A 44,360-nucleotide genomic window follows, 5' to 3' on the forward strand; every position below is an offset into this window, starting at 1 on the left:
AGATCCTGCGAACGCTTGAGGGCTTCGACCGTGAGCTTGCGTTCGGAGATGTCCATGATGGTGCCGCGCAGCAGCATGCTGCGATCATCATGGCCGAGGCGTGAAATCGTCTGCACCCAGCGCATCGAGCCGTCAGCCAGGGTGATGCGATGCTCCAGGGTGAATTCCTCGCCAGTCATGATCGAATGATCCAGCCCGGCGCGTACTTTCTGGCGGTCTTCCGAATGGATGTGGTGCAGGAAAAATTCAAAGTGCGGCTCGTCCAGCAAGCGATCCACGCCGAAGATGCGATAGGTCTCGGCAGACCATTTCATTTTCCCGCTGCCCGGTTCCAGCACCCAGCTCCCGAGGCGCGCCATGTGCTGCGCTTCCGCCAGGCTGGCTTCGCTGGTACGCAGGTCCTTGGTCATTTCCTGCGCCAGTTCCACTGCGCGCCGGCGCGCTGTCATCATCGAGTAGTAAATGGAGTACAGCAGCACGGTGCTGAGCATGCCGCTGGTCAGCACTATCCACGGCAGGTAGGCGTCGAGACTGTCCACCATCTGCAACTTGCTGGCCGAGAACTCCGCTTCCCATACGCGCGGGCCGACTGTCATGGTGACGCGCTTGACGAACATTTCGCCCGCGAGCGAGGACGGCTGGACATGGCGATGACCGACCGGCGCAGCGCTGTCGAACAGCAGGTTCTCTGGACTGATCGTTCCGGATGCGAGCGGTTCGTCATGCCTGCCGACGTCAAAGAGCCGCACCCGGACGTAGTTCAAGGTGCTCCGGTCGACCGCGCCGAGCATGAGCATGCTGACATCGAAACCTGCGCCCACTGAACCGTAGTAGGCGGCACGTCTTTGCTCTACCGTATCGAGCGGCTTTCCGCGCCGGTAGAGCGGCAGGCGCATCGCGATGCCGACATGCGGATCGGGACCATTGATTTCTATCAGCTTGCCGGAGGAGCCGAGCTTGCCGGTGTCGCGCGACGCGGCGATGGCCTTGGCTGCCGGCGGCAGCGCCCACATGTCCGTGCCGAGCACGACCTTGTTGGTTTCCATGGGCTCGAGATAGGTGAGCACGTGGTACTCGCTGCGGTCGCCGGCCGGCTTGATCGCGAAATCCGGGTAGCCGTGCGGATCGATGCTGGTGTCCTTGCGCACCGCAGCTTCGAATGCCTTCTTTTCGTGCGGCAATACGCGCGGCGCAAAGTTCAGGCTCTTGATGCCCGGGAAGCTTTGCTCCAGGTTCAGCTTCTGCACATAGTCATGAAATTGCTCGCGGGTGATCCGATCACTCGTATAAAACAGTGCCCGCACGCTGTGCAGCATATCGATGTAGGACTGAATACGGGCCTGGATGGCGAGCTGTGCGTTATTGGCCTGGTAGGCAAAGTGCGTTTCGTTCTTGTCCTCGATTGCCCTGGTGGTGAGCACAGAAAGCGCAAACGAAATCGCCATGCCTGCCCACCAGACAGTGGACGAGAAAAGGGATTTGAAAAATCGTTTGGAAATGCGCATCGGTGATCGGTTGGTCTTGTTGCTCAAGGAAGGTGCTGGAATTTCGGGGAGCCTGGGCGAAGGCTCCGGCAAGTTACATTTCTTTCAGTATCCGGTTTAACCGGAAGTGTATAGCTTTTCCTTTCCGCCGGGGATTTTCCGGCCTTTGCTGGCGAGCCGAAAAGGTGTAACACGCCATTTCTCCTTTACCAGCATGATGACGCAGACAAAAGCACGCGCATACGGCATTTGACTTGCGTCAATGAAGTTGCATGTTTGAAAATATTTCACTGTGCTAGAGTAAGCCGCACGTCGATGAACGACGGCAAGTTTTCGTCGGCGCAACATCTTCATCAATCGTTACCGGAAGGGCGACACCAATGAACAAGAATATCGACACCAGGACAGTGGAAAAAACGATTGCAGCGATTTTTGCGCTCGATCTCGAACCGATCAAATTCAAGCTGATGAGCGAAGAAGAAGGGTACGGCTGGTCAAGCGAGCAGGCCGACCACTTCGAGCGCGAATACAAGCGCTTCCTGGCCCTCGTGGTGAAATATCCGGAAGAAACGATCGTGCCCAGCGCGAGTGTCGACAAGTTCTGGCACGCCCACATTCTCGATACGATGAAATACGCCGCCGATTGCGAAAAGGTGTTCGGCTATTTCCTCCATCACTATCCCTATTTCGGCTTGCGCGGCGAAGAAGATGCGGCGCGCCAGGCGGACGCAGTCGTCACCGCACGCCGTCTGTACGAGGCAGAGTTCGGCGCAGCCGGGACGGAGAAAGCCGCGTATTGCGCGATCGCCGCAGACAAGGCTGCCTATTGTGCAGTTGCCGCAGACAAGGCTGCTTACTGTGCCGTCGCAGCGGACAAGAAGGCAGGTCAAGCCGCCTATTGCGCCGTTGCTGTGGACACGAAAGTCGGAGCAGCGGCCTATTGCGCAGCAAGCGCCGGAGCAAAGGCCGAGCCTGCCGCCTACTGTGCAGTTGCCGCGGGCAAGCCCGCCTATTGCGCGGCGGTAGCCGGCAAACCGGATACGTCAGCTGCATACTGCGCGGTATCTGCCCAAGGGGAAAGTGCGGCGTACTGTGCCGTCGTGGCCGGGAAGGAGCAGGAAGCATCGGCTTATTGCGCAGTGGCGAGCGGCAAGGCCGCGGCGCGGGGCGAGCACGAACAGCTCGCAACCGCCCACTGAGTCGCAGACAGTTCGTCAACCTGGTGCAACCCTCTCGCAAGCCGGGAAACAACGCCTCGCGTCGCAGCTCGCGGGGCGTTTTCTTTTTCACATTCCGGCAGTGTCCGGCTTCACCGGCACAAGATCATTGCACCACCACCTGGTTGCGTCCATTGGCCTTTGCGATATAGAGCGCGTCGTCGGCGCGCTTGAGGGCCGCTGCGGCACTGTCCTCTCCCGAGCGGCACTGGGAGACGCCGCAACTGATGCGGATGACCAGGGCATCGCCGCGGATTTCCGCCGGATGATTCATGACGAGCAGGCGCAGGCGGTCGGCGACGAGGCGCGCTTCTTCCGTGCTGGTATTGGGCAGCGCCATCATGAATTCCTCGCCGCCAAAACGCGCGAATACATCCGCCTCGCGCAGGGAGTCCTTGCAGATGCCCGTCAGTGCCTGCAGCACCAGGTCGCCGACGGGATGCCCGTACATGTCATTGATGCGCTTGAAGTGATCGATGTCGATGGCGATGAACGACAAGGGGAATCCGTGCCGGGTCGAGGCGCTTACCAGCTTGGGGATCGTTTCGAAAAAGAAGCGGCGGTTATAGGCGCCGGTGAGCGGATCGGTGATCGAGGCAATGCGCAGTTCTTCGCTCAGATCCTGCAACTCCAGGTGCTTGCGCTCCAGTGCCTGGTGCGCTTCCTCGAGAGCCTTGCGCGACTTTTCGCGTTCCCGCGCCCGGTCGAGCATTTGATGCAGGTAGAGCAGGGCAAGCGCAAGCAGCGCGAGCGCACCGGCGGTAATGAGCGCCACGCGCCTGGCGATCATATCGACTTGCGCCATGGGCGCGAACACGTGGATCGTCCAGTCAGAGCCGGGCAGCGTGCCCGACTTCAGCAGATAGCGTGTGCGCGGCACGTTGTCGTTGGTATCGCCCCGTCCGACCTCCACGATCCGCTCGCCGCCCTGCAGTCGCTGCAACAGCGCCATCGGGAGCGAGGGCATCAGCACCTTGTCGTACTGGCGCGTGCTCTGCAGCTGTTTCGTGGCTTCCGGCGTCAGCTTCTGCATCGGCCGGTATTTCCATTCCGGCCGCGAGCTGAGGAAAATGACGCCGTTTCCGTCGGCCACCGTAACTTCATTGCGACTGCCGCCCCATCCTTCGTCGAGATCGCTCATGTCGATCTTCACCACCGCAACGCCAATCACCTTTTTCGCCACGGACACCGGATACGAGAGGTAGTATCCGGGGCGCAGGCTGGTGGTGCCCATTCCGTAAAACCTTCCACGCCGGTTCGCGATGCCGTCCTGGAAATAAGGACGGAAGGCGTAATTCTGTCCGACGAAACTGTCCGGCTCCTGCCAGTTGCTGGCGGCAATGACCAGGCCGCTTCTGTCCAGCACATAGATCACGGCCGACTTCGCGGTGCTGTTGGTCTGCTCGAGGAACTGGTTGGCGCGCTCGAGATACGCCGGATCGTCCGCATGCTTCACTGCATCGAGAATTATCGAATGATTGGCGACGACTTCAGGCAGGTAGCTGAACTTGTCGGTCGGCGCAAACAGGCTCGCGCGCAAAAGGTCGAGATGATAGGCCGCTTCGCGACTGAGGTCGGCAATGCTCTCCTGTCGACTGATCGACGAGGAAAAATATGTCGAAAAGGCAATGGTTGCCAACGCGACAAGAATGATGCCGATTCGTTTGCCGGTATTGTTCAGCATGCCGCTTCATGGTTTATTTCTTCCGATCCATTGTACTGCTTGCCTAACGGAAACATAGGGGAAACATACGGGAAACATGCAAGGGATTTGTGGCGGGCCGCACATGCGTGCCTGGGAGTCGTTCTAACATGAACTATTTGCGGCTGTGTGCCGCCGCATTTCACCTCGTCCAACCGGCGACCGGATGCGGCCTGTTCGATGCGAGGCGCGATGCAGCCAGTCCGCGCAGCGCCAGACCGAAGCCGAACGAGGCGTAGACCAGGAACATCGAGGACGTCGACAGGCGCTTTTCGAATCCAGGCTGCAGGCGGTGCGGCGTGAGCCTGTAATCGACGAAACAGGCGAGCGCGGCAACCGCGGTGCCGCCAGCCAGCGCTTGGCCGGCTTCACCACGCTCGGCAACCCTGCCGAACCATTTCTCGTAGAACACCGCCCACCAGGTGGATGAAGCATGGTGGATGAGATAGCCGATGCCGGTGTAACGTGCGCTCGGCTCGTCATGGTCGGCGGCATGGTCGCCCCATATCCAGTGGCTGATCGCATTGGTCGGCGCATAGGGCGCACCGCTCTCTCTTCGGCCGCAGCGGCCCAAGGTAATTGTCGATATGAGGCTTGCGACGCTGCCCGACACGGCACCATCGCGAATTGCTTCCCGCCAGCTCTTCATGCTATCTCCGTGCAACCCGGCGACATGGCCGCAACTGAACTACGCGTCCCGCTTGCCGGTCGTATCGTATGAGAACGGATCTTCCCTTCGATGCAGGAATGGCCGCTCGATCGGTATGGCGCAACTGACGGAAGGAAACACGACAACAGCATCATGTTGCAGACAGTTGCGTTGGAACCCCAACAGGTTCATCCATGTGACGCATAAAGCCGGGACAGGGTTCCCGCAGAAAAAGGACGCCAAATTGGTCGTGCTGCTGACCGGAGCGAGCGGGTTCATCGGGCGTTACCTCGCGCGCGCGCTTGTCGCGTCGCAGCACAAGGTGATCTGCGTCTCGCGCCATCCCCGGACGACAAGCCACCCGCCTGTGCGCACCATCGCAGCCGACTTCACGCGCGACTTCGACATCGAAGACTGGTTGCCGCGCGTGCGCGACGTCGATGTCGCGATCAACGCCGTGGGCATCATCCGCGAGCGGGGCGCACAGACCTTCGAGGCGATCCATGAACGCGCGCCCGCCGCGCTGTTTGCCGCCTGCGCCGCAAGCAAGGTGAGACTGGTGGTGCAGATCTCCGCATTGGGTGCTGATGAACATGCGCGCAGCCGCTATCATCTGAGCAAGAAAATTGCCGACGATTTTCTATGTCGCCTGCCGGTGCATTCCGCGATCGTGCAACCGTCGCTGGTGTATGGCCCCGGCGGCACCAGCGCGCGCCTGTTCAACACGCTTGCGATCCTGCCGCTGATCGGCCTGCCCGGCAACGGCGATCAACGCATACAGCCGGTGCATATCGATGATGTCGTCGCGGCCATCCTTGCGCTGCTGGAACAACCGCCGCCGAGCGGTACACGCGTCGCCCTCACCGGTCCGGAGCCGACGACGCTGCGAAGCTTCCTTGCCGCATTGCGCCGCGCGATGGGATTGCCTCCTCCGCACTTCCTGCCGATTCCAACAAGACTGATGCGCGCCGGTGCATCCGTCGCATCCCGCCTGCCGGGCAGCCTGCTGGATGAGGAGACTTTGCAGATGCTCGAACGCGGCAACACGGCCAGCCCGCAGCAGATCACGGCCTTGCTGGGCCGCGCTCCGCGCGCACCGGACCGCTTCATCGCGCAACGTCACGCGCGGGCAGAGCGTTTTCAGGCGCAACTCAACTGGCTGTTGCCGCTGCTGCGACTGTCGATCGCGCTGGTATGGATCGTCACCGGCATCGTGTCCTTCGGCCTCTATCCGGTTGCCGACAGCTATGCCTTGCTGGCGCGCGTTGGCATCACAGGGGCGCTGGCGCCTGTCATGCTCTACGGCGCTGCTGCGCTCGATCTTGCCTTCGGCATTGCCACGATCGCGCTGCGACGACGTCGTCTGCTGTGGCTGGCGCAGATCGCAGTGATCGTGTTCTACAGCCTCATCATCAGCTGGCGCCTGCCGGAATTCTGGCTGCATCCGTATGGCCCCTTGCTGAAAAATATTCCGATGCTCGCCGCCATCTTTCTCCTGCTGGAACTGGAGGCGCGCTGATGGATTACACCACCGTGAAGTGGTTGCATATCCTTGCCTCCACCTTTCTGTTCGGCACCGGCGTCGGTTCGGCATTCTATCTGCTGTTCGCCAGCATCAGTCGCGATGTGCGCGCCATTGCAGTCGTCACGCGCCTGGTGGTACTGGCGGACTGGATATTCACGACCACCACCATTGTGATCCAGCCGCTGACCGGCTTCTACATGGTGCAGCTGGGCGGGCTGTCCATGCGCACCCAATGGATTGCGTGGTCGCTCGGCTTGTATGGCATCGCCGTGGCATGCTGGCTTCCCGTCGTATGGCTGCAGATGCGCATGCGCAAGCTCGCGCGGGAAGCAGTCGAGCGCAAGGCGCCGCTGGCGTTTTCCTACTGGCGATATTTCTGGATCTGGGTCGTGCTCGGGATTCCGGCATTCATTGCGTTCGTGATCGTGTTTTACCTGATGGTTGCCAAGCCGGCGTGACCGATTACGGGTTTTTCGAAGGATATTGATGCAAGCGCAAAGGGCGTCGTCGCGGCGCCGGTTAGGCTCATCGATAAACTGAAAAATTCGATTGGCGCACACCGATGACCGGGGCGTGAAATCGATGGATTGCATCATCGCGCAGCCCGCGCGGCCACAATGCAATACAGTGTAATGCGGATGGCAATCCGGCTACATGAACCCGGTCTGACCAGGCTGATTTTTGATACCTCGACACGAGTTACTGATGGTATTTTCATTTCCGGAGCGGCCCGCCATCGCGCGCTATACGGTCGCCGTGCTCCTGGGCCTTGTTGCTGCTGCGCTGCATTGGGGCCTGCAGCCGTGGATCGGGGCGCGCAGCCCCTTCCTGATCTTCCTGCCGGCATTGCTAATCACCGCAATGACCGTCGGGCGCGGGCCGGCATTCGCGGTACTGGTCATTGGCTTGATCAATGGCGCGCTGCTGCTCGACCCGATCGGGCATCTCAGGATCGGCAGTGCGCCCGATCGCGCGCTGCTGGGCGCTTACATGGTTGCCGGCCTGTTGCTGTCTTTCCTTGGCGGAAAATTCCGCCCGGTGACGCACCGCGCCGTCGAAGCGGAACAGTTGCTCGCGCTCGCGCAGGAGAACGCCGGCGTGGGACTGTTCGAGGTCGACCTGGTACGGCGCACCATGTTTGCATCCGCCACCTTGCAGAGACTGCTCGGGCATCCGCCGCCCGTCGGCAGCGAGGCGCGGTATCTGCCCCTGGCTGAATGGAATGCGCTGTTCCGCGAAGAAGAGCTGGCGGAAGCGCGCCGCGCGCTGAAGGAGGCACTGGCGGCGAAAGCCGACAACTTTGCGCGCGAGCACAGCGTCACTTTGCCGGACGGCCAGACGCGCTGGCTACTCACGAAGACCCACATTGAAAAGGATGCCTCCGGGCGCGCCCTGCGCCTGCGGGGCGCATCGCTCGACATCAGCGAGCGCAAGCGCATGGTGGCCTTGCTCGAACGCACGCAGAGCGAACTCAAACAGCAGGTGGCGGACCTGCAGCGCCTGCATGTGCTTGCCGGGCGCGTCCTGGAGCTGAATGACCTGCAAAGCCAGTTCCAGGTGATACTCGAAGCGATCACCGAGTTCCATGGCTGCAGGCAGGGCTTGCTTTCCCTCTACGATCCTGAGCGCAACTGCCTCGTTGCCCGCGCCAGCATCGGGCTCAGCGAGCATGCCATGCAACTGCTGGCGACGGTGGAAATCAACCAGGGGGCCTGCGGCCTGGCGTGCGGACAGCGGCGTCGCGTGGTCGTGGAAGACACGGAGACAGAACCATGCTTTGCAGCATGGCGGCAACTGGCGCGGGAAGAAGGTTTCCGCGCCGTGCACAGCACACCGCTGATCACCGCCAGCGGCGTCGTGATGGGCGTCATCTCGGTGCACCTGCCCACGCCGCGCCGGCCCACCGAGCGCGAAATGCGGATGGCCGACATTTGCGCGGGCAAGGCCTCCGTATTCACCGAAAGAGCCCGCGCGCAAGCCATTGCGCAGGCGAGCGACCAGCGTTTCCGCGTGGTGCTCGAGTCTTCCGCCGTGCCTTTCAATGTACTGACGCCGTTGCGGGACAGGCAGGGCGGTATCGTTGATTTCCAATGGGCCTACGTCAACCACGCCGCTGCGCGCGTGGTGCGCCGGCCGGTCGAGGCTTTGATCGGGCAGCGGATGAGGGATACCTTGCCCGGCACCTGGGATGATTCCGAACTGTTCATGAATTTCGTCGCCGTTGCCGAAGCCGGCGAGACGCGTGAATTCGAATACCATGCGCAATCCAACGGCATCGAGGGCTGGTACCATATCGTCGCGTCGCCCCTGCAAGGCTCGGTGGCGACCTGGTTCGCGGATATCACCGAGCGCAAGCTGAGCGAACAGGCGCTGCGGGAAGCGGACCGCCGCAAGGATGAGTTCCTCGCGACGCTGGCGCACGAACTGCGCAACCCGCTTGCGCCGATCCGCCAGGCGGCGCTCATCTCCAACTCCACCAAGGCAACCGAAGCTCAGAAACGCTGGAGCCATGGCGTGATCGACCGCCAGGTGCGGCACATGTCCCTCCTGCTCGACGACCTGCTCGATGTTTCGCGCATCACCCGCGGCATGCTGCACCTGCGCATGGCGCGTACGGAATTGTCTTCCGTGGTCGAGTCGGCCGTGGAAACGGCGCGTCCGATCATCGACGCCCGGCAGCATCTGCTGCGTCTCGATCTGCCGCCTGATCCGGTGTATTTCGAGGCCGACCAGTTACGTGTCGCGCAGGTGCTGGCCAACCTGCTCACCAACGCAGCCAAATACACCGATCCCGGCGGCACGATCCGCCTGCATGCCGAAGCCGGCCCTGACGAACTCGTGATCAGCGTTATCGATAACGGCATCGGCATCCGGCCGGAAGCGCTGGACGACATCTTCCGCATGTTCACCCAGGTGCGTTCCACACAGGACCGTTCCAGCGGAGGCCTCGGTATCGGGCTTGCCCTGGCCAAGGGACTGGTCGAGCTGCACGGTGGCAGCATCACGGCCAGCAGCGCGGGGCCGGGACAGGGCAGCAGCTTCACTGTGCGCCTGCCCGTGCGTGCCTCCGCCGCGCCGGAGCACGAAGCGGACGGGGCGGCGCCCCCTCCGCCCATGCAGGGAAAGCGCGTTCTGGTCGCGGACGATAATCGCGATGCCGCGGAAACCCTGTCCGAGCTGCTGCGCCTGCAAGGCCACGAGGTCCGCATTGCCTATGATGGTGAAAGTGCGCTGTCCACCTTTGCCGACTTCGCACCGGAGGTTGTCCTGCTCGACATCGGCATGCCCGGCATGAGCGGCAATGAGGTCGCACAGCGTATCCGCAGCATGCCGCAAGGGAGTGGCACGGTGCTCGTGGCGGTGACAGGATGGGGCCAGGAAAAGGACAAAAACCTCGCGTTCGCAGCTGGTTTTGATCATCATCTCACCAAGCCGATCGATCTCATGCGCCTGCGCAGCCTGCTTGAAGAGCCGGCCACGCAGGTCGGCACAGGCGACGGCGGATCTGACCCGCCATCAGTGCTGGTGCTGCATGCGAACGGATATAACCCCTGAACGACGATGACAGAAACCAAAACCATCCACACCGACTTCTGGCTCCTGAAAGTGCCGCAGGACTGGTCGGAGCGTCCGACCGACGACGGAAAATCCATCTACCTCGAATCCGCCGACGGCACCAAGGGCGCTTATCTCACGACCTGGACGCTGGGCGAGGACGACGACAGACCGGCCGAGGAGCTCGCTGCGGCATTTCGCATAGCCGACCTGAAGTCGCTGGAGAACATGGCCGGATACCGCTGGAAGATCATGGCCGAGATTACCCGCGGCACTGGCAACGCTTGCGTCTCCATTACCGACTATCTCGATACCGAAAAGAACCATCGCGCCGTCGGCAAGATACTGGCCGCGCCGCCGGTCGTCATTCGCGCGACGTTCCACGACTATGCCTGCATCAATTACGACGCATCGCTCGATTACTTCGCGCCGATCGTGGATTCACTGCAGTTTTATGTGGGGCAGGGGTGAGGGTGTTGCGGGAATAGGGATGTAGCAGCGTGCATTTCGCGCGCGCAGCGCGTTTAACATCGATGCCCCGCCGATGCGCCGTGAATGAGTGAATCACTCCCGAACGTGCACGCACTTCCCGCCGCTATAGGTCGCCAGCACCGCCCGGTCGTCGCCGAGCAGCGCGTAGGCGAACAGCAATTCCTCCAGGCTGTCTGCGCGATCCGTGCGCCGCGCCAGCAAGGGCGTGGCACTCGGATCAAGCACGATGAAATCGGCTTCCGCGCCGGCACCGAAACTGCCTATCGTTCCATCGAGGTGCATGCAACGCGCGGCTCCCAGCGTGGCGAGATAGAACATGCGCAGCGCCGACAGGTGCGTGCCCCGCATGCGCGCGACCTTGTAGGCTTCGTTCATTGTCTGCAGCATCGAGAACGAGGTGCCGCCGCCGACGTCGGTGGCAAGCGAGAAGGGCATGCGCGCCGCGTCGGCCAGCGCGAAGTCGAACAGGCCGCTGCCGAGGAAGAGGTTGGACGTCGGACAGACGGCCGCCGCCGATTGCGTCTCGCGCAGGCGCGCGCGGTCGTGCTCGTCGAGCCAGATGCAGTGCGCAAACATGGCGCGCGGGCGCAACAGGCCGTAGCGGTCATACACATCAAGATAGCTGCGCGCATCCGGGAAGAGCGATTTGACCCACGCCACTTCCTCGGTGTTCTCCGCGACATGGGTCTGCACGAATACCTCGGGATGCGCCCGCGCCAGTTCGCCCGCAGCTGCCAGTTGCGCTTCGCTCGACGTCGCGGCGAAGCGCGGCGTGATCGCATACAGCTGGCGTTCGCGATCGTGCCACTTGTCGATCAGTTCTTCACTCGCTCGCAGTGCGGATTGGGCGTCGTCGATGAGGAAGGTTGGGCAATGGCGATCCATCATCACCTTGCCCGCGACCATGCGCAGGCCGCGTTGCGCACTTTCCGCGAAAAATGCATGCACCGATGCCGGGTGCACGGTGCAATACACCATGGCCGTCGTCGTGCCGCAGCGCAGGAGTTCATCCAGGAAAAAGCGGGCCACCTCGCGCGCATGCGCTTCATCCTCGAAGCGGCGTTCCGCCGGAAAGGTGTAAGTGTCGAGCCATGGCAGCAGGCTGCGTGCCGGCGAGGCGATCACATCGGTTTGCGGGTAATGGATGTGGGTGTCGATGAAGCCGGGCACGATCAGCTTGCCGTGGTATTCATGGATCACAGTGCCTTCCGGCAGCCCGGGGCGCAGCTGCGCGTAATCGCCTGCGGCCTTGACGCGGCCATGCTCGACTACGAGCAGCCCGTCTTCATGCCATGCGGAAGCGTCCTGCTCGAAGGCCGGGTCCGTCCTGAAATACAGGATGCTCGCCCGGTACGCCTGACAGGTCGATGGTGCGGTGTCCGACGTCATGGTGTTGCCCCGTTCCATTGCATGAAGACGATGCAGGAGTTATTCAGCGCCGAGATACACGTAACGGAAAATGAAAATCGCCGCGATGATCCAGACGATGACCGGCACTTCCCGCGCGCGGCCAGTGAACAGCTTCAGGCCGGCATAGGAGATAAAACCAAATGCTACGCCGTTCGCGATCGAATAGGTGAACGGCATCATCAGCGCGGTGATCACTGCCGGAACGCTTTCGGTGTTGTCATCCCATTGCAGCTCGGTCAGTTCGCGCAACATCAGGCAGGACACGAAGAACAGCGCCGGGGCTGTCGCGTAGGCAGGCACCGCGCCGGCCAGCGGCGCGATGAACAGGCAGGCGAGGAACAGCACGGCCACCGCGACCGCGGTCAGCCCCGTGCGGCCGCCGGCCTGTACGCCGGCGGCACTTTCAATATACGCCGTCGTGCTCGACGTGCCGAGGAAGGAGCCGGCGACGATCGCAGTGCTGTCGGCCATCAGCGCCTTGTTCAGCCGGTCCATCTTGCCTGCCTTCAGCAGGCCCGCGCGGGCGGCGACACCCATCAGCGTGCCCGTCGCATCGAACAGTTCTACGAGAAAGAACACGAGCACCACGTTCAGGATGCCGATCGACAGCGCGGCGGAAATATCCAGCTTGAACAGCGTCGGCGCGAGTGACGGCGGCGCCGACACGACGCCGTGGAAAGTATTGCCGGCAAAAATGAAGCTCAGGATGGTCACCACGATGATGCCGATCAGGATCGCGCCTTTCACGCGCAGGCGGTCCAGCGCCACGATCAGGAAGAAGCCGATGATCGCGAGGACCGTCGGTACCTTGTGCAGGTCGCCCAGCGTGATGAAGGTGGCCGGATGCGCCACCACGATACCGGCATTCTTCAGCGAAATGATTGCCAGGAACAGCCCGATGCCGGCCGTGATCGCGGTGCGCACGGAGTGCGGGATGCCGTTGACGATCATCTCCCGGATGCGCAGCACGCTCACGATCACGAACAGGATGCCGGAAATGCACACCGCGCCGAGCGCCGCTTCCCAGCTATAACCCATGCCCTTGACCACGCCGTACGCGAAATATGCATTGAGGCCCATGCCCGGCGCCATCGCGATCGGGTAATTGGCCCACAAGCCCATCACCAGCGAGCCGAGCGCGGCGGCAATGCAGGTCGCCACGAACACGGCGTCCTTGGGCATGCCGGCGTCGCCGAGAATGGAAGGGTTCACAAAAATGATGTAGGCCATCGTGAGGAAAGTCGTCAGGCCGGCCAGCACCTCCGTGCGGACATCCGTTCCCTGCTCCGTCAGTTTGAAGAACCGATCCATCGCGCTCATTTTTTCTCCTTGTTTGGGTTGGTCGCGCTGCATATTAGACCCGATTTCGCGGGAGAGTGCCGCTGGCAGTACGCCGGGGCAATGTGGCCGGCGGAAAGCGCGGAGGGAACACGTGCGATGCAGGTTTCCAACACTGGGGGCCTGACTGCGCGCACCCGCATGGACAAAGGCTGAAAATTGGATATACTGTACGTATGAACAGTATACGGGTTTGCTGAAATACAGGCCTTGCAGGAACGCCTTCCAGGAACGCGACGCGCCCGTTTTCACGGCAGCCCAGGCAGCACGGCCCTTGCGGCCGGCGACAAGGAGGTGAGCGATGTTCAAGACAGGCACATGGGTAGGCGCCGGCCGCTGGCCGAACCAGAACGCGCACCCCGACCAGTGGCACAAACCGATCCGCGGCCAGGTCCTCGATTTCTGCGACGTCCGCGCCTGGGCCAACTCCATTTATTTCCCCGAAGATGTCCCCCACGCCGGCGCAGTCATGGGCCTCGCGCTCAAGATGCAAGGCGAAGGGAAGCTCGAAGGCCTGACGCCGGTCTGCTGGGATTTCATCACCCACCGGCGCGTTCTTTGGGAAAAGACCTCCGCGCTGCGCAGCTACGAAGACGACGTCCTGATCTGGCGCGCGGCAAGGGCGCTGCGTCGCGATGAACTCGAACATCCGCGCCGCCGCAAACCGAGGGATATCCGGGAGTTCTTGCCGGAGCAGCAGAGGAGTCTGGTGCTGGCTTGATCAGGGGCGGCAATCTGGCCGGACAAAGGTTCGACCAGGGACGGCGGTAAAATCATCATTCGGTCCTTGACGTGCCACTTCATGCGTTCCAAGAGGAGCATGAATACCGCCGATCGCTAATACACTCCGACATCATCGTATGCCTGCATGCGAAGGGGGCATTGACGGTCCGGTGAGCAAGGAAAAGGCGGTTGGATTGACTGACGAGAGGCTTCGCGAGCCGGATCGCTTGCACAAGGTGTTGTTGGGCGAGCCGAACGATTGAGCGCTGCAATGTGTGAGAGAACATGAACAAAGCAAATTCACCCGAGGGCCATTCCGCATCCGAACTCATTGACAAAAAACTCACCGAGCTCGGAGACTGGCGCGGCGAGACATTGAGCAGGATGCGCAGGCTGATCAAGGAAGCTGCTCCGGAAGTCGTCGAGGAGTGGAAATGGATGGGCACGCCGGTATGGTCGCAGGACGGGATCATTTGTACCGGGGAGTCGTACAAGGCGAAAGTGAAGCTGACCTTCGCCAAGGGAGCCTCGTTAAAAGACCCGGCCCGGCTCTTCAATTCCAGCCTTGATGGAAACGTGCGGCGGGCGATCGACATCAACGAAGGCGAGGAAGTCGACGCCGACGCGTTCAAGGAACTCATCCGTGCGGCGGTCGAATTCAATGCGTCTGCAAAGAAGACCAAATCAGCTCGGGCAAAGTAGCCTGCCGGGCATCCAAGGGAGAAGGTGTGCGGATGGCCGAACCAGAGCAGCACTTGCATGAACACACCCATTGTCGAGAATCCCGGACTCAGGTTCTGCAAGCACTCCAATGTCTGATTGCAAGATCCTGTCTGGCCGTGCTCGCGACCAATGCTAAACGTATCCAATGCCTGCCGACACCGTTTACCTGCTTCTCGCTGACGCAGTACTGGTCACCCATCTGACGATCGTCGCCTTCGTCGTGCTCGGGCTTGTGCTGGTTGTCGCAGGCAATGTCGCGCATTGGCGCTGGGTCAACCGTTTATGGCTGCGGCTTGCGCACCTCGGGGCCATCGCCGTCGTGATTCTGGAAGCCTGGGCAGGGTTCACCTGTCCACTGACTACGCTCGAAATGTGGCTGCGGTTAAAGGCACATGCGCCGGCCTACGCGGGCGGTTTCGTGGAGCACTGGCTGCAGGAATTACTGTACTACGAGGCGCCGGCCTGGGTGTTTGTGCTTGGCTACACTCTCTTTGGCGTGCTGGTGCTGGCGACCTGGTGGCGTTGGCCGCCCATGTCCTTGCGTCCTCGTGAACGCAGTCGCTGACACGGCTCAGGACAGGCGTGGCGCGAAACCTTATAGTGTGCATGAGCCGGTTGCGTAAGGCCCAGGACAATAGCAAAAAGGGGACGGATCATGCAGATGTGGAGGAGGCGTGCAGGCTTGTGGCTCAGCGCCGCATTGCTTGGCCTGAGTTTCACGACAGGAGCCTTCGGACAGGTCGGCATGGCCGAGCTGCCCGGTGTGTCCGGGAGTGGACCGGTCACGGTTTTTTATCCATCCGCCAGCGAATCGCATCTTGAAGACAGATATGGCTTCCGGCTCGATGTCGCCGTTGAAGGCAATCCGGTGCAGGGTAATCGCCGGCTTGTGGTCATCTCCCACGGATCGCCGGCTTCGCCGTGGGTTTATTACGACCTCGCCAGGTTGCTGGTGGAAGACGGTTTCATTGTCGCGATGCCCGAGCATTTTGCCGACAACTACAAGGACGACAGCCAGCCAGGTCCGCCAAGCTGGAAGCGGCGCCCCATTGAGGTATCCAGAGCGATTGACCGCCTCGCGGGCGATACGCGTTTCCACCCCTTGCTGGACCTGGACAAGGTCGGGATGTACGGCATGTCCGCCGGCGGGCACACGGCGCTGACACTGGCCGGCGGGCGCTGGTCTCCGGCGAAACTGCTGCAGCACTGCGAAGCAGACATCGCCGATGATTTCCGGGCCTGCGCCGGATTGACGACCTCGTTGACTGGCGGCATGCTCGATGGCGTCAAGCTCGCCGTGGTCCGCTGGATCCTCGGCTTCAAGCTCGCCGACACGACCTGGTATTCCCACACCGATCCACGCATCACCGCCATCGTCGCGGGCGTGCCGTTTGCCGCCGATTTCGATGCTGCGTCGCTCAGTGCGCCTACCGTCCACCTCGGCATCATTTCGGCACGTCAGGACAAATGGCTGAACCCGAAGTATCACAGCGATGTGATCCTCAGGACATGCGCTAGCTGTGAATGGCTGGCCGACCTGAAATCGGGCGGCCACGGCGCCTTGCTCTCACCACTCCCGCCGGCACCTGATGACGCCATCCGTGAAGTGATTGCCGATCCGCCGGGTTTTGAGCGCGCGACTGTCGTGCCGGAAGTGAACCGCAAGATCGTGGCTTTTTTCCACCAGTATCTGCTTGGCACGGTGCCACCGGGTCGCGAGCAGCAATCGAACGAGAAGTAGGCATCTGCGCCCGCCGGGATTGGTACAATCCTCGCGGCGCTTGCATCCGCATGCCGCCCAATCCATTCCGGGATGCGATGATGGAAACCGACCCATGGCTTGAACGATGGCTGCCGCTGATGGCGGAGACGGCCGTGGACGCGACCGTGCTTGAACTCGGCTGCAACGCCGGGCGCGATACGGCGCGCCTGGCGGAAGCCGGCTTTCGCGTGGTGGGAACGGACATCTCCGCCGAGGCGCTGCAGGCATGTCATCATGCCGTTCCGTCCGCGCTGCTGCTGCGCCACGACCTGCACGAACCACTGCCTTTCGCGGACGCCAGTTTCGGCGTGATCGTCGCCAGCCTCTGCCTGCATTATTTTGCCTGGGAGGAGACGCGCGGCATCGTCGCCGACATCCATCGATGCCTTTCGCCCGGCGGTGTGATGCTGTGCCGCGTCAATTCGGTGCGGGATGTCCATTATGGCGCGGATGGCACGGTCGCGCTGGAACCGAACTATTACCTGGTCGATGGACGTCACAGCAACCGCAAGCGTTTCTTCGACCGCGCGGCGATCGACGCCTTGTTCGGCCCCGAATGGGAACGCATCGCCGTGGAGGAAATGGAGATCAACCGCTACGACAAGCCGAAAGTGGTGTGGGAGATGGTGCTGCGCAAGGCGGGCGCGCGCCGGTAGGGCGCTTGCCCCGTTCGTCGCGTCCCTTACGCCACCTTCCGTTGCGCCAGCCCTTGTTCCACCAGGCCGAGCGTCTCCTTGCACATTTCACCGAACGCCGCCAGGTGTTCCGGCCGCGCGATACGCTTGCCCAGCATGTCCTCAAGTCCAGCGGCCTCCGTCATCAGGTCCACCGCGCCAATGTTGGCGGCCATGCCGCGCACGCTGTGCACCACCAGCTTCATCGTCGCGTGGTCGCCAGCTTCCTGCGCGGCATGGAACTGCTGCAACGCACTGCCGAGGCTGGGCACGAGCATGGTGAGCACGCGGTGGTAAAGCGCCACATCGCCAGCCAGCCGGTCGAGCGTGTCGGCGGTATCGAAGCCGGGGATCCGGATCGGTGATGCCTCGTCCGCGGTGACGGGCAGGGGGCCTCTCGACTCTTCTTCCTGCACTGCCGGCTCGGCCTGCGTCAGCCAACGCGTGAGCGTGTCGTAGAAATGGTCGGGATCGATCGGCTTGGTGATGTGGTCCTGCATGCCGCTGGCCAGGCACTCGTCTCTTTCTTCGAGTGTCGCATGCGCGGTCATGGCAACGATCGGCAGTGCGGCGAAGCGTTCATCCATGCGAATGCGGCGTGTCGTTGCGTGGCCACCCAGCTCGGGCATCTGGAGGTCCATCAGCACTAGGTCGTAAGTGTCCGGTTCCGCCGCGAACAACGTCTCCAGCGCGATCCAGCCGTTGGCGGCGATGTCGACCTGCAGGCCAGTGGCCAGCAGCATCTCGCGCGCGATCTGCTGGTTGATTTCGTTGTCTTCCACCACTAGCACGCGGCAACCGTCGAAGCGCGGCAGGATGCGCTGCTGGCGCGCCGCGCAGCAGGCGGTGCTGCCGTCCGCGAGCGCCTTGAGGAAGGTGTCGTGCAGCAGTGACTGATCGACCGGCTTGAACAGCACGGCGGCCACCGGCCGCGATTGCGCCCGCTGCAGCACATCCTCGCGTCCAAACGCGGTGACGAGAATGACCTTGGGCGGCCGGGCGAGGCCTGCGGCGCTGACGGCGTCGGCCAGTTCGAGTCCGTTCATCCCGGGCATGCAGAGATCGGTGAGCACCAGGTCATAGGCCTTGCCGGCAGCGGCTTCGCGGATGGCGGCCATGGCTTCGCTGCCGTTGCCAACGGTATCGACTGCCAGGCCAATACCCTTGACCAGCCCGGCGAGGATTTCACGCGCCGCCGGATTGTCGTCGGCCACCAGCACCCGGCACGCCAGCAGGCGCTCGGGGCGGTCGGGCAGCGCCGCAGCCTTCAGCGAGCCGAGGTCGAGGCGGACGGTGAAGCTGAATGTCGAGCCGACGCCGTGCTCACTCTCCAGCAGCATGTGGCCACCCATCATTTCCACCAGGCGCTTGCTGATTGCCAGTCCGAGGCCGGTGCCACCGTACTTGCGGGTGGTCGAGGTGTCGGCCTGGCTGAACGCGCTGAACAGGCGGATGCGCTGCTCGGGCGTGATGCCGATGCCCGTGTCCTCGACCTCGAAGCGCAGTTCGACGCCGCCCACGAAGCTGCCGGCCAGGCGGCAGCGCAGCGTGACGTGGCCGGCATGGGTGAACTTGATGGCATTGCTCACCAGGTTGATCAGCACCTGGCCCAGCCGCAGGGAATCGCCGTACAGGTTGGACGGCACGTCCTCGGCCACGTCGAACACATACTTCAGGCCTTTCTCGGACGCGGCCTGGCCGGTCATGTTGCTGACATTCGAGAGCACCTGGTGCAGCGAGAAATCGGCCTTGTCGATGCTGATCTTGCCCGCTTCGATCTTGGAGAAATCGAGGATGTCGTTGATGATCCCCAGCAGCGACACCGCGGAGCGATGGATCTTTTCCACATAGTCGCGCTGCGGCCCGGTGAGGTCGGTGCGCTGCGCGAGATAGGCCAGGCCAATGATCGCATTCATCGGGGTGCGGATCTCATGGCTCATGTTGGCCAGGAAGGCGGACTTCATGTGCGAGGCGTCCTCGGCAACTTCCTTGGCCGCTTTCAGTGCGCGTTCGTGCTCGCGCAATTCCTGGTTGGTGCGCGACAGCTCGGCGGTGCGCTCGGCCACGCGCTGTTCCAGCACGCGTTCGCTGCGCTTCAGGCTGTCCACCAGTTGTTGCTGCGCGAGCTCCTTGTCGCGCCGGATCTGGTTGAAGCGGTCGGCCAAGGCCAGCGACAGCAGCAGCATTTCCAGCGCCGACCCGATCTGCATGCCATACACCGCGAGGAAGCTGGGCAGGCCCTCGATGCCGAGGCTGCGCGAGGCGGTGAGCACGGCGGCGAACACCAGGAAGCCGAATGCCAGCAGAAAGAAGCGCGCGCTGCGCTGGCCGCGGAGCAGGCAGACGATACCGACGACGATGGCAAGCAGCATGTTGGAGGCGTCGAGGGCGATGCCCAGGCGGATGACCTGGCTGTGCGGCAGCAGCAGGAAGGCGAGCACCTGTGCCACGTTCAGCAACAGGAAGGCACGTATGACGCGGTCGAGGGTCGGGACGGTCTTTGCCGTCGCCAGCAGGCTGCGCTGGAACAGCAGCAGGGTGATGCCGGTCGAGGCGAAGCCCATCATTCCGGAAATGATCGCCCAGCGGGGCGACTCCGGCCACAGGAACTGGTAGCCGATGCCGCTGTAGGCGCCGATGGAAAGCGCGTTGGCGGCGACGAACAGCACGTAATAGAAGTAGGTGCGGTCGCGCAGCGAGGCGAACAACAGGAAGTTGTAGGCGCCCAGCGCCAGCAGCATGCCGAAGTAGAGCGCCTGGCCGATGTATTCGAGCAGGCTCTGATGCGTGAACTGCTGCGGCTCCCACAACCTGGAGGGGATGTCGACCGAAGTCTCGGAGGCAACGCGCAGGTAATAGGTCTGCTCGGTATGCGGCGGCAGGTGCAGCGGGAACACGAAGTTGCGGTGATTGATCGGGCGCTGTGCGAACGGGCGCGCATGTCCGGTCGCCATGCGGATAAAGCCGTCGGGACCGGGCGCATAGAGATCGACTTCGTGCAGCCAGAGGAAGGGAATCTCGAGCAAGCGTTCGATCTGCTGCTCGCTGTTGTTGGCCAGGGTGATGCGCAGCCAGATCGCGGACCGGGTCAGGCCGAAGTTGATCGAGTCCGCATGCAGCGTCGAGTGTGCGAAACGGCCGGCGGCCTCCGGCTTGCTGACATCACTGATGCCAAGCACGTCCTCCTTGTCTTCCAGGACCCACCAGTACGGTGTCAGGTTGATGGGGGTGCCGGCCTGTTTGTCGTCGATGCGCAGGTCCGCCGCGTGCAGTGCGCCCGCGAAGTTGAGCAGCCAGAGCACGATCAGGCAGCGAAGGAAACGATGGAGATGCGGCATCAGAATCTACCCGGGGGTCGAAAAGTGCAATATTGACATATGGCAATCGTAGCAGCATAGCTGCCTGAAACGGGCGTCGTTAGCATGAAAATTGCCGATATGCATGAAAAGTTACCATTTCTTACCAGAAATAAAATATGATCCGTTTCACAACAAGCAAAAACAGGCTCGCCGGCCAGGCGGGTGAGAATGGAAATGTCCCGGGAGGAGGCAATGAGCGAAGGTCTCGACTTCGAGGCCGTTGTCGTCGGCAGCGGCTTCGGCGGCGCGGTCATGACCGCGCGCCTGTCGAAACGCTGGCCGGGCAGGGTGCTGCTGCTGGAGCGCGGCAGGCAGTATCCGCTGGGCGGCTATCCGCGCAGCGCGCACGACATGGCCGACAATTTCTGGTACCCGCAATGGGACACCGCGCGCCGGCCGCATGCCGTGCGCAAGCGCCAGGCGAAGCGCGGCCATCTCGACGGCATGTTCGACATCCGGCATTTCGACCGGATCGATACCGTAGCGGCAGCGGTATATGGCGGCGGTTCGCAAGTCTATGCGAACGTTTTCCTGCGCCCGCCGGAAGCGGTTTTCGAACAGGGCTGGCCGGCCGGTATCCGTCGCAACATGCTGATGCCATACTACGACGTCGCGCAGCGCGTGCTCGGCGCCCGCCCGGTGCCGCCCGCCAGTGGACCGGACGATCGTCGCAGCATCCGCCGCACCGGGCAGTTCGAAGCCTTCGCGCGCGAGGTGAAGTTGCCATCGCGCATGGCAGATGTCGCCGTGTTCTTCGGCAACGGCTACACCTATCAGGGGAGCGACGAACCCGTCCAATTCGGCGTGCAGGAGACGAACCGCTACGGCGCGCTGCAGACCTCCTGCACCTATTGCGGCGAATGCGATATCGGCTGCAATGTGCAGGCCAAGAATTCGGTCGACCATAACTACCTGCATGTCGCGCGCCAGCGTTACCAGGCGCAAGCGAGGACGCTGGCGGCGGTGGAACGGATCGTCCCGCTCGATGCCTCGGGCAAGGAAGATCCGTCCGCCGGCGGCGAGCACGGCTATCGGGTGGTCTACCGCAATGTTGCGGAAGGCAGCGAGCAGAGCGTCACCGCGCATCGCGTCGTGCTGTCGGCCGGCGCACTCGGCACGAGCGAACTGCTGCTGCGCTGCCGCGACGTGCATCGCAGCCTGCCGCGCATTTCGTCGCGCCTTGGACGGCAGTTCTCCGGCAATGGCGATTTCCTTGCGTTCTCGATCAACGGCAAGAAAGAAATCGGATCCACCTATGGCCCCGTCATCACTCAGTACATCGATCATCACCTGTTCGACAGGCTCGACCGCCAACGCGCCTTCATCGTGGAAGACGCGAGCTATCCGACGCAACTGAGCTGGGCGGTGGCCGCGCTCGGGCCGGCGATGAATCCATGGCAGAAATTCGTGCAGACCTGCAAGCAGTTCCTGCTCTTTTGCTTTGACCGCGCTTACCCCGGCCGCAAGAACAGCAGCGTCGGCTACCTGATGCAGAAACTGCTCGCGCACGACCTGTCGCAGTACAGCGCGGTGCTGCTGTGCATGGGCCTCGATAACGCGCAGGGTGTGCTGCGCCTCAACGGCGACGGCTATCTCGACGTGGACTGGCCGCAAATGAGCAACGGTGCGCTGTACGACGCCATCATCGCGCTTGGCAAGCGATTCACTCACTTCATCGGCGCCAGCACCTACCTGCCAATGCCGACCTGGCTCTGGCCGATCAATAACAACGTGACGGTACACCCGCTCGGCGGCTGCGCGCTGGCCGATACGCCGGAGCAGGGCGTCGTCAGCGCAAGCGATGGCAGCCGCGGCCAGGTCTTCGGTTACCGCGGCCTGTACGTCGCGGACGGCTCGCTCATGCCGACTGCGCTCGGCGCGAATCCTGTCGCGACCATCACCGCCTTGTCGGAATGGATCGCGCACGAGATCACAGGTATGGCGCCGGATGCGGAGCTTTGATTTTCTGGGTGTCCACGGAAAACACGGAAAGCACGGAAAAAGTCCGGGTTGAATTCTCGCTCGGCACGGTCGTTTAACAACGCCCATCCTGTCAAGATGTCTTCGAACACTTCCGTGTTTTTCGTGTTTTCCGTGGACACAAAAAGCCTTTTCCAATTGAAGGAGCAAGTGCCATGTCGAACGACCTGCACGCGGTGAGCATTGAGTTCGCGGAGGTAATGAAGGGCTGGGTCAGCGCGGAGGCGACGACCTTCGAGGACGGTTATGAGCATGGCAGGAAGGCGAACCATGCGCTGGCCTTGGATGTCACGGTGCGCATCGATGACCTTGATGCCTTCCTGCACTCGCCGGAGCATGCCGGCACGCTTTCGGGACATGTCGATTGCGCGCTGCTCGGCGGCGTCTGCCCGGTGCAGTTGGGCACCTTCCGTTTGCTGCCGAATACCGCCGACCGTGACCGCAAGGTGATGTATTACCAGGTGTATTGCACGACGCCTCAGGGCGAGGCGTTCACCTTCGTCGGCGAGAAGCAGGTGCAGCACGATTCATTGCTCGACCTGTGGCACGATACGACGACGCTCTACGTCAATGTGTTTCGCGGCCACGTTGATCCGGCCAAACCGGCGCTGGCTGATCTGTGGGTGACCGGCATCATCGGCCTCACGATGGCCGACTTCATGCAGGTGCTGCGCGGGCTGCGCGTCGTCGATGCAAACGGGAGCACCAGCATCAAGGGCCTGTTCGCGTTCGGCGCATTCTTCGCCGGAAAACTGTGGGATGTCTATGCGCCGCACCTGGCGCCGTCGCCTGACCAGCCGCTGCGCCGCTATGCGAAGTTCACCACCGAAGGCGTTACCGGCGCGGAGATCAGCGAGCATCCGCTTTCCACGGCGGACGGCCTCGGCCTGTCGCTCACCCGCTTTCGGCGTTCCGACTGCGATGACGTGGTGCTGATCATCCATGGCCTCACCAACTCCACGGACATGTTCATCATGCCGGAGCATCGCAACCTCGTGCAGCACCTGCTGGATGAAGGTTTTGGTGACGTGTGGTCGCTCGACTGGCGCGGCAGCAACCGCTTTCCCTACAACCTCGCGCGCAACACATACAACTTCGACGACGTCGCGCTGTTCGACCATCCGGCCGCGATGCTGGAACTGCGCCGTCACATCGGCACGCGCAGGCGCGTGCATGTGATCGCGCATTGCGTCGGCTCGATCACGTTCGCGATGTCGGTGTTCGCCCGCACGGTACAGGGCATCACGAGCATGGTGCTCAACAGCGTGTCGCTTACGCCCTATGTGCCGGCGTGGTCGGAAATCAAGCTGCGCTTCGGGCCGTGGGTGTCGGATCATGTGCTCGGCATCGAATACTTCAACCCGAGCTGGCGACGGCAGCCCACGTGGTCGGTCGGCAAGATGATCGCCCATGCTGCCGACATCGTGCATGGTGAATGCCGTTCGCCGGAATGCCACATGCTGAGCTTCATGTGGGGCAGCGGGCGGCCGGCGGTGTTCAATCATGCCAATCTTGCGGAGGAGACGCATGAACGCCTGGGCGACCTGTTCGGTGGCACGTCGGTGCATTACTACCGTCACGTGTTCAGGATGGTGAAGAGCGGGCATACGGCCGTCAAGTTCGAGCCGGGCCATCCACGCTATGCGGCGCTGCCCGACAATTACCTGGAGAACGCGGCGGACATCAGGACGCCGATCCTTTTCATGCAGGGGCAGGATAACCACGTCTTCGCGGATTCCAATATCCGCTGCCATGAACGGCTCGAAAAGCTCGCGCCGGGCAGGCACAAGCTGCATGTGTTCGCCGGATACGGGCACCAGGACCCGTTCATGGGGAAGGATGCCGCGATCGACATCTTCCCGCACATCATCAGCTTCCTGCGCGAGCATGCGCATGCGTGACACTGAAATCGAACCAATGAAAGAGGAAGTACTCCCGCCCGGACTGACCCTCTGGCCGGCCGGCGAAGAGAAGAAGAACCGCCTGTGCGTGCTGATCAGCGATATCCATTGCACCGACTGCACGGTGGGCAACCAGACGGCCTCGGAGACAGACTGGAAGATGTTCTTCGAGCAGATGGAATTCGCGGTGTGCAATCCCGGCGACAGGATGCAGACGCCGCCCGAACAGCGCGTCGAGGAATTACTGCTGATCCTGAACGGCGACGTGGTCGACCTGATCCGCAGCAGCAAATGGGCCGAGGCTGGCGTGTATCCGTGGGACCGCGACCATCCGCGTTTCGAGGAACTCGTGATGGCGGTCATGCGCGACATCGTGGCCATCCATGCATGCAAACGGCCGGAGGGCAGCATGCAGCCGTATTCCGGTTTCTTCTTCTGGATGCGCGCCAGCCTCGATGCGCTGCGCGGCAAGGGCATCACTATCACCGTCGTGCCCATCGTCGGCAACCACGACAAGGAGCTGCAGGTGGTGCACGCCGCACGCCGCATGCTGTACGAGGAATGCCTCGGCCTCACCGACGACATGATCCCCGACCGCTATCGCGCCTGGGTCGCGCGGCAGCTTGGCACGAAGGCCGAGGAACGCTACCCGGCGCTGCCGTTTTATTTCGCCGACCGCAGCCTGCGCCTGCTGGCGACCCATGGCCAGTGGCGCGACAAGGATAATTGCCGCGCCATCTCGCGCTGGCGTCCTTCGCGTGGATGGGCGCCGCAGACATGGCGCGAGGAGCAATACCGGGCCTTCAGCGATCCCTGCTTCGGCGACACGGTGGCCACAGGCATGCTGTCGCGCTTCATCTGGAGCGTGACGCGCAGGCTCGACGAACGCGTACCGGGCGCACACCGCATCCGCAGGCTGCTCGATGAAATGGATCTGTACCGGCCATCAGTGGCTGCGGTGGTGCGCCTGCTGACGGAATCGCACCGTATGGCACGCGCCGAGCCGGCGGCGAGAGGCTTGCACGACATCGTGCTGAGCAGCTTTCGCGAGAGCCTGGTCGCATGGATGGGGCATCGCGCGACGTGGCAAAGCGCGCGGGGCACGACCTGGTTCGGCCTGTGCGCGCTGTACCTCCTCAGCCGCTTCAAATGGTACTGGCTGGACATACGCCTGATGCGCCTCATGGCGCGCAAGCAGGAACCGGAAGCGGACATCGCCGACGGCACGCTGCTGGATCTGCCCGCCTTCCAGCCCGAATATCGCGCGCTCGGTTTCCGCCTGCATGTGGAAGGGCATACGCATGTGGCGCTGGAGGCAGATTTGCAGTTTTCGCAGCCGCGCCGGGATCGCAAAAATTACACTTACATCAACCTGGGTGCCTGGCGCGATACCATCCTTCCCAAGCGTAACCACGGCTTTCGGCGTCGCGGCGTCGGGCGAGCGCTGTTCGTTGTTGATCTTGCCCGCCTGCCGCAGGATCGCCTGCCGAAGGGAACATCCGACGACGCCTATCGTTTTTACGTCCGTGACATGACCAGCTGGGGCGACCGGATGGATCGCTGGTAAAGCCCGCTTCAAGGGTTTGCTGCAGCGCACAACGCGCATTCCCTCAAGTCCGCGCCTTCATGGCCGATATCAAGAATGAGACACTTTTGTACCGAGGGCAGGAAAACCTACGTCGCAAATAGTTGCATTTGGGAAATGTCTGGTCTATCGTGAAGGTGCAAGGTGCATCATGAGTCCTGGCACGGCGCGGCGGGCACGCGCGCCGCAGGACAGGGAAGGCACACCATGAGTATCAGCGTCACGTTCAACAGCGCGCACAGGATACTGCTCGCCTCCGAGTTCTTCATGGCCCGGCGCCCCGTCGTCGACCGTCAGCAGGATCTTGTCGCCCACGAACTCCTCTTCTGCAATCCGTCGGGCGATGCGCCGTTCGCCGCGTCGGCCGAACAGCCGGCTTCCGCTTCGGTGCTGTCGGATGTGCATCAGCATGGGCTGAGCCGGGTGATCGGCGAGCTGACCGGCATCCTGTATATCGACCATGATGCCCTGATGAGCGATATCTTCCAGTTCCTGCCGCCGCAGAACGTGGTGCTGGAAATTGCCGCCACACCCAATCCTTCGCCGCAGATGGTCGAGCGCCTGGCGGCGCTGACGGCCGCCGGCTTCCGCTTCGCGCTCGTGATCAAGGACGACAGCGCCGACGTGCAGCAGCTGCTGCCAATGGCCGAAGGCGTGCGCATCGACATCACCGGGCGCGACGCCGCCAACCTGGAGCGCCTGTGCGGCGCGTTTCGCGGGCTGAACAAGCGCTTGCTGGCAGAGCGGGTGGAAACCATCGAGCAGTTCCGCATGTGCCATGCGCTCGGTTTCGACTACTTCCAGGGCTACTATTTCCTGCAACCGCACATCCTCCAGGGCAAGAGGATTTCACCTTCGCACCAGGCAATCACCGAGCTGATGGCGCTGATCACTTCGGACGCCGACAATGCCGAGATCGAGCACAGCATCAAGAGCCATGTGACGCTCGGCCTGAACCTGCTGCGCCTGGTCAACACGCCCGCCATCAGCTCGCATCGCATCGATTCGCTGCGTCAGGCATTGATGGTGCTCGGCCGCGACCAGCTGCAGCGCTGGTTGCAGGTCATGCTCTATGCCGAACCCGGCCTGCACGGCCGCAGCGTCCTGCCGCTGATGGCGCAGGCCACTACCCGCGGTCGCCTGATCGAACTCATCGCGCAAAAGCTCAGGCCGGGCAATCGCAGCATTGCCGACACCGGCTTTACCGTCGGCATCATGTCCCTGGTGGACACGCTGTTCTCCATGCCGATGGAAGACATCCTGCAACAGATCCCCGTGGTCGAGGAAGTCGGCGACGCGCTGCTGCACCGGCAGGGCTATTTCGGCAAGCTGCTCGCGCTGGCCGAGTATGTCGAGTGGAAGACCAAGACCGACGCGCAACTGCTGCAGGCAACGCGCGAACTCAAGCTCACCTGCAATGACCTGTACATGATCCAGCTTGCCGCGTTCGAGTGGAGCGACCATGTGACCAGTTGCATGCATTGAAACCTTGCGCGGCTCCCGGCCAGGGCAGCATGTCCGCCAGCATCGCAACCGGCGCGCGCAGCCGGACCGCAATTCCTGCCGGTGCGACCGCGCGCTATTGCGGGCCGCGTTTCGCGCGGCCCGCATTGGCAGGCGAGGACAGCCGCCTGTCCACATCCGCCGACAGCTGGAGCGCCATGGACTGCAAGCGTTCGATCATGACCGTGGCAATCGGTGAATGGCTGCGGCCGCGCAGTGACACGACACCCATTTCGGAATGCAGCGGCGGCAGGTTTTTGATCGTCAGCAGCGTGAATTTCCCCGCGTCGACCTCTTCCCTCACAGCGGCATGGGCAATGGCGAGTACCGTGTCCGAATTCAAGGTCGCACGCTTGAGCAGTTGCACGTCGTCGCATTCCAGGGCCAACGGAACGGATGAGCCGGGTGCCAGCCCCAGCAGTTGCGCCAATGCGGTGCGGATGGCAGCCGGCAGGCGCACCGTCGCGACGCCGAAGGGGGCAACGTCCAGCGGGCGCAGTCCTGTGCGATCCAGCAAAGGATGCCCGGCGCGGACATAGAAGCCGCCATACTGGCGCGCCAGCAGCTTGATGTCGAGGTCCGGTCCGGCGGGAACATCGCGGATGTCGGCGATGAAGAAGTCCAGCTCCTCGTCGCGCAGATGTTGCGCCAGATGGAGCCAGTTGTTGACCTCGATACGGACATGCACCTCCGGAAACGACTTGCGGAATTCCGGGATCAGTTCCGGCAGCATGGTCGATGCCGGGAAGGGGCCGACTCCCATGGCGAGGTCGCCGATCAGCTTCTTGCGGTAGAGATCGATGTCGCGTTCCATGCACCGGCTGTCGAACAGCAGCTTGCGTGCGCGCTCGATCACGAAGGCGCCGGCCGGCGTAGGCCGCACGTCGAGCGGGCCGCGGTCGAACAAGGTAATGCCGAGCTCCGCTTCGGCGGCCTGGATGCTGCGGCTGAGCGCCGGCTGCGACAGGTGGACACGTTCGGCAGCGCGCGCGAAATTGCGTGCATCCGCGACCGCCACGAGATGGTTGAGGCGTTTGAGGTCCATGGTTTTCGTGTTCGCCGGCGCCATGCCGGCAATGCGTTCAATGCATTGATTCTAGCTTTAAAATGCATTGGACTGCATTGCCTGGCACCGCTTATCCTGCTCCAAAAATAACATTGGAGGAGGCGAATGGACATCGTCGAAGTCGATTATGTGGTCGTTGGCGCGGGTTCGGCCGGGTGTGCGATTGCGGCGCGCCTTAGTGAACGCAGTGGGGTATCGGTTGCATTGCTCGAGGCCGGGGGCACGGACAAGAGTGTGCTTATCCACGCTCCGGCCGGCGTGGTCGCGATGGTGCCCACGAAGATCAACAACTATGCCTACGAGACCGTTCCGCAGCCCGGCCTGAACGGGCGCCGCGGTTACCAGCCGCGCGGCAAGACCTTGGGCGGGTCGAGTTCGATCAACGCCATGCTGTATGTGCGCGGCCATCGCCGGGACTACGACCATTGGGCGGCGCTCGGCAATGCAGGCTGGTCGTACGACGACGTGCTGCCCTACTTCAAGCGGGCCGAGCGCAACGAACAGTTCAGCGACGGCTACCACGGCCAGGACGGCCCGTTGAATGTCACCTATCCGCGCTACGAGAGCGAACTGAGCGAGCGCTTCCTCGAGGCCGCGGCCATGAACGGCATCATACCGACGCCGGATTACAACGGCGCGCAGCAGGAAGGCTCTTTCCTGTACCAGGTCACCCACAGGAACGGTGAGCGATGCAGCGCCGCGAAGGCCTATCTCACGCCGAACATGTCGCGCCCGAACCTGCATGTGATTACCGGCGCGGTGTCCGAAAGGATCCTGTTCGAGGGGCGCCGCGCGTGCGGTGTTTCCATCTTGCAGGGCAATGCGCGGCGCCAGGTGCGCGCGCGCCGCGAGGTCATCGTTTGTGCCGGCGCGTTCGGCTCGCCGCAACTGCTGCAATTGTCAGGCATCGGCGCGCATGCCGAACTCGCTGGTTTCGGCATACCGGTGGCAAGCGATCTGCCCGGTGTGGGGAAGAACCTGCAGGACCATCTTGATTACGTGCAGACATGGCGAATCCCGGACGCGACCGAATCGTTCGGATTGTCTGCCCGGGGCGCGGCCAAGGTCGGGGCAGCGATGCTGGAGTGGAAGAAGCACCGCACGGGAATGATCTCCAGCCCGTACGCGACGGCCGGCGCCTTCCTTCGCTCCTCGCCGGAAGTCGAGGTGCCCGACCTGCAACTGGTGTTCGTGCTGGCGATCGTGGACGACCATGCGCGCAAGCTGCATCTCGGCCACGGCATTTCCTGCCACGTCGACATTCTGCGTCCATACAGCCGTGGCACGGTGACCCTGGCGAGCACCGACCCGCACGACGCTCCCGTCATCGATCCGAAGTTCCTGTCCGACGAACGCGACCTGGAGTTGCTGGTCAAGGGCGGCCGGATACAGCAGCGCATCATCGAATCGTCACCGTTCGACGGCATCCGCGGAAAGATGCTGTATCCGACGCGCGCTGACGATCCCGCGAGCATCGCAAGCGATATCCGCAATCGCGCCGATACCCAATACCACCCGGTCGGCACCTGCAAGATGGGGCCGGAAAGCGATCCGATGGCCGTGGTCGATGCGCGGCTGCGCGTATGGGGTGTGGAGCGCCTGCGGGTGGCGGATGCCTCCGTCATGCCGACCATCGTGGGCGGCAATACCAACGCACCCAGCATCATGATAGGCGAGAAGGCGGCGGACATGATCCTTGCCGACGCACGCGCCCAATAACCCGACAACGCGAGGAGACCTGAAGGATGAACATAAATATCAAAGCACTTGCAGTTTGCGCCGCCGTTGCGCTCACGCTCTCGGCCTGCGGCAAGGATGACGGCGTCGGCGGCAGCAGCAGCGATGCCAGCGCCGCCACGCGCGCCGCCAATGAACGTGTCGCGCAAGGGCTTCCGCTCGACGATCCCGCCGATTTCGAGGACGCCCGCCGCGGGCTGATTGCGCAGCCGCAAGGCAAGATCACCACGGCCGACGGAACGGTGCTGACCGACTTTGACGCGTTCAGGTTCGTCGCCGGCAAGGCGCCGCCGACCGTCAATCCCAGCCTGTGGCGGCATGCCGTCCTGAATGCGCAGGCCGGCCTCTTCAAGGTGACCGACGGACTCTACCAGGTGCGCGGGTTCGACCTCGCCAACATGACGCTGGTCGAAGGCAAGACCGGCTTCATCGTCATCGATACGTTGACCTGCAACGAAACTTCCGCCGCGGCACTCGCATTCGCGCGCAAGCATCTCGGCGACAAGCCGGTCTCGGCAATCGTGTTTACCCATAGCCACGCTGACCATTTCGGCGGCGCACTCGGCGTGGTCAATGCGAAGGAAGCCGCCGAGCGCAAGATCCCGGTGATTGCCCCAGCCGGCTTCATGGAAGAAGCGACGAGCGAGAATGTGCTGGTGGGCGTGGCGATGGCGCGCCGCTCGTTCTACCAGTTCGGCAAGAACCTGGACCGCTCGCCCACCGGTATGGTCGATACCGGTCTTGGCAAGGCGGTCGGTTACGGCACCATCAGCATCCTGCCGCCGACCAGGCTCATCACGCAGCCGACGGAGGAGCTGATGGTCGATGGCGTGCGCTTCGTGTTCCACAACGTCCCGGGCGCTGAGGCGCCGGCCGAACTGACTTTCATGATTCCCGAAAAGAAAGCGTATGGCGGAGCCGAGAACCTTGCGCAAACCATGCACAACCTGCTGCCGGTGCGCGGCGCAAAGGTGCGGGATGCGCTGCGCTGGTCGGAGTACATGGATCAGGCGCTGGAGCAGACCGCCGGCGCGGAAGTCTATTTCGGGCAGCACAACTGGCCGATCTGGGGGCATGAGCGCATCGCGAAGTTCATTACCATGCACCGCGACGTCTACAAGTACACCCACGACCAGACAGTTCGCCTGATCAACGCGGGCTATACGCCGCGCGAGATCGCGGAAAAGATCCGGCTGCCGAAGGCGCTCGATGCCTATTTCGGCGCGCGCGGTTACTACGGCGACCTGCGGCACAACGCGAAGGCCGTCTATCAGCAATACATGGGTGCCTACGACGGCAACCCGGCGAACCTCAACTCCTTGCCGCCGCAGGAATCCGCGCAGCGCTACGTGGAACTGATGGGCGGCGTCGACAAGGTGGTCGCTGCCGCGCAGAAGGCTTTCAACAAGGGAGATTACCGCTGGGCTGCCGAAGTGTTAAACCAGGCGGTCTTCGGGCAGCCGGACCACAAGGGAGCGAAGGAATTGCTTGCACGCACCTATGACCAGCTCGGCTACATGTCCGAGTCCGCGACCTGGCGCAACAGCTACCTGACCGCGGCGGCCGAATTGCGCAATGGTCCGCCGAAGAAGGGCGTGGACCGCTCGTACATGGTCCAGATGCTTGGACAGACGCCGGTGGAGCGCTTCCTGGAAGCCATGGCCGCCAGCCTCGACGGGCCTGCCGCGGAAGGCAAGGACCTGAAAGTCAATCTCGTTTTCAGCGACCTGAACGAAAGCTATGTGCTGTGGATCGAGAACGCGGTGCTGCACTTCAGGAAGGCGGCTCCCGCGCGCGACGCCAACGCGACGCTGACGCTGACCAAGGAGATCTTCATCAAGATGATGGCCGGGACGGCCGGTGTGAAAGACACGCTTCTCAGTGACCAACTCAAGGTTGACGGCAGCAAGATCGATCTCGTGCGGTTCTTCGCCCTGATCGACAAGGCGCCCGGGACCTTCGCCATTGTCACGAAGTGAGGAACGGATGATCGACCGCGCAGATTTCCAGGAACCGCAGCCCCTGGCCCATAAGCGGCTGTCGAGCACGTTCGACGCGCAGAAGCAGGCGTTCGGCGCGCATCCTTTCCCGGAGGCGGAGGTGCGGCGCGCTGCACTGAGTGCGCTGCGCCACCAGATCGGGCGATACCAGGACGCGCTGGCCGAAGCGATGCACAGGGATTTCGGAAATCGCGCGCCGGCCGAATCGAAGATGCTTGACCTGCTGGGGTCCGTCCTCGAGATCGATCATGCGCGCAAGCATGTGAAACGCTGGATGCGTCCGAGCCGCCGTGCAACAGAATTCCTCTTCTTCAGTAACAGCCTCCAAGTGATGTACCAGCCGAAAGGCGTTATCGGCGTGATCGTGCCGTGGAACTTTCCTGTGTATCTTGCCCTTGGCCCTCTCGCGGCGGCGCTGGCTGCCGGCAATCGCGTGATGATCAAGATGTCTGAAGTCACTCCGGCGACCAACGCGGTGATGAAGCAGCTATTGGGCGAAATCTTCCAGGAGGACCACGTGGCGGTCTTCGGTGAGGAACTGGCCGATCCGAACCTGTTCACCTCGTTGCCATTCGATCATGTCGTCTTCACCGGTTCCCCGGCCATCGGCAGGATTGTCATGCGCGCCGCGGCCGACAACCTTACCCCTGTCACGCTTGAGCTGGGCGGAAAATCGCCGGCGCTGGTCACGCGGAATTATCCGATTGCCGATGCCGCCCGCCGCATCGCCCACGGCAAGTCGGTCAATGGCGGTCAGATATGCGTCGCTCCGGATTATGCGCTGGTGCCGCGTGAGCGCCTCGACGCCTTTGTCGACGGAGTAAAGGCCGCCTTCTCGGCGCTCTACCCGACCGGGGATGCCATGTGCCGGGACGTTACGTCCATCGTGAACGAACGCCATCACGCGCGGGTGCTGCGCCTCCTTGAAGATGCGAAGGCGAAGGGAGCAAAGGTGGAGAGCTGCGCGGGCACGGGCACGGGGCGCCAGGTGGCGCTGCACATCGTCACCGGCGTGACGGCCGGGATGGCATTGATGCAAGAGGAAATCTTCGGCCCTGTCCTGCCCGTGCAGACCTATGACGATATCGAAGACGCGATCAGCTGCATCAATGCCGGGCCGAGGCCGCTTGCCCTGTACTGCTTCAGCCATGACCCTGCGGAACGGCGCAATGTGCTGAAGCGGACGCATTCTGGCGGCGTGACCATCAACGACTGGGGCTGGCACGCCATCAATCACGATGCGCCGTTTGGCGGCATCGGCAATTCAGGAATGGGAACCTATCACGGCATCGAGGGCTTCCGCGAACTGTCGCATGCAAGGACAGTATTCAAGCGTCATCGTTTTTTCCCGATTGGCCTGTTCTATCCGCCATATGGGAATGCGGTCCAGCGCCTGGTACTGAGGATGTTTCTGGGAAGGCCGGATGGGCAGCTTTGATGAGGTAGAGCAGATTCAGCCTGAATCTGCTCGAGGCGTTCTGCTTGCCGATCCGCTACTGAATCATTTCCGCGAGATGAAGGAATTGCCCTCGATGTAAAAACGCAGATGCATTTCCGCCCACTCCCCGGCATAGGCCACGCCGATGCGCGGGCTCGCCACGATGGAAAACTTCTCCGGCTCGTCCGGCTCGGCGATGAAGAGGTCATCGCTCAGCAGGTCGTGCCCGTTCATGCGCTTGTCGATCGCCATCGCACGGCACAGCAGGCCCGGCCCGCGCGTATTTCCATCGATATGGTCAAGCGGCTCCACCGCGCGCAGCAATACCGCCGCGCCATGACCTTCCTGTTCGGTCACCACATTCATGCAGTGATGCATGCCGTAGATCAGGTAGACATAGGCGAAGCCCGGCGGGCCATACATGATCGCAGTGCGCGGCGTGATGCCCTTCGAGGAATGCGACGCGAGGTCATGCGCGCCAATGTAGGCTTCGACCTCGACGATGCGCACGCGCCGCTCGACGCCGTCGACGATGTGCACCAACTGCTTTCCCAGCAGGTCCCGCGCGACCTGCGCGGTGTCGCGCGCATAGAAGGTGCGCGGCAGTTTTTTGTATCGCTTCATGCGCGGTATTGTAGAGCGGAATCCGCCTGGGCATCCCCCTCCGTATTTCCCTTATTCCCGTATTTCGGCCGCCTCGGCAAAGAAGTGTTCTCCGGAGAGGAAGCGCTCGAACGTATCGGCCGACACCGCGGAGCTGTAGTAATGGCCCTGTACCTCGTCGCAGCCGAAGAAACGCAGCCGGTCGATCTGTGCGCGCGATTCGACGCCTTCGGCGATCACGCGCAGGTTCAGGCTGTGCGCCAGATTGACGATGGCATAGGTGATCGCGTCGTCGTCGTCATCCCGCATCATGTCGGCCACGAAGGAACGGTCGATCTTGATCTTGTCGATCGGTATCTGCTTCAGATAACTCAGGCTGGAGTAGCCCGTGCCGAAATCGTCGATGCTGATGCGCACGCCGATATCGCGCAGGCGCATCGCCAGGTCCGCCACCTGGCTTGCGCGGCGCATGATCGCGCTTTCAGTAATTTCCAGTTCGAGGAATTTCGCGTCCAGCCGCGTTTCCTCCAAAATGCCGGTCACCAGGTCGGCAAAGCCTTTCTGCTGGAACTGGATCGGCGACACGTTCACGGCAATGGGCACGGGATGCAATCCTTCCAGCTGCCAGCGGCGACACTGCGCGCACGCTTCGCGCAGCGCCCATTCGCCGATCCTGTTGATCAGGCCGCGCTCTTCCGCCACGGGGATGAATTCCGACGGCGTCAGGAATGGCCGGCCTTCGTGGCGCCAGCGCAGCAATGCCTCGGCGCCCACCAGCCTGCCTTCGCGCGCGTCGACCTGCGGCTGATACCACAAGGCCAGCTCGCCGGTCTCGATGGCGTGGCGCAGGTCGCGCTCGATGCCGGAACTACGCGTGATCTGCCGGTTCAGTTCATCCGTGAAGAACTGATAGTTGTCGCGGCCATGGCCCTTGGCCTGGTACAGCGCCGCATCGGCATGCCGGACCAGTTCGTGCGCATCCCTGCCGTCGTCGGGATAGACGCTGATACCGATGCTGATCGTGGTGTGTATCTGGTGTTCCTGCAGCAGGAAGGGGCGGGCCGTCGCGGCCAGGATCTTTTCCGCCACGGGCACCGCCTGCTCGCCGCGATCGATGTCGGGCAGCACGACCAGGAACTCATCGCCGCCGATGCGCGCCACGGTATCTTCGCCGCGCACGCATTGCTGCAGCCGCCTGCCGATTTCCCGCAACAGCATGTCGCCGACGTGATGGCCGAGCGAGTCGTTGATGTTCTTGAAGTTGTCGAGATCCATGAACAGCAGTGCAACCTTCTTGCTGCTGCGCGAGGCCATGTGCATGGCCTGTTCGAGACGGTCCTGCAGCAGCCTCCGGTTGGGCAGCGCGGTGACATTGTCGTAATACGCCAGCATCTGCACCTGCTGTTCGGCGCTCTTGCGCTGGGTGATGTCGGTGCTTACCCCGTCGATGCGCGATGGCTGCCCCTGCGCATCGAGCACCAGGCGGATGCGGCAATGCACCCAGCGGACGCTGCCGTCACGGTGCATGACGCGAAACTCGGCATCGGAGAGAGGCGATCCGGCATGCAGCGCATGCAGCCCGCTCCTGACGCGTTCACGGTCATCGGGCACGATGGCGTCGAACCAGAGTTCAGGCCGGTCGAGGAAGGCGGCGGCCGGGTAGCCGTAAAGCTCTTCCGCCGACTGGTTGATGTAGGTGAGCCTGCGCAGATCGGCCGAAAACGACCAGACCACATCGAGGATCGATGTCAGGATGCCGTTGAGCTTGTCCTCGCTCTCGCGCAGCGCCGCCTCTGACTGCTTGCGCTCGGTAATGTCGCGACAGACGAGCTGGACGATGCGTTGCCCCTCATGCTCGATGATGCGCGCGCTGGCTTCCACCGGCACGATAGTGCCGTCGAGGCGCTGCTGCGCGACTTCGAAGACCGCTGCACCCGATTCGCGCAGCTTCCCGAAAGCCTGCTCCAGCGCCGTGGCGCAGGACGGCAGGAATAACTGCGCGAGGGGAAGGCCGAGCAGTTCTGCGCGGGAATGGCCGAGTGTCTGCAAGGTCTTGTCGTTCACTTCGAGGGTACGGCTGTCTGCGTCCGCCAGGATGATCATGTCGTTCGCATAGCGCGACAGGTAATCGTAGTGCCGCTGCAGCATGTTCCTTTCCATCGTGGCCTGTACGGCGTGCAGGCGCAGCGCATTTTCCTGTTGCTTCCACCAGAACAGCACGGCAAGGCCGAACACCGCCATGATGCCGAATCCGGAACCGATGGCGATCCACGCAAACTGGCTAGCGCTCGCGTGCGCCGCATTGCGGTCGATCATGGTCACCAGGTGCCAGGGCACGCCTGCAATAGGGCGCGCCACCATCAGCAGGGTCCCTTCGGGCGTGTCTACCGGAAGGGCATGGCTTGCGTCCATGCGCGTCGCAATGGCGAGTTGCGCGGGCGTTATCGGAAGGGCATCGAGATAGGCGAAGTGTGCAGTATCTGCATTCTGCAGGATGGTCACCACCCGTCCGCCGCGGACCTCTGCCAGCAGTGTCTCGGCCGGCGCTTTCGACAGGGACGTCGAACTTGTCAGGGCGCGCAGATAGGTGCCGGCGTTGGCGCGCAGCAGCAGGATGGATTCAACATCTGCGCCACGTGCCTCGATACCGAGGAGCGGCGTGGCAATGTCGAGCACACCCGAGGAATACCACGGCGCGCCGCTCGGGCGAATGCGAGACATCTGCGTGTTCCCGGTTGCCACCGCTCTATCCAGCGTCTCGCGGGCAACCGGGTCAAGCGGTGGGCTGGGTTGCTCAGTCGAAATGTGAACGTTTCCGTGCTTATCGAGAATGGAGACTTCAAGGTAGCTGTAAGTGCCCTTGATCGCCTGCAACTGTTTTCGCACGGCGCGGCTAGTCCGGTCGTCCGGCCTGCCGCGCGCGATCCAGTTGTTGATCGTTTCCCCGAGGAATGAGCCGCCGCCGAACACCTCCGCATCACCCAGCCGCTCCAGGACCCAGGATGAAACGGCGGTCGCCTGGATGTCGGCGATGTGGTTGAGGGATTCCTCCGACTGGCGCTCTTCGCCGTCGAGCAGGCGACGGAAGACCGCAATGCCCGTCAGCACGCTGGCCACCAGCAACACCAAGACAATGGCGAGAGCCAAGCGGGAGTGTCGCCGGTTGTCGGCGCTGTTGTCTGTGGGCCGGTTCAGCATCGTCCGTGAAAGGAGAGGGCAAATTACCATCGGCGTTGCAGGCCAATGGCAAGGGGGCGTCCACGACAAGTGCCCCGACATCAATAAGACCGCGGCGGGTCAAAGCCGTTCGCGTGTCCAGTGCTTCACGGCGATGCATTTTTTACATCGTTACCAGGTGTCCACACAAGGGCGTTTCTTTCCGGTGCGCGCCGGCGCGGGCGGTGCAGAACGCAGGCCGCGCATGATCCAGCGCCGCGTCTCCATCGGATCGATCACATCATCGATCTCCAGATACGAAGCCATGTTGATCGCCTTGCCTCGCTCGTAGGACTCTGCCACCATCTTCGCGAACATGTTCTGCCGCTCCGCCGGATCGGCGATGGCCTCGAGCTCCTTGCGATAGCCCAACCGAACCGCACCTTCCAGGCCCATCGCGCCGAATTCGCCGCTTGGCCAGGAGACGGTGAAGAAGGGCGCATGGAAGCTGCCGCCGGCCATGGCCTGCGCGCCGAGGCCGTAGCCCTTGCGCAGGACGACGGTGAAGAAGGGCACGCTGATGCTGCCCGCCGTGACAAACATGCGCGAGACATGGCGCACCATCGCGGTTTTCTCCGCGTCGGGGCCGACCATGAAGCCGGGCGTGTCGCACAGCGATACGATCGGTAGGTCAAAGGCATCACACAATTGCATGAAGCGCGCCGCCTTGTCCGCCGCATCGGCATCGATCGCGCCCCCGAGATGCTGTGGATTGTTGGCGATCAGGCCGAAGGGCCGGCCCTCGATGCGGATCAGCGCGGTGACGATGCCGCGCCCGAACTGGCGGCGCAGCTCCAGCACGGAATCCTTGTCGGCCAGCGTCTCGATCACATTGCGGATCTCATACACGCGAAGGCGGTTCTCCGGAATCAGCTGGCGCAGCCTGCGCTGGTCCTCGCACTCCCAACCATCGAGCGGTCCCTGGAAGTAGGACAGGTATTGCCTGGTGACGCGCACTGCCTCTTCTTCATCCCTCGTCACGATATCGATCACGCCGTTTGGTGCCTGCATGCAGACCGGCCCGACCTCCTCGGGCTCGAACAAGCCCAGTCCGCCGCCCTCGATCATCGCCGGGCCGCCCATGCCGATGGTGGCGTTCTCCGTCGCAATGATGACGTCGCAGCAGCCGAGGAAGGCTGCATTGCCCGCGAAGCAGCGTCCGGAGACAATGCCGACCCGCGGCACCAGCCCGCTCAGGCGGGCGAAGCTGATGAAGGACATCACATCCAGTCCGGCCACCACCATCGCATCGGTATCGCCCGGGCGTCCGCCGCCGCCCTCCGCGAACAGCACGACCGGCAATCGCCATTGTTCGGCAAGCTGGAACATGCGGTCGGTCTTCTTGTGGTTCATCATGCCCTGCGTGCCGGCAAAAACGGTGTAGTCGTAGGACATCACCATGCAGCGCGCCTTGTCCTCGTCGAACTGCGCGCCGTTGACGCTGCCTACGCCGGCCACCAGGCCATCGGCCGGACTGATCCGGATGAGCTCATCAAGCGGCCGGCGGCGGCGCTGTGCGGCGATGGCGAGCGCGCCGTATTCGATGAAGCTGTCGGCGTCGCACAGGTCGTTGATGTTCTCCCGGGCCGTGCGCTGGCCGGTCTTGCGCCGCCGCGCCACAGCGTCCGGACGCATTTCATCCAGCCCGATGGCATGGCGCTGCTGCACTTCCGCCAAGTCGGCGCGGATCGCGTCGAGATCGATTTCCGGCTCGGCGTCGGCATGCTGCGCATCGATTTCCGCCGGCTCGACATACACCAGCGGATGGTCTTGCATCAGCACGTCGCCGATCCTGACATTCACCTTGCGCACAGTGCCGCTGATGCCGGCGCAGACGATGTGTTCCATCTTCATCGCTTCGATGATGGCGATCTGCCTGCCCGCGTGCACGAGGTCGCCTTCGCTCACTTCGATCGATACGATGGAACCGGGCATCGGTGCGGCGATCGGCAGCGTGTTTTCGGGCGCTGCCACGATTTCCGCCTTGCTCTCCTGCGATGCGTCCGGAGAAACTGCATAGAGCTTCTGGTGCGCGCCGCCTTCGGGTTCGACCAGCGCGGCAATATGGTCCTCGACGAAGCGCGTGTAGACGCGGTTGGCGATCACGTCGGGCCGGGTCAGCAGGTTCTGCAGGAAGCCGATGTTCGTATTCACGCCTTCGACGCGGAATTCGCACAATGCGCGATAGGCGCGGGCCACCACGTCCGGATATCGGCCGGAACTGGTCGAGGCGATCAGCTTGGCGAGCAGCGAGTCGAATCGCGGGCTCGGCGTGTAACCGCCATAGCCGCAGCTGTCGACGCGAATGCCGGGGCCGGATGGCGGCTCGAAGGTGTGCAGCGTGCCGCCCGAGGGAAAGGTATTGCCCTGCGCGTCCATGGTCTCCATGTTGATCCGCGCCTGCAGGGCAAAGCCGCGCGGTGCAGGAATTTCATGCTGCGTCAGGCCGATCTGCTGCAGCGTATGGCCCCCGGCCAGCCGCAGCTGCGCCTTCACCAGGTCGATGCCTGTCACTTCCTCGGTGACGGTATGTTCCACCTGCAGGCGAGGATTGGCTTCCATGAAATAGAAATGCGTATCGCAGCCGGGGCTGCTTGCGTCGACCAGGAACTCGAAGGTGCCAAGGCCGTTGTAGCGCACTGCTTCGGCCATGCGCACCGCCGCGCCGATGATGCGCATGCGCAGCGCATGTTCCAGCGTCGGGCTCGGTGCGATCTCCACCAGCTTCTGGTTGCGCCGCTGCAGCGTGCATTCGCGCTCCCAGACATGACTGATCTGCCCGCTGCCATCGCCAACGATCTGCACCTCGATATGACGCGCGCGCGGCACGAGCTGTTCGGCATACACGTCGGCACAACCGAAGGCCGCCAGCGCTTCGGAACGGCAGCGCGCATAGGCCTCCGCAATCTCCTTCGCCTCGTGCACGATGCGCATGCCGCGTCCGCCGCCCCCGGCAATCGCCTTGATCACCATGGCACTGCCTGCGTCGAGCGCTGCGAAGAAGGCTTGTGCCTGTTCCAACGTCACCGCCTGATCTGTGCCGCGCACCACCGGCACGTCGAGCTGCTGTGCCAGCATGCGGGCCTGCGACTTGTCGCCGAACAGTTGCAGCACTTCCGGAGAAGGGCCGACGAACAGGATGCCTTCCTCGGCGCAGCGGCGCGCGAACGGCGCATTCTCGCTGAGGAAGCCATAGCCCGGGTGCACCGCGTCGCAACCGGCGGACTTGGCGAGCGCCACCATCTGTTCGATGTCGAGATAGGCCGCCGCGCCGGTCCCGCCCAGCGCATGGCTTTCATCGGTGCGCCGGACATGAAGTGATGAAGCATCGTCTTCGGAATAAACGGCAACAGTGGCAATGCCGAGCTCGGCGGCAGCGCGTGCGATGCGGATGGCGATTTCGCCGCGGTTGGCGATCAGGAGGCGTGTGACGGCCATGGGGAGTCCTTGTCTCGGCTTATTGAAATGGCATGATGTGTTTTAGCACGAGCGTGCGATTATTGTCCAGTGCAGAAGCGGCTTCGCTGCCGAATGGCTGCGATGGTGCCGGGTGGTATTGAAACCTTGTCAACGACAGTGATGAGGGGGAGTCGTTGCGCGTATCGAAGGGAGGGGCTGGATGGGCGAGTCAACCGGGAGGATTGGAACGCACCCGGTCCTTCAGAACCGCAGATTCGCAGGATGGGTAGAGCGCAGCGAAACCCGTCAATGCCGCGACCACCGCAATGACGGGTTCCCTTCGAGCTAGTCGGCCATGCCGAGACGTGAGGTATCGCAGCGCTTCAGAGCTGCTGCGCGTAAGCTTCCAGGTGCTGGTCGGTGCTGCCGAACTGGAGTTCGATGGCCATCAACCGTTTGAAGTAATGGCTGACGTCCAGTTCGTCGGTGACGCCCATGCCGCCGTGCAGTTGTACCGCCTGCTGACCGACGAAACGTGCAGCCTGCCCGATCACGACCTTGGCGGCGTCCAGTGCGCGATTGCGCACGGCAGGATCGGCATCGTTGCAACGCACTGCGGCGAGGTAGCTCATGGAGCGTGCCTGTTCGATGTGCAGGACCATGTCCGCCATGCGATGCTGCAATGCCTGGAACTTGCCGATCGGCTGACCGAACTGTTTGCGGTTGCGCGCGTATTCGACGGTCGCGGCGAGCAGTTTGTCGAGCGCGCCGACAGCTTCGGCGCAGACGGCGGCGAGACCGAAGTCGAGCACCTGGGCGAGCGCCGCTTCCGCATCGCCAGAATCAAGCAGCGCGGTAGCGGGCACGTAGGCCTGGTTGAGCCAGAGTTCAGCGGCGGGCACGGCATCGACGGTCTTGTAGGCAACATGGCGCAGGCCGACGGTGTCGCGCGGGACCATGAACACGGCGAGCGGGCCGGATTCGCCGGTTTTCGCGAGACGTGCCGTGACCAGCAGCACATCGGCCGATGCACCGTGCGGCACCACGCTCTTGTGGCCGGTCAGGACAAAGCCGTCGCCGACCTGCCAGGCGCGCGTTTCGATGGCCATGCGGTCGAAGCGGCTGGATGGCTCGTCATGCGCGAGTGCGGCGATCTTTTCACCAGCGGCCAGTGCGGGAAGCAGTTCCGTGCGCTGGGCTTCATTGCCGAGCAGGGCGAGCGTCTTCGTCGCGAGGACGGCGCTGGCGAGATAAGGCTCGAGCAGCAAGCCTTCGCCGACGGCGTTCATGACCAGCATCGTGTCAATCGGGCTGCCACCGAGGCCGCCGTCGCTTTCCGGCACGTTCAGCGACAGCAGGCCGATGTCGGCCAGGCCTTGCCAGGTCTCGCGGCTGAATCCCTCGGGGGCGTTCGACTTGATCTTCTGGCGCGCTTCGAAACCATAATCCTTCGCGATGAAGCGGCGGGTGGTGTCGAGCAGCATCTGCTGTTCTTCGGTAAAGGTGAAATCCATGGTGTGCTCCTACAGTCCGAGGATCATCTGCGAGATGATGTTCTTTTGAATTTCGTTGGAACCGCCGTAGATCGACAGCTTGCGCATGTTCAGGTAGTTCGCCGCCAGCGGCACCGCGTAGAACGGGCCGACGTCGTCACCCTGGTAGCCGGCCGCCATCGCTTCACGACGCAGTTGCAGGCCGTAGGGACCGACCGCCTGCACCAGCAGTTCGGTGATGGCCTGCTGGATCTCCGTGCCCTTGATCTTCAGGATCGAGGCTTCCGGGCCCGGCGCGCGGCGCTCCGCTTCCGCCGACAGCACGCGCAGGTTGGTGATTTCGAGTGCGGTGAGATCGATCTCGACTTGCGCGACGCGCGCGGCGAACAACGGATCCTTGATGAGCGGCTTGCCGTTCTTCGTTTCGCCGGTGGCGAGGCGCTTCAGGCGTGCCAGTTCGCGCTTGGCGATGCCTATGCCGGCGATATTGGTGCGCTCGTGGCCGAGCAGAAATTTGGCGTAGGTCCAGCCCGCATTCTCTTCGCCGACGCGGTTCTCTACCGGCACGCGCACATCCTCGAACCAGACTTCATTCACTTCATGCGCGCCGTCCATCGTGATGATCGGACGCACCGTGATGCCCGGTGTCTTCATGTCGATCAGCAGGAAGGAAATGCCGCGCTGCGCCTTGGCTTCGGGATCGGTGCGCACCAGGCAGAAGATCCAGTCGGCATACTGGCCGAGCGTGGTCCAGGTTTTCTGGCCGTTGCAAATGTAGTAGTCGCCCTCCCGCACGGCGCGCATCTTGACCGAGGCGAGGTCGGAGCCGGACCCCGGCTCGGAATAGCCCTGGCACCACCATTCATCGGCGGACAGGATCTTCGGCAGGAAGCGTTCCTGCTGCGCCGGCGAGCCGTACTGCATGATGACCGGCGCCACCATCTTCAGGCCGAACGGCACCATGCGCGGCGCGCCGGCGGCGGCCAGTTCTTCTTCGAAGATGTATTGCTGCGTGGTGGTCCAGCCGGGACCGCCGAATTCCTTTTTCCATCCGGTGCCGCCCCAGCCTTTTGCATGCAGGATCTTTTGCCAGCGGATGTAGTCTTCCGAATGCAGGACCAGGCCGTTGAGGACCTTGTGCCGGATGTCGGAGGGAAGGTTTGCCGCGACGAATTCACGGACTTCCTGGCGGAAGGCGAGTTCGTCGGGAGTGAAGTTCAGGTCCATGATGTCCTCTTGTTCGTTTTGTGTTCTGGGTGGTGCTCGCGTTGCGTTGACCTATAAGGGATCGTAGGGTGGGTTGAGCAACGCGAAGCCCGCCAGGCGCTCCGCAAGCAACAAATCAAAACGCCGCAATCCCCGTCTGCGCACGCCCCAGGATCAACGCATGAATGTCGTGCGTCCCCTCATAGGTGTTGACCACTTCCAGGTTCACCAAATGACGCGCCACGCCGAATTCGTCCGAAATGCCATTCCCGCCCAGCATGTCGCGCGCCAGCCGTGCAATGTCCAGCGACTTGCCGCAGGAGTTGCGCTTCATGATCGAGGTGATCTCCGGTGCTGCCGTTCCTTCATCCTTCATGCGCCCCAGACGCAAACAGCCCTGCAGGCCCAGCGTGATCTCGGTCTGCATGTCGGCCAGCTTCTTCTGGATCAGCTGGTTCGCCGCCAGCGGCCTGCCGAATTGCTTGCGATCGAGCACATACTGGCGCGCGATGTGCCAGCACGACTCCGCCGCTCCCAGCGCACCCCAGGCAATGCCGTAACGCGCGGAGTTCAGGCAGGTGAACGGGCCCTTCAGGCCGCGCACCTCCGGGAAGGCATTT

At 62.8% G+C, this 44,360-nt stretch carries 31 protein-coding genes (1 of these 31 only partly in view); 18 read left to right on the forward strand and 13 right to left on the reverse strand.

Features of this window, described 5'->3' with window-relative positions; genetic code table 11:
• Positions 1-1,445: the 5' portion of a CHASE domain-containing protein gene (locus tag VJ698_RS02910; protein ID WP_324101160.1), read on the reverse strand. The gene continues 685 nt to the left of window position 1, outside the view; 1,445 of the gene's 2,130 nt are visible here — the first part of the coding sequence; it begins with the start codon at positions 1,443-1,445; its stop codon lies off the left edge, out of view.
• Between VJ698_RS02910 and VJ698_RS02915 the strand changes: the two genes are divergently transcribed.
• Together VJ698_RS02915 and VJ698_RS02920 are read left to right on the forward strand one after the other, a co-directional pair.
• Positions 1,444-1,605 carry a hypothetical protein gene (locus VJ698_RS02915; RefSeq protein WP_324101161.1) on the forward strand — a complete coding sequence of 54 codons (162 nt, stop codon included), beginning with the start codon at positions 1,444-1,446 and terminating at the stop codon, positions 1,603-1,605. The two genes, VJ698_RS02910 and VJ698_RS02915, sit on opposite strands and share 2 nt — an antisense overlap.
• A gap of 259 nt (positions 1,606-1,864) precedes the next feature.
• The gene (locus VJ698_RS02920) at positions 1,865-2,683 is read left to right on the forward strand and encodes a hypothetical protein (RefSeq protein ID WP_324101162.1); all 819 of its coding nucleotides are present in this window, start codon (positions 1,865-1,867) and stop codon (positions 2,681-2,683) included.
• Between the two features lie 124 nt (positions 2,684-2,807).
• On the opposite strand, the gene VJ698_RS02925 is transcribed toward VJ698_RS02920, so the two are convergent.
• Together VJ698_RS02925 and VJ698_RS02930 are read right to left on the reverse strand one after the other, a co-directional pair.
• On the reverse strand, positions 2,808-4,385 hold the full coding sequence (locus VJ698_RS02925) for a diguanylate cyclase (RefSeq protein WP_324101163.1): 1,578 nt from the start codon (positions 4,383-4,385) through the stop codon (positions 2,808-2,810).
• A 160-nt stretch (positions 4,386-4,545) separates the two neighbouring features.
• Positions 4,546-5,052 carry a hypothetical protein gene (locus VJ698_RS02930; protein WP_324101164.1) on the reverse strand — a complete coding sequence of 169 codons (507 nt, stop codon included), beginning with the start codon at positions 5,050-5,052 and terminating at the stop codon, positions 4,546-4,548.
• Between the two features lie 196 nt (positions 5,053-5,248).
• On the opposite strand from VJ698_RS02930, the gene VJ698_RS02935 reads away from it, so the two are divergent.
• The 4 genes from VJ698_RS02935 to VJ698_RS02950 all read left to right on the forward strand — a co-directional run bounded on the left by VJ698_RS02935 (position 5,249) and on the right by VJ698_RS02950 (position 10,603).
• Complete coding sequence (locus VJ698_RS02935; RefSeq protein WP_324101165.1) at positions 5,249-6,571, forward strand: SDR family oxidoreductase; 1,323 nt, start codon at positions 5,249-5,251, stop codon at positions 6,569-6,571.
• A complete protein-coding gene (locus VJ698_RS02940) occupies positions 6,571-7,035 on the forward strand; it encodes a DUF2269 domain-containing protein (RefSeq protein ID WP_324101166.1) in 465 nt (154 codons plus the stop codon). Before VJ698_RS02935 ends, VJ698_RS02940 begins: the two co-directional genes overlap by 1 nt.
• Positions 7,036-7,282: 247 nt before the next feature.
• Positions 7,283-10,132: an ATP-binding protein gene (locus VJ698_RS02945; protein ID WP_324101167.1), complete on the forward strand. Its 2,850-nt coding sequence runs from the start codon at positions 7,283-7,285 to the stop codon at positions 10,130-10,132.
• 6 nt (positions 10,133-10,138) lie between these two features.
• Complete coding sequence (locus VJ698_RS02950; protein ID WP_324101168.1) at positions 10,139-10,603, forward strand: hypothetical protein; 465 nt, start codon at positions 10,139-10,141, stop codon at positions 10,601-10,603.
• Between the two features lie 93 nt (positions 10,604-10,696).
• On the opposite strand, the gene guaD is transcribed toward VJ698_RS02950, so the two are convergent.
• Both guaD and VJ698_RS02960 read right to left on the reverse strand, forming a co-directional pair.
• A complete protein-coding gene (gene guaD / locus VJ698_RS02955) occupies positions 10,697-12,013 on the reverse strand; it encodes a guanine deaminase (protein ID WP_324101169.1) in 1,317 nt (438 codons plus the stop codon).
• Positions 12,014-12,052: 39 nt separating this feature from the next.
• A complete protein-coding gene (locus VJ698_RS02960) occupies positions 12,053-13,354 on the reverse strand; it encodes an NCS2 family permease (protein ID WP_324101170.1) in 1,302 nt (433 codons plus the stop codon).
• 319 nt (positions 13,355-13,673) lie between these two features.
• On the opposite strand from VJ698_RS02960, the gene VJ698_RS02965 reads away from it, so the two are divergent.
• From VJ698_RS02965 to VJ698_RS02985, 5 genes are all read left to right on the forward strand, one after another.
• Positions 13,674-14,093 carry a hypothetical protein gene (locus VJ698_RS02965; RefSeq protein WP_324101171.1) on the forward strand — a complete coding sequence of 140 codons (420 nt, stop codon included), beginning with the start codon at positions 13,674-13,676 and terminating at the stop codon, positions 14,091-14,093.
• A gap of 287 nt (positions 14,094-14,380) precedes the next feature.
• The gene (locus VJ698_RS02970; RefSeq protein ID WP_324101172.1) at positions 14,381-14,797 is read left to right on the forward strand and encodes a DUF1801 domain-containing protein; all 417 of its coding nucleotides are present in this window, start codon (positions 14,381-14,383) and stop codon (positions 14,795-14,797) included.
• A 166-nt stretch (positions 14,798-14,963) separates the two neighbouring features.
• Complete coding sequence (locus VJ698_RS02975; protein ID WP_324101174.1) at positions 14,964-15,383, forward strand: DUF2784 domain-containing protein; 420 nt, start codon at positions 14,964-14,966, stop codon at positions 15,381-15,383.
• 90 nt (positions 15,384-15,473) lie between these two features.
• Positions 15,474-16,559: a dienelactone hydrolase gene (locus tag VJ698_RS02980; protein ID WP_324101175.1), complete on the forward strand. Its 1,086-nt coding sequence runs from the start codon at positions 15,474-15,476 to the stop codon at positions 16,557-16,559.
• Positions 16,560-16,609: 50 nt separating this feature from the next.
• Positions 16,610-17,236: a class I SAM-dependent methyltransferase gene (locus VJ698_RS02985; RefSeq protein WP_324101176.1), complete on the forward strand. Its 627-nt coding sequence runs from the start codon at positions 16,610-16,612 to the stop codon at positions 17,234-17,236.
• Between the two features lie 26 nt (positions 17,237-17,262).
• On the opposite strand, the gene VJ698_RS02990 is transcribed toward VJ698_RS02985, so the two are convergent.
• Positions 17,263-20,592 carry a 7TM diverse intracellular signaling domain-containing protein gene (locus VJ698_RS02990; protein ID WP_324101177.1) on the reverse strand — a complete coding sequence of 1,110 codons (3,330 nt, stop codon included), beginning with the start codon at positions 20,590-20,592 and terminating at the stop codon, positions 17,263-17,265.
• 213 nt (positions 20,593-20,805) lie between these two features.
• Here VJ698_RS02990 and VJ698_RS02995 point away from each other — a divergent pair, with 213 nt between their 5' ends.
• The 4 genes from VJ698_RS02995 (at position 20,806) to VJ698_RS03010 (ending at position 27,564) form a co-directional block, all read left to right on the forward strand.
• The gene (locus tag VJ698_RS02995) at positions 20,806-22,575 is read left to right on the forward strand and encodes a GMC family oxidoreductase N-terminal domain-containing protein (protein ID WP_324101178.1); all 1,770 of its coding nucleotides are present in this window, start codon (positions 20,806-20,808) and stop codon (positions 22,573-22,575) included.
• Positions 22,576-22,748: 173 nt separating this feature from the next.
• Positions 22,749-24,494, forward strand: a complete 1,746-nt coding sequence (locus tag VJ698_RS03000) for an alpha/beta fold hydrolase (RefSeq protein WP_324101179.1) — start codon at positions 22,749-22,751, stop codon at positions 24,492-24,494.
• A complete protein-coding gene (locus tag VJ698_RS03005) occupies positions 24,487-26,061 on the forward strand; it encodes a hypothetical protein (RefSeq protein WP_324101180.1) in 1,575 nt (524 codons plus the stop codon). The genes VJ698_RS03000 and VJ698_RS03005 overlap by 8 nt, the downstream gene beginning before the upstream one ends.
• 225 nt (positions 26,062-26,286) lie before the next feature.
• Positions 26,287-27,564, forward strand: coding sequence for an EAL and HDOD domain-containing protein (locus VJ698_RS03010; protein ID WP_324101181.1), 1,278 nt, complete (start codon positions 26,287-26,289; stop codon positions 27,562-27,564).
• Between the two features lie 94 nt (positions 27,565-27,658).
• Here the strand turns inward: VJ698_RS03010 and VJ698_RS03015 are convergent, their stop codons facing one another.
• A complete protein-coding gene (locus VJ698_RS03015) occupies positions 27,659-28,627 on the reverse strand; it encodes a LysR family transcriptional regulator (protein ID WP_324101182.1) in 969 nt (322 codons plus the stop codon).
• A gap of 126 nt (positions 28,628-28,753) precedes the next feature.
• Between VJ698_RS03015 and VJ698_RS03020 the strand changes: the two genes are divergently transcribed.
• From VJ698_RS03020 to VJ698_RS03030, 3 genes are read left to right on the forward strand one after another with little or no spacing between them, the layout of a single operon-like run.
• Positions 28,754-30,367, forward strand: coding sequence for a GMC family oxidoreductase (locus VJ698_RS03020; protein ID WP_324101183.1), 1,614 nt, complete (start codon positions 28,754-28,756; stop codon positions 30,365-30,367).
• Between the two features lie 26 nt (positions 30,368-30,393).
• Positions 30,394-32,364 carry an alkyl/aryl-sulfatase gene (locus tag VJ698_RS03025; protein ID WP_324101184.1) on the forward strand — a complete coding sequence of 657 codons (1,971 nt, stop codon included), beginning with the start codon at positions 30,394-30,396 and terminating at the stop codon, positions 32,362-32,364.
• Between the two features lie 7 nt (positions 32,365-32,371).
• Complete coding sequence (locus VJ698_RS03030; RefSeq protein ID WP_324101185.1) at positions 32,372-33,823, forward strand: coniferyl aldehyde dehydrogenase; 1,452 nt, start codon at positions 32,372-32,374, stop codon at positions 33,821-33,823.
• A gap of 63 nt (positions 33,824-33,886) precedes the next feature.
• On the opposite strand, the gene VJ698_RS03035 is transcribed toward VJ698_RS03030, so the two are convergent.
• From VJ698_RS03035 to VJ698_RS03060, 6 genes are all read right to left on the reverse strand, one after another.
• Positions 33,887-34,447, reverse strand: a complete 561-nt coding sequence (locus tag VJ698_RS03035; RefSeq protein ID WP_324101186.1) for a DNA-3-methyladenine glycosylase — start codon at positions 34,445-34,447, stop codon at positions 33,887-33,889.
• A 51-nt stretch (positions 34,448-34,498) separates the two neighbouring features.
• Positions 34,499-37,573 carry a putative bifunctional diguanylate cyclase/phosphodiesterase gene (locus VJ698_RS03040; protein ID WP_324101187.1) on the reverse strand — a complete coding sequence of 1,025 codons (3,075 nt, stop codon included), beginning with the start codon at positions 37,571-37,573 and terminating at the stop codon, positions 34,499-34,501.
• Between the two features lie 201 nt (positions 37,574-37,774).
• Complete coding sequence (locus VJ698_RS03045; RefSeq protein ID WP_324101188.1) at positions 37,775-41,080, reverse strand: carboxyl transferase domain-containing protein; 3,306 nt, start codon at positions 41,078-41,080, stop codon at positions 37,775-37,777.
• 344 nt (positions 41,081-41,424) lie between these two features.
• Positions 41,425-42,555 carry an acyl-CoA dehydrogenase family protein gene (locus VJ698_RS03050; protein WP_324101189.1) on the reverse strand — a complete coding sequence of 377 codons (1,131 nt, stop codon included), beginning with the start codon at positions 42,553-42,555 and terminating at the stop codon, positions 41,425-41,427.
• Between the two features lie 9 nt (positions 42,556-42,564).
• On the reverse strand, positions 42,565-43,761 hold the full coding sequence (locus VJ698_RS03055; RefSeq protein WP_324101191.1) for an acyl-CoA dehydrogenase family protein: 1,197 nt from the start codon (positions 43,759-43,761) through the stop codon (positions 42,565-42,567).
• Between the two features lie 115 nt (positions 43,762-43,876).
• On the reverse strand, positions 43,877-44,360 hold a 484-nt coding region (locus tag VJ698_RS03060), incomplete at its 5' end, for an acyl-CoA dehydrogenase family protein (protein WP_324101192.1).

The sequence above is a fragment of the Noviherbaspirillum sp. genome, from assembly GCF_035254685.1.
Lineage (GTDB): Bacteria > Pseudomonadota > Gammaproteobacteria > Burkholderiales > Burkholderiaceae_D > Noviherbaspirillum.

Bases quoted from the DNA above. Each gene is read 5' to 3' on its own strand.
- VJ698_RS02915 (WP_324101161.1), top strand. From the start codon at position 1,444: ATGCCTGCCCACCAGACAGTGGACGAGAAAAGGGATTTGAAAAATCGT.
- VJ698_RS03045 (WP_324101188.1), bottom strand. From the start codon at position 41,080: ATGGCCGTCACACGCCTCCTGATCGCCAACCGCGGCGAAATCGCCATC.
- VJ698_RS02950 (WP_324101168.1), top strand. From the start codon at position 10,139: ATGACAGAAACCAAAACCATCCACACCGACTTCTGGCTCCTGAAAGTG.
- VJ698_RS02965 (WP_324101171.1), top strand. From the start codon at position 13,674: ATGTTCAAGACAGGCACATGGGTAGGCGCCGGCCGCTGGCCGAACCAG.
- VJ698_RS02975 (WP_324101174.1), top strand. From the start codon at position 14,964: ATGCCTGCCGACACCGTTTACCTGCTTCTCGCTGACGCAGTACTGGTC.
- VJ698_RS02925 (WP_324101163.1), bottom strand. From the start codon at position 4,385: ATGCTGAACAATACCGGCAAACGAATCGGCATCATTCTTGTCGCGTTG.
- VJ698_RS02930 (WP_324101164.1), bottom strand. From the start codon at position 5,052: ATGAAGAGCTGGCGGGAAGCAATTCGCGATGGTGCCGTGTCGGGCAGC.
- VJ698_RS03035 (WP_324101186.1), bottom strand. From the start codon at position 34,447: ATGAAGCGATACAAAAAACTGCCGCGCACCTTCTATGCGCGCGACACC.
- VJ698_RS02980 (WP_324101175.1), top strand. From the start codon at position 15,474: ATGCAGATGTGGAGGAGGCGTGCAGGCTTGTGGCTCAGCGCCGCATTG.
- VJ698_RS03005 (WP_324101180.1), top strand. From the start codon at position 24,487: ATGCGTGACACTGAAATCGAACCAATGAAAGAGGAAGTACTCCCGCCC.
- guaD (WP_324101169.1), bottom strand. From the start codon at position 12,013: ATGACGTCGGACACCGCACCATCGACCTGTCAGGCGTACCGGGCGAGC.
- VJ698_RS02940 (WP_324101166.1), top strand. From the start codon at position 6,571: ATGGATTACACCACCGTGAAGTGGTTGCATATCCTTGCCTCCACCTTT.
- VJ698_RS02960 (WP_324101170.1), bottom strand. From the start codon at position 13,354: ATGAGCGCGATGGATCGGTTCTTCAAACTGACGGAGCAGGGAACGGAT.
- VJ698_RS03030 (WP_324101185.1), top strand. From the start codon at position 32,372: ATGATCGACCGCGCAGATTTCCAGGAACCGCAGCCCCTGGCCCATAAG.
- VJ698_RS02970 (WP_324101172.1), top strand. From the start codon at position 14,381: ATGAACAAAGCAAATTCACCCGAGGGCCATTCCGCATCCGAACTCATT.
- VJ698_RS02945 (WP_324101167.1), top strand. From the start codon at position 7,283: ATGGTATTTTCATTTCCGGAGCGGCCCGCCATCGCGCGCTATACGGTC.
- VJ698_RS02995 (WP_324101178.1), top strand. From the start codon at position 20,806: ATGAGCGAAGGTCTCGACTTCGAGGCCGTTGTCGTCGGCAGCGGCTTC.
- VJ698_RS03025 (WP_324101184.1), top strand. From the start codon at position 30,394: ATGAACATAAATATCAAAGCACTTGCAGTTTGCGCCGCCGTTGCGCTC.
- VJ698_RS02920 (WP_324101162.1), top strand. From the start codon at position 1,865: ATGAACAAGAATATCGACACCAGGACAGTGGAAAAAACGATTGCAGCG.
- VJ698_RS03015 (WP_324101182.1), bottom strand. From the start codon at position 28,627: ATGGACCTCAAACGCCTCAACCATCTCGTGGCGGTCGCGGATGCACGC.
- VJ698_RS03055 (WP_324101191.1), bottom strand. From the start codon at position 43,761: ATGGACCTGAACTTCACTCCCGACGAACTCGCCTTCCGCCAGGAAGTC.
- VJ698_RS03050 (WP_324101189.1), bottom strand. From the start codon at position 42,555: ATGGATTTCACCTTTACCGAAGAACAGCAGATGCTGCTCGACACCACC.
- VJ698_RS03010 (WP_324101181.1), top strand. From the start codon at position 26,287: ATGAGTATCAGCGTCACGTTCAACAGCGCGCACAGGATACTGCTCGCC.
- VJ698_RS02990 (WP_324101177.1), bottom strand. From the start codon at position 20,592: ATGCCGCATCTCCATCGTTTCCTTCGCTGCCTGATCGTGCTCTGGCTG.
- VJ698_RS03020 (WP_324101183.1), top strand. From the start codon at position 28,754: ATGGACATCGTCGAAGTCGATTATGTGGTCGTTGGCGCGGGTTCGGCC.
- VJ698_RS02985 (WP_324101176.1), top strand. From the start codon at position 16,610: ATGCCGCCCAATCCATTCCGGGATGCGATGATGGAAACCGACCCATGG.
- VJ698_RS03000 (WP_324101179.1), top strand. From the start codon at position 22,749: ATGTCGAACGACCTGCACGCGGTGAGCATTGAGTTCGCGGAGGTAATG.